The organism is Micromonospora sp. NPDC047762 (genome assembly GCF_043204655.1).
In the GTDB taxonomy this organism is placed as follows: domain Bacteria; phylum Actinomycetota; class Actinomycetes; order Mycobacteriales; family Micromonosporaceae; genus Micromonospora.
The window spans coordinates 398,957-454,454 of record NZ_JBIDCQ010000003.1; the positions used below are offsets into that span (position 1 = coordinate 398,957).

Annotated in this window: 54 protein-coding genes (2 of these 54 cut by a window edge); 28 read left to right on the plus strand and 26 right to left on the minus strand. The window is 71.5% G+C overall.

The genetic code is table 11. From position 1 onward, the window contains the following. Both ACGF3C_RS12600 and ACGF3C_RS12605 read right to left on the minus strand, forming a co-directional pair. A protein-coding gene (locus tag ACGF3C_RS12600) for an endonuclease domain-containing protein (RefSeq protein ID WP_393221495.1) crosses the window boundary here: on the minus strand, positions 1–659 show its 5' portion. The gene continues 250 nt to the left of window position 1, outside the view; the window shows 659 of its 909 coding nt (coding positions 1–659); it begins with the start codon at positions 657–659; its stop codon lies beyond the left edge, outside the window. A gap of 261 nt (positions 660–920) precedes the next feature. Beyond that, a complete protein-coding gene (locus ACGF3C_RS12605; RefSeq protein ID WP_355007174.1) occupies positions 921–1,565 on the minus strand; it encodes a hypothetical protein in 645 nt (214 codons plus the stop codon). A gap of 412 nt (positions 1,566–1,977) precedes the next feature. On the opposite strand from ACGF3C_RS12605, the gene ACGF3C_RS12610 reads away from it, so the two are divergent. After that, positions 1,978–2,709 carry a class I SAM-dependent methyltransferase gene (locus ACGF3C_RS12610; RefSeq protein WP_393221922.1) on the plus strand — a complete coding sequence of 244 codons (732 nt, stop codon included), beginning with the start codon at positions 1,978–1,980 and terminating at the stop codon, positions 2,707–2,709. Between the two features lie 241 nt (positions 2,710–2,950). After that, complete coding sequence (locus ACGF3C_RS12615; RefSeq protein WP_393221498.1) at positions 2,951–4,036, plus strand: acyltransferase family protein; 1,086 nt, start codon at positions 2,951–2,953, stop codon at positions 4,034–4,036. Here the strand turns inward: ACGF3C_RS12615 and ACGF3C_RS12620 are convergent. Both ACGF3C_RS12620 and trmB read right to left on the minus strand, forming a co-directional pair. Beyond that, on the minus strand, positions 4,014–6,527 hold the full coding sequence (locus ACGF3C_RS12620; protein WP_357264051.1) for a DUF3516 domain-containing protein: 2,514 nt from the start codon (positions 6,525–6,527) through the stop codon (positions 4,014–4,016). The genes ACGF3C_RS12615 and ACGF3C_RS12620 overlap by 23 nt on opposite strands. A gap of 112 nt (positions 6,528–6,639) precedes the next feature. After that, a complete protein-coding gene (trmB, locus tag ACGF3C_RS12625) occupies positions 6,640–7,347 on the minus strand; it encodes a tRNA (guanosine(46)-N7)-methyltransferase TrmB (RefSeq protein ID WP_393221502.1) in 708 nt (235 codons plus the stop codon). 130 nt (positions 7,348–7,477) lie between these two features. Between trmB and ACGF3C_RS12630 the strand changes: the two genes are divergently transcribed. Both ACGF3C_RS12630 and ACGF3C_RS12635 read left to right on the plus strand, forming a co-directional pair. Beyond that, positions 7,478–8,065, plus strand: coding sequence for a hypothetical protein (locus ACGF3C_RS12630; protein WP_357231858.1), 588 nt, complete (start codon positions 7,478–7,480; stop codon positions 8,063–8,065). A 235-nt stretch (positions 8,066–8,300) separates the two neighbouring features. Beyond that, positions 8,301–8,966, plus strand: coding sequence for a class F sortase (locus tag ACGF3C_RS12635; RefSeq protein WP_393221504.1), 666 nt, complete (start codon positions 8,301–8,303; stop codon positions 8,964–8,966). A gap of 88 nt (positions 8,967–9,054) precedes the next feature. On the opposite strand, the gene ACGF3C_RS12640 is transcribed toward ACGF3C_RS12635, so the two are convergent. After that, a complete protein-coding gene (locus ACGF3C_RS12640) occupies positions 9,055–9,930 on the minus strand; it encodes an alpha/beta hydrolase (RefSeq protein WP_357233835.1) in 876 nt (291 codons plus the stop codon). A 222-nt stretch (positions 9,931–10,152) separates the two neighbouring features. Between ACGF3C_RS12640 and ACGF3C_RS12645 the strand changes: the two genes are divergently transcribed. Continuing rightward, on the plus strand, positions 10,153–11,121 hold the full coding sequence (locus ACGF3C_RS12645) for a zinc-binding dehydrogenase (RefSeq protein WP_393221507.1): 969 nt from the start codon (positions 10,153–10,155) through the stop codon (positions 11,119–11,121). Between the two features lie 14 nt (positions 11,122–11,135). On the opposite strand, the gene ACGF3C_RS12650 is transcribed toward ACGF3C_RS12645, so the two are convergent. From ACGF3C_RS12650 to ACGF3C_RS12660, 3 genes are read right to left on the minus strand one after another with little or no spacing between them, the layout of a single operon-like run. Then, positions 11,136–11,453 carry an antibiotic biosynthesis monooxygenase gene (locus ACGF3C_RS12650; RefSeq protein ID WP_210781367.1) on the minus strand — a complete coding sequence of 106 codons (318 nt, stop codon included), beginning with the start codon at positions 11,451–11,453 and terminating at the stop codon, positions 11,136–11,138. Between the two features lie 19 nt (positions 11,454–11,472). Next, entirely contained in the window at positions 11,473–12,270 is a 798-nt protein-coding gene (locus ACGF3C_RS12655; RefSeq protein ID WP_393221511.1) for an exodeoxyribonuclease III, read from the minus strand. 37 nt (positions 12,271–12,307) lie between these two features. Continuing rightward, positions 12,308–13,228, minus strand: a complete 921-nt coding sequence (locus ACGF3C_RS12660; protein WP_355007182.1) for a PAC2 family protein — start codon at positions 13,226–13,228, stop codon at positions 12,308–12,310. A 420-nt stretch (positions 13,229–13,648) separates the two neighbouring features. On the opposite strand from ACGF3C_RS12660, the gene ACGF3C_RS12665 reads away from it, so the two are divergent. The 3 genes from ACGF3C_RS12665 (at position 13,649) to ACGF3C_RS12675 (ending at position 15,567) form a co-directional block, all read left to right on the plus strand. Beyond that, a complete protein-coding gene (locus ACGF3C_RS12665) occupies positions 13,649–14,509 on the plus strand; it encodes a peptidase M23 (RefSeq protein WP_393221514.1) in 861 nt (286 codons plus the stop codon). Positions 14,510–14,615: 106 nt separating this feature from the next. Next, positions 14,616–14,762, plus strand: coding sequence for a hypothetical protein (locus tag ACGF3C_RS12670; protein WP_167457721.1), 147 nt, complete (start codon positions 14,616–14,618; stop codon positions 14,760–14,762). 49 nt (positions 14,763–14,811) lie between these two features. Continuing rightward, entirely contained in the window at positions 14,812–15,567 is a 756-nt protein-coding gene (locus ACGF3C_RS12675) for an EcsC family protein (RefSeq protein ID WP_393221517.1), read from the plus strand. Positions 15,568–15,583: 16 nt separating this feature from the next. Here the strand turns inward: ACGF3C_RS12675 and ACGF3C_RS12680 are convergent, their stop codons facing one another. Continuing rightward, on the minus strand, positions 15,584–16,435 hold the full coding sequence (locus tag ACGF3C_RS12680) for a GDSL-type esterase/lipase family protein (RefSeq protein WP_393221520.1): 852 nt from the start codon (positions 16,433–16,435) through the stop codon (positions 15,584–15,586). A gap of 120 nt (positions 16,436–16,555) precedes the next feature. Beyond that, entirely contained in the window at positions 16,556–17,155 is a 600-nt protein-coding gene (locus ACGF3C_RS12685) for an antibiotic biosynthesis monooxygenase (protein ID WP_357230715.1), read from the minus strand. Positions 17,156–17,278: 123 nt separating this feature from the next. Between ACGF3C_RS12685 and ACGF3C_RS12690 the strand changes: the two genes are divergently transcribed. From ACGF3C_RS12690 to ACGF3C_RS12710, 5 genes are read left to right on the plus strand one after another with little or no spacing between them, the layout of a single operon-like run. After that, complete coding sequence (locus tag ACGF3C_RS12690) at positions 17,279–17,542, plus strand: DUF6343 family protein (RefSeq protein ID WP_393221524.1); 264 nt, start codon at positions 17,279–17,281, stop codon at positions 17,540–17,542. Positions 17,543–17,556: 14 nt separating this feature from the next. After that, on the plus strand, positions 17,557–18,972 hold the full coding sequence (locus tag ACGF3C_RS12695; RefSeq protein WP_357230711.1) for an NADP-dependent succinic semialdehyde dehydrogenase: 1,416 nt from the start codon (positions 17,557–17,559) through the stop codon (positions 18,970–18,972). Between the two features lie 42 nt (positions 18,973–19,014). Continuing rightward, positions 19,015–19,980, plus strand: a complete 966-nt coding sequence (locus ACGF3C_RS12700) for a TIGR03885 family FMN-dependent LLM class oxidoreductase (RefSeq protein WP_357230708.1) — start codon at positions 19,015–19,017, stop codon at positions 19,978–19,980. 38 nt (positions 19,981–20,018) lie between these two features. Continuing rightward, positions 20,019–21,590, plus strand: a complete 1,572-nt coding sequence (locus ACGF3C_RS12705) for a Na+/H+ antiporter (RefSeq protein WP_393221529.1) — start codon at positions 20,019–20,021, stop codon at positions 21,588–21,590. Then, positions 21,587–21,844, plus strand: a complete 258-nt coding sequence (locus tag ACGF3C_RS12710) for a UBP-type zinc finger domain-containing protein (RefSeq protein ID WP_091401591.1) — start codon at positions 21,587–21,589, stop codon at positions 21,842–21,844. Before ACGF3C_RS12705 ends, ACGF3C_RS12710 begins: the two co-directional genes overlap by 4 nt. 58 nt (positions 21,845–21,902) lie before the next feature. Here the strand turns inward: ACGF3C_RS12710 and ACGF3C_RS12715 are convergent, their stop codons facing one another. After that, complete coding sequence (locus ACGF3C_RS12715; RefSeq protein WP_393221531.1) at positions 21,903–22,877, minus strand: hypothetical protein; 975 nt, start codon at positions 22,875–22,877, stop codon at positions 21,903–21,905. A 143-nt stretch (positions 22,878–23,020) separates the two neighbouring features. On the opposite strand from ACGF3C_RS12715, the gene ACGF3C_RS12720 reads away from it, so the two are divergent. Next, complete coding sequence (locus ACGF3C_RS12720) at positions 23,021–23,677, plus strand: HAD family hydrolase (protein ID WP_357231763.1); 657 nt, start codon at positions 23,021–23,023, stop codon at positions 23,675–23,677. Positions 23,678–23,744: 67 nt separating this feature from the next. On the opposite strand, the gene ACGF3C_RS12725 is transcribed toward ACGF3C_RS12720, so the two are convergent. After that, on the minus strand, positions 23,745–26,354 hold the full coding sequence (locus ACGF3C_RS12725) for a glycoside hydrolase family 9 protein (protein WP_393221535.1): 2,610 nt from the start codon (positions 26,352–26,354) through the stop codon (positions 23,745–23,747). A gap of 271 nt (positions 26,355–26,625) precedes the next feature. On the opposite strand from ACGF3C_RS12725, the gene ACGF3C_RS12730 reads away from it, so the two are divergent. Continuing rightward, positions 26,626–27,351, plus strand: coding sequence for a protein phosphatase 2C domain-containing protein (locus ACGF3C_RS12730; protein ID WP_357207008.1), 726 nt, complete (start codon positions 26,626–26,628; stop codon positions 27,349–27,351). A gap of 8 nt (positions 27,352–27,359) precedes the next feature. Here the strand turns inward: ACGF3C_RS12730 and hrpB are convergent, their stop codons facing one another. The 3 genes from hrpB to ACGF3C_RS12745 are packed head-to-tail and all read right to left on the minus strand — an operon-like array spanning position 27,360 to position 30,995. Continuing rightward, the gene (gene hrpB / locus ACGF3C_RS12735; RefSeq protein WP_393221538.1) at positions 27,360–29,900 is read right to left on the minus strand and encodes an ATP-dependent helicase HrpB; all 2,541 of its coding nucleotides are present in this window, start codon (positions 29,898–29,900) and stop codon (positions 27,360–27,362) included. A 28-nt stretch (positions 29,901–29,928) separates the two neighbouring features. Then, complete coding sequence (locus ACGF3C_RS12740) at positions 29,929–30,129, minus strand: DUF397 domain-containing protein (protein WP_355007195.1); 201 nt, start codon at positions 30,127–30,129, stop codon at positions 29,929–29,931. 41 nt (positions 30,130–30,170) lie between these two features. After that, on the minus strand, positions 30,171–30,995 hold the full coding sequence (locus tag ACGF3C_RS12745; protein ID WP_393221926.1) for a helix-turn-helix domain-containing protein: 825 nt from the start codon (positions 30,993–30,995) through the stop codon (positions 30,171–30,173). 182 nt (positions 30,996–31,177) lie between these two features. On the opposite strand from ACGF3C_RS12745, the gene ACGF3C_RS12750 reads away from it, so the two are divergent. Genes ACGF3C_RS12750 through ACGF3C_RS12760 form a run of 3 tightly spaced genes read left to right on the plus strand, consistent with a single transcriptional unit; the run spans position 31,178 to position 33,951 of the window. After that, entirely contained in the window at positions 31,178–31,804 is a 627-nt protein-coding gene (locus ACGF3C_RS12750; RefSeq protein ID WP_357233050.1) for a GPP34 family phosphoprotein, read from the plus strand. Positions 31,805–31,852: 48 nt separating this feature from the next. Beyond that, complete coding sequence (locus tag ACGF3C_RS12755; RefSeq protein ID WP_393221543.1) at positions 31,853–33,364, plus strand: APC family permease; 1,512 nt, start codon at positions 31,853–31,855, stop codon at positions 33,362–33,364. Beyond that, positions 33,361–33,951 (plus strand): GNAT family N-acetyltransferase, encoded by a 591-nt coding sequence (locus ACGF3C_RS12760; RefSeq protein WP_357233046.1) that lies wholly within the window; start codon positions 33,361–33,363, stop codon positions 33,949–33,951. The genes ACGF3C_RS12755 and ACGF3C_RS12760 overlap by 4 nt, the downstream gene beginning before the upstream one ends. A gap of 131 nt (positions 33,952–34,082) precedes the next feature. Here the strand turns inward: ACGF3C_RS12760 and ACGF3C_RS12765 are convergent, their stop codons facing one another. Further along, complete coding sequence (locus tag ACGF3C_RS12765) at positions 34,083–34,907, minus strand: SigB/SigF/SigG family RNA polymerase sigma factor (RefSeq protein WP_355007199.1); 825 nt, start codon at positions 34,905–34,907, stop codon at positions 34,083–34,085. A 376-nt stretch (positions 34,908–35,283) separates the two neighbouring features. Between ACGF3C_RS12765 and ACGF3C_RS12770 the strand changes: the two genes are divergently transcribed. Next, positions 35,284–36,033 (plus strand): hypothetical protein, encoded by a 750-nt coding sequence (locus tag ACGF3C_RS12770; RefSeq protein ID WP_357229123.1) that lies wholly within the window; start codon positions 35,284–35,286, stop codon positions 36,031–36,033. On the opposite strand, the gene ACGF3C_RS12775 is transcribed toward ACGF3C_RS12770, so the two are convergent. The 3 genes from ACGF3C_RS12775 to ACGF3C_RS12785 form a co-directional block, all read right to left on the minus strand. Further along, complete coding sequence (locus ACGF3C_RS12775) at positions 35,982–37,571, minus strand: phospholipase D-like domain-containing protein (RefSeq protein ID WP_357229120.1); 1,590 nt, start codon at positions 37,569–37,571, stop codon at positions 35,982–35,984. The genes ACGF3C_RS12770 and ACGF3C_RS12775 overlap by 52 nt on opposite strands. Before the next feature lie 327 nt (positions 37,572–37,898). Further along, positions 37,899–38,885, minus strand: a complete 987-nt coding sequence (locus ACGF3C_RS12780; protein WP_357229118.1) for a pirin family protein — start codon at positions 38,883–38,885, stop codon at positions 37,899–37,901. A gap of 10 nt (positions 38,886–38,895) precedes the next feature. Beyond that, positions 38,896–39,378 carry a MarR family transcriptional regulator gene (locus ACGF3C_RS12785; RefSeq protein WP_357204714.1) on the minus strand — a complete coding sequence of 161 codons (483 nt, stop codon included), beginning with the start codon at positions 39,376–39,378 and terminating at the stop codon, positions 38,896–38,898. Positions 39,379–39,535: 157 nt separating this feature from the next. Between ACGF3C_RS12785 and ACGF3C_RS12790 the strand changes: the two genes are divergently transcribed. Further along, positions 39,536–40,069, plus strand: coding sequence for a GNAT family protein (locus ACGF3C_RS12790; RefSeq protein WP_357229115.1), 534 nt, complete (start codon positions 39,536–39,538; stop codon positions 40,067–40,069). A gap of 61 nt (positions 40,070–40,130) precedes the next feature. Here ACGF3C_RS12790 and ACGF3C_RS12795 read toward each other — a convergent pair whose 3' ends face one another. Next, positions 40,131–40,619, minus strand: a complete 489-nt coding sequence (locus ACGF3C_RS12795) for an FBP domain-containing protein (protein WP_357229112.1) — start codon at positions 40,617–40,619, stop codon at positions 40,131–40,133. A 60-nt stretch (positions 40,620–40,679) separates the two neighbouring features. On the opposite strand from ACGF3C_RS12795, the gene ACGF3C_RS12800 reads away from it, so the two are divergent. Together ACGF3C_RS12800 and ACGF3C_RS12805 are read left to right on the plus strand one after the other, a co-directional pair. After that, positions 40,680–41,249, plus strand: coding sequence for a WHG domain-containing protein (locus ACGF3C_RS12800; protein ID WP_357229109.1), 570 nt, complete (start codon positions 40,680–40,682; stop codon positions 41,247–41,249). A gap of 33 nt (positions 41,250–41,282) precedes the next feature. Then, positions 41,283–41,870, plus strand: coding sequence for a DUF1684 domain-containing protein (locus tag ACGF3C_RS12805; RefSeq protein ID WP_357229106.1), 588 nt, complete (start codon positions 41,283–41,285; stop codon positions 41,868–41,870). Positions 41,871–41,921: 51 nt separating this feature from the next. Here ACGF3C_RS12805 and ACGF3C_RS12810 read toward each other — a convergent pair whose 3' ends face one another. Beyond that, positions 41,922–42,509: a general stress protein gene (locus ACGF3C_RS12810; RefSeq protein ID WP_357229104.1), complete on the minus strand. Its 588-nt coding sequence runs from the start codon at positions 42,507–42,509 to the stop codon at positions 41,922–41,924. Positions 42,510–42,620: 111 nt separating this feature from the next. Here ACGF3C_RS12810 and ACGF3C_RS12815 point away from each other — a divergent pair, with 111 nt between their 5' ends. The 3 genes from ACGF3C_RS12815 (at position 42,621) to ACGF3C_RS12825 (ending at position 48,111) form a co-directional block, all read left to right on the plus strand. After that, complete coding sequence (locus ACGF3C_RS12815) at positions 42,621–44,450, plus strand: glycoside hydrolase family 15 protein (protein WP_393221552.1); 1,830 nt, start codon at positions 42,621–42,623, stop codon at positions 44,448–44,450. Positions 44,451–44,602: 152 nt separating this feature from the next. Further along, positions 44,603–47,479 (plus strand): ricin-type beta-trefoil lectin domain protein, encoded by a 2,877-nt coding sequence (locus ACGF3C_RS12820; protein ID WP_393221555.1) that lies wholly within the window; start codon positions 44,603–44,605, stop codon positions 47,477–47,479. 131 nt (positions 47,480–47,610) lie between these two features. Next, the gene (locus ACGF3C_RS12825) at positions 47,611–48,111 is read left to right on the plus strand and encodes a metallophosphoesterase (protein WP_357224693.1); all 501 of its coding nucleotides are present in this window, start codon (positions 47,611–47,613) and stop codon (positions 48,109–48,111) included. Between the two features lie 178 nt (positions 48,112–48,289). On the opposite strand, the gene ACGF3C_RS12830 is transcribed toward ACGF3C_RS12825, so the two are convergent. Continuing rightward, positions 48,290–48,520 carry a DUF3072 domain-containing protein gene (locus ACGF3C_RS12830; RefSeq protein ID WP_357224707.1) on the minus strand — a complete coding sequence of 77 codons (231 nt, stop codon included), beginning with the start codon at positions 48,518–48,520 and terminating at the stop codon, positions 48,290–48,292. Between the two features lie 104 nt (positions 48,521–48,624). Here ACGF3C_RS12830 and ACGF3C_RS12835 point away from each other — a divergent pair, with 104 nt between their 5' ends. Further along, on the plus strand, positions 48,625–49,563 hold the full coding sequence (locus ACGF3C_RS12835; RefSeq protein ID WP_357224703.1) for an FAD-dependent oxidoreductase: 939 nt from the start codon (positions 48,625–48,627) through the stop codon (positions 49,561–49,563). Between the two features lie 41 nt (positions 49,564–49,604). On the opposite strand, the gene ACGF3C_RS12840 is transcribed toward ACGF3C_RS12835, so the two are convergent. From ACGF3C_RS12840 to ACGF3C_RS12850, 3 genes are all read right to left on the minus strand, one after another. Next, positions 49,605–50,900, minus strand: coding sequence for a cation:proton antiporter (locus ACGF3C_RS12840; protein ID WP_357224689.1), 1,296 nt, complete (start codon positions 50,898–50,900; stop codon positions 49,605–49,607). A 107-nt stretch (positions 50,901–51,007) separates the two neighbouring features. Further along, positions 51,008–51,685: an HAD family hydrolase gene (locus ACGF3C_RS12845; RefSeq protein ID WP_357224685.1), complete on the minus strand. Its 678-nt coding sequence runs from the start codon at positions 51,683–51,685 to the stop codon at positions 51,008–51,010. Between the two features lie 26 nt (positions 51,686–51,711). Next, entirely contained in the window at positions 51,712–53,850 is a 2,139-nt protein-coding gene (locus ACGF3C_RS12850) for a SpoIIE family protein phosphatase (protein ID WP_357224682.1), read from the minus strand. Positions 53,851–54,048: 198 nt separating this feature from the next. Here ACGF3C_RS12850 and ACGF3C_RS12855 point away from each other — a divergent pair, with 198 nt between their 5' ends. Further along, positions 54,049–54,858, plus strand: a complete 810-nt coding sequence (locus ACGF3C_RS12855) for a hypothetical protein (protein WP_357224677.1) — start codon at positions 54,049–54,051, stop codon at positions 54,856–54,858. A 67-nt stretch (positions 54,859–54,925) separates the two neighbouring features. Here ACGF3C_RS12855 and ACGF3C_RS12860 read toward each other — a convergent pair whose 3' ends face one another. Next, positions 54,926–55,279 carry a DUF6401 family natural product biosynthesis protein gene (locus tag ACGF3C_RS12860; protein ID WP_357224674.1) on the minus strand — a complete coding sequence of 118 codons (354 nt, stop codon included), beginning with the start codon at positions 55,277–55,279 and terminating at the stop codon, positions 54,926–54,928. A gap of 162 nt (positions 55,280–55,441) precedes the next feature. Here ACGF3C_RS12860 and ACGF3C_RS12865 point away from each other — a divergent pair, with 162 nt between their 5' ends. Beyond that, a protein-coding gene (locus tag ACGF3C_RS12865) for a hypothetical protein (RefSeq protein WP_357224670.1) crosses the window boundary here: on the plus strand, positions 55,442–55,498 show its start. The gene runs 393 nt beyond the window's last position; only the first 57 of its 450 coding nucleotides appear in the window; its start codon is at positions 55,442–55,444; its stop codon lies off the right edge, out of view.

Consider the following 55,498-nt stretch of genomic DNA (forward strand, 5'->3'; position numbering starts at 1 on the left):
TCGGCCACGACCCACTGCGTCTCCGGCCTCGGCAGGCCGGCGAGCACCAGCCCGACCCGGGTGCGGGACTCCTGAGGAGACTCCGCGCCCGCGTCGGCCAGGTCGACCGCGCGTAGCAGCGATCGCCAGCCGCGTCGACCGGCCCGGCTCAGCGCGTACTCGCGCAGGGCTGGCGTGGTCGTCAGCCGGTTGGCCAGCATGGCGTCGATGACGACCACCGCCTCGATCACATCGAGCCAACGGGCCAGGTCCCGGCAGGTACGCGCTGGGCTGGTCACCGTGACCCCGGCCCGGACCACGGTGTCGCCGGAGTCGATCTCTCCGTGGTGGACCCGGATGTCGGCGGTCGGGCCGATCCGGGTGGCGGTGGGAACGAGGACGTCGACCGGATCGCTCGCGCTCGGCTTCGCGCATCCGTAAAGGCCGGCCGCAGCGCGCCCTGCGATGGCCGCACCGGGCGGGACCAGCCAACGTCCGATGGCGGTGCATCTGATCGTGTGGGTGACTGCGATGTGGGCATCGGCGTAGACGTCGCGGAAGAGCGGTCGCCACGCCGAGCTGCGTAGCTCATTGCGGGTCAGGAGGCCTCGCGAGACGGCGGTCGAGCCACGGAAGACCCGGCCCCGCAACTGCGGCGGCCGACGAGGAGCTTTCGGCATGGGCCTCAGACTGGCCGAACCTCTTCGCGTCACGCTGCCCCTGTGGATAACCACAGTCAACACACCGGCGTCGATGCGCGTCGTTATCCCCATGATCGCGCTCGAACACGGATGTAGTGGCCTCCCGAGAAGCGGAGGCCACTACATCCTGGATCGAGCGCGATCTTGCCGGGCGGGCGCACGGAGCGCGTCGGCCTCAGGCGGACGTGGGTCGCGGGAGCGGGTGGGGTGCGGGGGTGGGACGTGGAGGTCGGGGGTGGGTCAGGCGGCGGTGGACCAGATGGCGCGGAAGGCGGCGGCTTCGCCGGAGAGCCATCGTTCGATCTGGTCGGGCTTGGCGTCGGTGGGCATGCGGTGGGCCAGGCCGCGGCGGACGTCTACCAGGACCGGCTCGGCGTGCGGGAGCACCGCGTCCATGTGTCGGGCCATCAGGTGCAGGGTGGCGAGCACCGATTCCTCACTCGGTGGGGCCTCGTCGAAGTGCAGGCGGACCGCTTCGGCGCGGCCGTCGGCGTGGCGTACCCCGAAGTGGGGGTTGATCTTGACGGGCAGGTCACCCAGCATGGCCAGGGCGTCGCGGGTCTGGGCGAGATCGACGGCGGCCGGCTCGCCGAGGGAGCGAAGCCAGGTCGTGGCGCCGGGGACGAGCGCCTGGTAGAGCGGGCGCCATCGTGGCTTGACGATGTCGGCCACCCCGGCCAGGTGGGTGCCACCGGTGTGGAAGGCGATGTCGGCCTTGAGTGCCTTGACGAACTGGCCGTGCGGGTTGAAGCCGGACCGGCTGGCGCGCTGCTTGCGCAGCCCGCCCACGAAGGTCGCCTTGGTGGGGCCGGTGCGGTCGACGTAGCGGGTGAAACCGAGCAGTGTCGCGTAGGGGGTGAGGGGCGTGGAGGCGGGCGCGGTCACGGGCGTCCTCCCAGGTCAGGATCTTGATTAGTACATACATTCTAATCGACAGGTCTGACATTGCCCAGCAAAGTTGAGGGGATCGCCGCCTCCTGCCAACCAGACGATTTGCCCGTATCCGGTCCAGCCGAAGGTGGCCTGTCCACGGGGCGTTGGCAACGGCGTGGCAGCGATCGCTCCCGCCGCCCAGCCGATGGCAGCCGATCGGAGCGCCACGAGGCATCCGGACGGCGGGCGGACCCTCTTGTCAGCGTCGTTGGTCCGCCGCAAGCTCCGCGCGGCGCAGCGCGTCACGGCCCTACGATTTCCACACCTCGGTGACGCCGTCGTAATCCGCCCAGGCGAACTGCCGAATGTGAATCACCGCATCCATCCTTGCCGCAGCCGGCACGGAAGCGGTTGGGTCAGTGACATGGCTCGCATCGCCTACAACAGCCACGACGCGGCAGCGTTCGAGGCCACCCGTCACTTGTCCGACCAGTCACTCGCCGGCTGGCGTGAAGCGGTGACCCGCCACCTCAACCCTCAGCCCGGCACCCGCCTGCTCGACCTCGGCGCGGGCACCGGCGCGTGGGCGCAGACCTTCACCGACTGGTACGACGGCATCGACGTTGTCGCCGTCGAGCCGGCCGAAGCCATGCGAGCCCGGTGCCTGCACCCTCAGGCCCTGGCCGGAGACGCCGCCAACGTCCCGCTGGCGGCTGGAAGCGTCGACGCGGCCTGGCTGTCCACAGTCATCCACCACGTGCCGGACCTGACCGCTGCCGCACGTGAGCTGCGCCGCGTGCTGCGTCCCGGCGGGCCGGTGCTGATCCGCTCCGCCTTCGCTGGCCGCCACCACGCAATCACGCTGTTCCGCTTCTTTCCCGAGGCCATCCGCGTGTTGAACACCTACCCCAGCGTGCACGACGTCGAAGCGGCTTTCGCCGCCGCTGGCTTCACGACGATCTCACTCGAACAGGTCCCGCAGACCACGGCGCCGTCGCTTCGTGACGTCGCGGCCACCATGCGCCGGGAAGCACACACGCCCCTACAACTGATCACCAACAACGAGTACGCCGCCGGTCTGGCTCGACTCCACCTCGCCGCCCAAACCGAATCCGGCCCAGTCATCGACGCACTCGACCTGCTCGTTCTTCGATAGAACACCGTCCTCAGCGGCCAATCCAAGATCCGCGCGAATGGTGGTTCCCTCGGGGATCCTGACGTCCGGCGGGTTGTCTGTCGGGGGGCGCTGGCTGATCGGAGGGACAGCCCGCCCGCTGCCGGACGCTCCCGTTACTCGAGTTCGCGATGCCGCGAACTTTGTCCGAGTTGTGACGTTATTGTGCGTTGTGGTCATCGGTGAGGCGTCCAGGGTCGTCATCCCTGGTAGGGGTACGGCGGTGCGCGCCGTCCAGTCCGCCGACCCCGCAGATGGCCGGGACCGCTACCTTGACCTGCTGCGGACGATCGCCCTGGTCCGCGTCGTGATCTTCCACGTCACCGGTTGGATCTGGTTGAGCCTGCTGGTGCCGGCGATGGGTCTGATGTTCGGCATCGCCGGTTCGTTGATGGCGGCGTCACTCGACCGGCACGGTCCGCCGGCCGTACTCCGGCGGCTGCGCCGGCTGCTGCTGCCGTACTGGGCGTTCGGCGCGATCGCACTGGTGGTGCTCTCCGTCGGGTGGCGTCCGCTGCCGAATGGCGTGGCCGGCTGGGCTGAACTGCTCTGGTGGGTGCTACCCCTGCGGGTGCCACCGGTGGGCGGACATTCCTGGGCCTGGGTGTTCCACATCGGGCTCTGGTACGTCGTCACCTATCTGTGGTTGGTGCTGCTCTCGCCGGTGCTGCTGTGGCTGTTTCGCCGCTGGCCGTGGCCCAGCATCGCCGTCGCCACCGCGCTGCCGGTCGGGATGCATCTCAGCAATGTGCACGCCGGCTACTTCGTCGCCGCCTACCTGTCCTGCTGGCTGCTGGGCTTCGCCCACCATGATCGGCTGCTGCACCGCGTCCCGTGGCGCTGGTACGGCTGCCTCGTGGCCGGCCTCGCCGGGGTGGGCGGCACCTGGGTGGTGGCCGCCATGGTGACCGGCCGGGCCGTCGACCTCAACCACATCGCGGGTGGCACCACACTGTGGTCGATGGCGCTCGTCGCCGTGCTGCTGAGAGTGCGGCCCCGTCCGGTCGGCTGGCCGCTGGGTGCCGTGCTCCGGGTGGTCAACGCCCGGGCGGTCACCATCTACCTGTGGCACATCCCGGCCAGTCTCGGGATGTTCCTGCTGCTCGCGCCGGTGCTCCCGTACAACTCGGTGGCCTCGATCGCGCTGCGACTGACCGGGGTGTGCCTACTGGCCGCCGGGGCGGTGCTGCTGTTCGGCTGGATCGAGGACGTGGCCGCCCGGCGTACCCCGGCCCTGTTTGGCCCTCGGTCGGGCGCCGCCGGTCGGCACCGCGCCGATCGACACCTCAGAGCTGGCCGACGTCGGTGATCCGGACGACCGCCGCGCCGACCTCGTCCGAGGCCACCAGGTCGATCTCGGCGCTGATGCCCCAGTCGTGGTCGCCGTCCGGGTCGTCGAAGATCTGCCGCACGGTCCACCGCTCCCGGCCCTGCTCGATCATGAGCAGCGCCGGACCGCGGGCGTCCGGACCGACCCCGATCGAGTCGTACGACTCGAAGTACGGCGCCAGGGCGTCGGCCCACGCGTCGTAGTCCCAGCCGTCCTCGGCGTCCAACTCGGCGAGCAGGTCCCAGCGGCGTAGCGCGGCCAACTCGACGCGCCGGAACAGCGCGTTGCGCACCAGCACCCGGAACGCCCGCGCGTTGCGGGTCACCGCCGGTGGCCGATCGGTCAGGGCGGCGTGCGCCTGAGCGACCTCGGCAACGTCGGACGGGTTGCGCAGCCGTTCCCACTCGTCGATGAGGCTGGAGTCGACCTGGCGGACCAGCTCGCCCAACCACTCGATGAGGTCGATCAACTCCTCGGTCTTGGCGTCCTCGGGCACTGTCTGGCGCAGCGTCTTGTACGCGTCGGCCAGATAGCGCAGGACGAGACCTTCCGAGCGGGTCAGCCCGTAGAACTGCACGTACTCGGTGAAGGTCATTGCCCGCTCGTACATGTCGCGGACGACGGCCTTGGGGGAGAGCTGGTGGTCGGCCACCCAGGGGTGCCCCTGCCGGTACATCTCGTACGCGGCCTCCAGCAGCTCGGCCAGGGGCTTCGGGTGGGTCACCTCGTCGAGCAGTTCGAGGCGCGCCTCGTACTCGATGCCCTCGGCCTTCATCGCGGCGACCGCCTCGCCGCGTGCCTTGAACTGCTGCGCGGAGAGGATCTGCCGCGGGTCGTCGAGGATCGACTCGATGACGCTCAGCACGTCGAGCGCGTACGACGGGGACTCGGCGTCGAGCAGCTCGATGGTGGCCAGCGCGAGGGGGGAGAGCGGCTGGTTGAGAGCGAAGTCGAGCTGAAGGTCGACGGTGAGCCGGATCCGCCGCCCGGTCTCGTCCGGCTCGGGCAGCTCCTCGACGACACCGCCGGCCCGCAGCGCCCGGTAGATGGCGATGGCGCGGCGGATGTGCCGGCGCTGCGCGGCGGGCTCCTCGTGGTTGTCGGTGAGCAGGTGCCGCATCGCGGTGAACGCGTCCCCGGGCCGGCCGATGACGTTGAGCAGCATCGAGTGGCTGACCTGGAAGCTGGAGGTCAGCGGCTCCGGCTCGGCGTCGACGAGCCGGTCGAAGGTGGGCTGGCCCCAGCCGATCGAGCCCTCCGGCGGCTTCTTGCGGACCACCTTGCGTCGCTTCTTCGGGTCGTCGCCGGCCTTGGCGAGGGCCTTCTCGTTGTCGATGACGTGCTCGGGGGCCTGCACGACGACCCGGCCGATGGTGTCGTAGCCGGCCCGGCCGGCCCGCCCGGCGATCTGGTGGAACTCCCGGTTCTTCAACAGCCGGGTACGGACCCCGTCGTACTTGGACAGGCCGGTGAACAGCACGGTGCGGATCGGCACGTTGATGCCGACGCCGAGGGTGTCGGTGCCGCAGATGACCTTCAGCAGGCCGGCCTGGGCGAGGGTCTCCACCAGGCGGCGGTACTTGGGCAGCATGCCGGCGTGGTGCACGCCGATGCCGTGGCGGACCAGCCGGGACAGCGTCTTGCCGAAGCCGGCGGTGAACCGGAAACCACCGATCGCCTCCGCGATCATGTCCTTCTCGGCGCGGGTGCAGACGTTGACGCTGGTCAGCGCCTGGGCGCGTTCCAGCGCGGCCGCCTGGGTGAAGTGCACGACGTACACCGGGGCCTGCTTGGTCTCCAGCAGCTCCTCAAGCGTCTCGTGCAGCGGCGTCATCGCGTACGAGAAGATGAGCGGGACCGGCCGCTCCGCCGTGCGCACGACGGCGGTGGGTCGCCCGGTGCGCCGGGTCAGGTCGTCGACGAAGCGGGTGGTGTCTCCGAGCGTGGCGGACATCAGGATGAACTGGGCCTGCGGCAGCTCGATGATCGGCACCTGCCACGCCCAGCCCCGGTCGGGCTCGGCGTAGAAGTGGAACTCATCCATGATCACCTGGCCGACGTCGGCCTTGGTGCCCTCGCGCAGCGCCAGGTTCGCCAGGATCTCCGCGGTGCAGCAGATGATCGGGGCGTCCGCGTTGACACTGGCGTCGCCGGTGAGCATGCCGACGTTCTCGGCGCCGAAGACCTCGCAGAGCGCGAAGAACTTCTCCGACACCAACGCCTTGATCGGCGCGGTGTAGAAGGTCGTCCGGCTGTCGGCGAGGGCCGCGAAGTGCGCGGCGATCGCCACCAGGCTCTTACCCGAGCCGGTGGGCGTGTTCATGATCAGGTTGGCGCCGGAGACGATCTCGATGACCGCCTCTTCCTGATGGGGGTAGAGGTCGAGGCCGCGCTCCTTCGCCCAACCGGCGAACGCGTCGAAGAGGGTGTCGGGGTCGGCGCTTGTCGGCAGCGCGGCGGTGAGCGTCATAGCCTGTCCATGGTGCCTGGATCATGCCCCGGTACGCCAACCCGGTCCGCACCGGACCCCCGTCCGGGCATCCCGAACGTCCTGCCGCGTGCCGGTTCGGGCGTTTCGTCGGTCACCGTCGGCGGTACAACAGGTCGGCGACCGGCCGACCGGCAGTGATCGCCCGACGTTCGAACTTCGTCACCGGTCGGTGCGCCGGCCGTGGCGCGAAGCCGCCGTACGCGTCGACCAGCTCCGGGTCCGCGTCGAGGGTCACCCGCATCGCCTCGGCGTACTCGGCCCAGTCCGTCGCGCAGTGCAGCATCCCGCCGGGGCGCAGCCGGGACCGCAGCAGCGCCACGTGCGTCGGCTGGATGATCCGCCGCTTGTGGTGGCGGGACTTCGGCCACGGGTCCGGGAAGAAGACGTGCACGGCATCCAACACACCCTCGGGCAAGCCGTTGACCAGGGACAACGCGTCGCCCTCCGCCACCCGTACGTTGCGCAGGCCACCGCGCTCCACCAGGTGCAGCAGGTTGGCGATTCCCGGCGTGTGCACCTCGACCGCCAGATAATCTCGATCCGGGTCGGCGGCAGCCATCGCAGCGGTGGTGTCGCCCATGCCCGAGCCGATCTCCAGCACCACGGGCGCCCGGCGACCGAACAGGTCGGCCAGGTCGACGGGCAGCACAGGCCCGTCCGGCACATCCAGGCCGTACGCGGGCCAGAGCCGGCTCAGCGCGTCGGTCTGCCGGTCGCTCATCCGACCCCGGCGGGGGTGGAACGTGCGGATCGTCCGGCTCGCGGGCAGGACGGCGGGGTCATGGTCGGTGGCGGTCACAGCAAAACGAGCGTACGCGACGCCGCCAGCGGATCGGATGTGATGTGCGACCGGAAATGAGAGGATCCAACTGGTACGGCAGGTCGGCTGCTCCGCTGCCCGACACGGCCGTACGGCGTCGAGAGGGGGCATCGTGACAGTGACCCGCGGCGTTGTGACGCTGTCGCTGGTGACCGTGCTGGCCGGCCCCCTGCTCGCCGCCGCGCCCGCCCTCGCCGCGCCTGAGCGGGCGGCTGCCGTCGCGCCAGCGCCGCAGCCCGGAGGGCCGCCCGGCGGAGCTCCCCAACCAACTCCGGCGGTGGACATCTTCGTCGAGGTGAGCCCCAGCACGGTGCAGCCCGGATACCTGGTCGGCATCCGGGCCAGTTGTCGGGACAACTCGGTGGGCGCCACGGTGGTCTCCGATGCCTTCGGGGCGGTCGGGGTGCAGCCGCAGCGTGGGGTGCTCACCGCCGCGCCGATGGTCCGCGAGCGCACCCGCCCCGGCAACTACCGGGTCAAGCTGGAGTGCCGCGACGGCGAGACCGCCTCGACAATGCTCCAGGTGGTCAAGAAGGTCCCCGTCCAGCCGAGTCGGGGTCCGGCGACCGGGTTCGGTGGGAGCAGCGGCGGGATCACCGGCAAGCTGCTGCTGCCCGGCGGCGCGGCACTGATCATCACCGGGCTGGTCCTCGCCGTGATGGCGCTGCGTCGTCCCCGAGCCGCCGTGCGTCGCTGAGGCTGCCATGACGATCTTCCGCCCCACGCCGCCACCGGCCGGTTCACGCCCGCCGTCGCCTGGTCGTCCTGCCTCGCCGCCGGCCGCTGCCCGCCAGCCGTTCGCCGGCCGCCCCGCCTCGCCACCCGATGACGTCCGGCTGCCGTTGGACGACGGTTGGCCGGGCTCCGACCGCCCGCCAGGTCCCGAGCGCTCGTCGCGGCCTCAGCGCCCGCCAGACCCCGACCGCCCGTCGGTGGCCGCGCGTCCGCCGACCGCCGTCGCCCCCCGGCGTAGTCGGCCGTCGGGGCGCAGCCCCTGGTCCATACCGTTGGCTGTGGTGTTGGTGTTGGCCGGCGTCTTCGCCACCGGGGCGGGGCTGGGCCGTTCGGTCGGCCCGTTCGACCTGGCCCCGACCGGCGGTGACCAACCGGCCCGCCGTGAGTCGGTCGGGCTGTCGGCCAGTCGCCCGGTGCGCCTCTCGGTGCCGGCGATCAAGGTGACCGCGCCGGTGGCGCCCGTCGGGCAGGCACGGGACGGCTCGATCGCCGTACCGCCGTTGGAACGGCACAACGAGACCGGCTGGTACGACCGGGGGCCCACGCCCGGTGAGCCGGGCCCTGCGGTGATCGTCGGGCACGTGGACACGAAGAGCGGCCCGTCGGTCTTCTACGACCTGGGCAAGCTCAAGCCAGGCGACCTGGTCGAGGTCGCCCGCGCGGACCGGTCGACGGTGATCTTCAAGGTCGACACCGTGGAGCACTTCCCGAAGGACCAGTTGCCCGCCGAGCGCATCTACGGCCACGACGGCCCCGCCGGGCTGCGGTTGATCACCTGCGGCGGCCAGTTCATCGGTGGACGCACCGGCTACGCCGACAACGTGATCGCCTTTGCCACCCTCCAGTCCTCCCGCAAGCCCTGAGACGCCCCGGCCAGGCCGGCCAGGGCCGCACGCCCGTGGGCCCCGCTGGTGGATCAAGCGGCGGCGGCGCCCACAGATCAGGCTGGCGTCAGTTCAGGAAGGCCAGCAGCTGGCGGGTGGTCTCGTCGGGGGCTTCCTCCGGGATGAAGTGCCCGACTCCGACCGGCTCGCCGCGTACGTCGTCGGCCCACTCCCGCCAGATCGCGAGCGGGTCGTCGTAGAGCTTCGCGACCTGGCCCTGGCGGCTCCAGAGGAACAGCACCGGGCAGGTGATCTTCCGGTTTCCCCGGTCCGCCTCGTCGTGCTGGTAGTCGAGCGTCGCGGCGGCGCGGAACTCCTCGCAGATCGCGTGCACCGTCGCGGAGTCGCTGAACTGCTTGACGTACGCCGCCCGCACCTCGGGCGGGAAGGCGTCCTTCACGTCGGGCCAGGTGTCGAGCATGAAGTCGACGAGCACCGTGGGCGCCGCGTCGATGAACCGCTCGGGCACCGGCGCCGGTGCGGCCAGGAAGGACCAGACCCAGTAGGAGAGGCTGAACGTCCGGTCGGCGCGGTCGTAGACGTCCCCGATGGGCACCACGTCCATGACGGCCAGTCGGGTGACGACGTCCGGTTCGTCAAGCGCGAGCCGGTACGCGCAGCGGGCCCCCCGATCGTGACCGACGAGCCGGAACCGCTCGTGACCCAGGCTCCGCATCACCTCGACCTGGTCGCGGGCAATCGAGCGCATGCTGTACGGCTCGTGATCCGCTGTGCTCGGCGGTTTGCCACTGTCGCCCCAGCCCCGCAGGTCGGTGACGACGACTGTGTACTTCTCGGCGAGCCGTGGCGCGACCTGGTGCCACATGAGGTGCGTCTCGGGAATGCCGTGCAGCAGCAGAACGGGCGGCCCGCTTCCGCCTCGGCGCCCGTGGATCCTCGCGCCGGGTGTGTCGATGTCGAACTCTTCGAAACCGTCGAACATGACCAGGGCTCCCCGCTACTTGGGATGCGCCCTGAACGAACGGCGTGGAATGGCTGGCAGGGCGACTGGTGGTCGACTACCGCTCGGTCTGCCTCGACGCTATCAACGGTGACAGCCGGTCCGGCGCGACTTGACTTCAACCAGCATTCAGGTCCTAGCGTCGCTGACACGAGGTATGGAAGCGGATCCGAAGCACGGGACCGCGGCTGATCGGAGACAAGCGTGCGGGCGATCCAGGTTTCTGAGTACGGGGGTCCAGAGGTCCTGAACCTGGTGGACCTGCCCGATCCGCAGGCCGAGGAGGGGGAGGTCATCGTTCGGGCCGCGGCCGTGGACACGATCTACCTTGAGACTCAGATCCGCGGTGGCTGGGGTGAGATGTTCGGTGTCACCCCGCCATACGTGCCGGGCGGCGCAGCGGCGGGAACGGTGGTCTCCACCGGTCCAGGCGTCTCTGCGTCCTGGCTTGGCCGCCAGGTCGTTGCGGGTGCCGGGACGCGGGGTTCATACGCTGAACTGGTTCGGGCGAGCGTCGACCGGCTGGTGCCGGTCCCCGACGGACTGAGCCTGCGGGAAGCGGCTGCTCTCGCACACGACGGCGTGACCGCCATGGGCATCATCGACGGTGTCGGCGTCAAGCCGGGCGACCGGGTTCTGATCCTGGGGGCCGCGGGCGGCATGGGAACGCTGCTCGTCCAGCTCGCACACCGTCTCGGTGCGCAGGTCGTGGGAGCGGCCCGTGGCGCGGACAAGCTCACACTGGTACGACGGCTCGGCGCCGACGCTGTCGTCGACTACGCGGGTGACGGATGGACCGACGCGGTACGCGAAGCCCTTGGCGGTCTGTCTGTCGATGTGCTGCTGGACGGTGTCGGGGGAAAACTCGGCAGCGACGCCTTTCATCTGGTGGCCGACGGCGGGCGGGTCTCGGCCCATGGGGCGGCGAGTGGCGAGTTCGCCACGATGGATCTGTCGAGTTCGCAGGCGCGCGGCATCGATCTGTACGGCATTGCTGACGTTCAGTTCAAGGCGCCGGAGATGGTGCGGCTCGCGGGCAGGGCCCTGACCGAGGCGGTGGAGGGGCGGATACGCCCGGTGATCGCACGCGAGTACCCACTGTCTGCCGCGGCTGAGGCTCACCGCGCGATGGAGGCGCGCTCGATCCCGGGCAAGGCCCTCCTCATTCCGTGAGACGTGGCCGTCGCTCAGGGCTGGGGGACGTGCAGCGCCACCTCGAACTCCAGCAGGCTGGCACCGGTGGAGACCGGGGGACGGGGCTTGTCGCCGGGGGCGGCGGCGTGGGCGGCGCGCGACGGGCCGGCGGCCCACGCCTGGAACGCTTCTTCGCTCTCCCACTTCGTGTAGACGAAGTAGCGGGTCTCGCCGGCCACCGGGCGGAGGAGTTCGAAGCCGAGGAAACCGGGGGAGTTCTCCACAGTGCCGGCCCGGGCGGCGAACCGCTTCTCCAACTCCGCGCCGCCACCGGGCGGGACGTCGATTGCGTTGATCTTCACGACTGCCATCTGCCCACCCTAGCCAAGCTCAGAACGTCTCGATCGCGGGCACCAGATCAGCGTCGACCACGATCGGGGCGTGGTCGGAGGGGCCCTTGCCCTTGCGGGCCTCCCGGTCCACGTACGCGGAGCGGACCGCTCGGGCGAACGGCGCGGACGCGTACACCAGGTCGATTCTCATGCCCTTGTTCTGGTGGAACATGCCGGCCCGGTAGTCCCAGTAGGTGTAGGGGTGCGGGCCCTTCATCGGGGTGGGCACGACGTCGCTGAGGCCCAGGTCGCGCAGCGCCGCGAGGGCTGCCCGCTCGGCCGGGGTGACGTGCGTGGAGTGGGTGAAGACCGCCGGGTCCCAGACGTCGGCGTCGGTCGGGGCGACGTTGAAGTCGCCGCAGACCGCCAGCGGCAGGCCGCCGGCCAGCTCCGCGTCCAGCGCGTCGCGTAGCGCCGCGAACCAGGCCAACTTGTACGCGTAGTGCGGGTCTTCCGGCGTCCGGCCGTTGGGCACGTACACCGACCAGACCCGCACCCCGTCGCAGGTGGCCGAGATGGCCCGGGCCTCGGGCTCGGGGAAGCCGGGCTCGTCGGCGAACCCGACCCGGACGTCGTCCAGCCCGACCCGGGACAGGATGGCCACCCCGTTCCACCGGCCGTCGCTGTGGCTGGCCACGGTGTAGCCCAGCGCGCCGACCTCGGCGACCGGGAAGGCGCCGTCGGGGCACTTCGTCTCCTGAAGGCAGACGACGTCCGGCCCGCTGTCGGCCAGCCACTCCAGCAGCCGGGGTAGGCGGGCCTTCACCGAGTTGACGTTCCAGGTCGCCAGGCGCATGCCCCCAGCCTGCCGCATTCGCCGCCGCGACGCCGGGTCAGCCGGCCGGGGTGTCGCCGGGACGGGTCTGTTCGGCCAGGAACCGCTCCAGTTCGGCGCCGAGTTCGTCAGCGGTGGGCAGTGGGCCAGCATCAGGGGCGAGCAGGCTCTTCTCGCCCCGACCTCGGGCGAACGCGTCGTACTGCTCCTCCAGAGCCTGGACCAGGGCCGCGGCGTCCTCGGTCTGCGCCACCTGCCTGTCGATCTCCACCCGGACCACCTCGGCGGCCGAGCGCAGCCCGTCGCCGGGCAGCAGCAGCCCGGTGCTGCGCGACACGGAGGTGAGCAGCACCTCGGCGGCTGCCGGGTATTCGGTCTGCGCCACGTAGTGCGGCACGTGGGCGGCGAAGCCCAGCGCGTCGCGGCCCTGTTCGCCGAGGCGGAACTCCAGCAGGTGACCGACGCTGCCGGGCACCTGGACGCGTTGCAACCACGGCTCGTAGCCGGCGATCAGCTCGGGGCGGGTGGCGTGCGCTGTCACCCCGGTCGGCCGGGTGTGCGGGACCGCCATCGGGATCGAGTTGAGCCCCACTGTGAGCCGGACGTCCAGCCGGGCGGCGAGCCCGGCCACGGCGGCCACGAAACGCTCCCACTGGAGGTCTGGTTCCGGGCCGGTGAGCAGCAGGAACGGGGTCTCGTCGTCGTCCTGCAGCAGGTGCAGCTCCAGCTTGGGCGCGTCGACGCTCTCCCAGTGGTCCTCGACGAAGGTCATCACCGGTCGTCGCGACCGGTAGTCGAAGAGCTGATCGACGTCGAACGTGGCGATCGGCCGACCCTCCAGCGAGGTGAGCAGCTGCTCACGCGCCAGTCGGCTGGCGTTTCCGGCGTCCACGAACCCGGTGAGGGCCTGGATGAGGACCGGCTGCCCGAGGTCGGGCAGATCGTCGGTGAGCTGGTAGAGCTCGTGTGGGTCGAGCACCGGTGCGGACCTCCCTGAAATGTGCTTGCGGAGTGCCGTCGCGATGGAGGGCACCCGTTCGGGCAACGTACCCGCCATCCTGGCGCATTCCTTCGTCGGGCGATCCGTTGGCCGGGTGGTGGGCGTGACCGGACCAATCGTCTGTTTACGCCACCGGGCCGAGCCTCGTGGCCGATCGGCCGAGGGGCGGTTCGGCCCAAAGGCCGAGTTTGTCGATCATGTCGGGCTCAGGGGTGGAATGTTCGCTCCCGTCCTGGCCCGTGCCGGTCCGCGTGCGGCGCCAGCTTCATCCGGTACGCGAGGTCCGTTCCCCGGGCGGGTCACCCCGCCCGCGTCGTCCACCAGTACGGCTCCGATCTGTGTCGAGCGCCACGTGATCACCGTGCGTGATCGGGGTTTCCACCTGCCTAGCCTCGGTTGATGCGTGACGACGGCACCCTCGACGACCCGTACGCCCCGAGCAGCCCCACTGCCGATACGGAGGATGGCACCTCAGCCGAACGGACAACCGCCGCGACCCGGCTCCGGGCGTACGCCCGGGACCTGACCGGTCGACGCCGGGCACAGCTGGCGCTGGCCACCGGTGTGGTGTGCTGCCTCGGTCTGACCGCCGTCGTCCAGGTTCGTAACGAGGACGCCGACGCGGCGACCCGGAGTGGATCGCTCTCCAGCTCCGAGCTGGCGCAGCGCGCCGAGCAGCAGCGCGCCTCCCGTTCCCTCGACCGCACGGTCGCCCCGAGCGCCTCCGCCGCCGCCCAGTCCGCCGCGGCGAGCCCCGCCGATCCGGACACCAGCGCGCCGGCCCGCAAGGTCGCCCCGGCTCGCCCGACCGACCCGGCGCCCGTCGCCGGGCTGGACGAGGACCAGATGGAGAACGCCGAGGCGATCGTCAGTACCGGCCGCAAGATGGGGGTGCCGCGCCGGGGTCTGGTGATCGCGGTGGCCACCGCCATGCAGGAGAGCAACCTCTACAACGTGGCCAGTGGCGTGCTGCCCGAGTCGCAGGACTATCCGCACCAGGGCGTCGGCTGGGACCACGACTCGGTCGGGTTGTTCCAGCAGCGTTCCAGCAGCGGCTGGGGCCCGGTGGGGCGGCTGATGGACCCCGAGTTCGCCACCCGGCAGTTCCTCAGCGCGCTGGAGCAGGTGCCCGGCTGGCAGCGGATGCGGCTCACCGACGCCGCCCAGGCGGTGCAGGTCTCCGCGTACCCCGAGCACTATCAGCAGCACGAGTGGCGGGCCACCCGGGTCGTTGACGCCATCGTGCCGGCGGGGCGGTAACCTACCGCCCACTATGGACGGTCAGGGTTGAGGCTGTCGGATCCCGGGTACATGTGTTGCAGGTTCGGGGTACACATGACTACGGGACCATCGACAGGAGGACGCCATGTCACTGATGCAGCGGATCACCACGTTCCTGAGATCGCCGAAGGGGCAGCAGTTGGTGGAGCGAGGTCGTCGGGAGATGGCCAAGCCGGGCAACCAGCAGAAGCTGAAGGGGTTGGCGGCCCGGCTGTCCAACCGCCGCCGCTGACCGTTCCATCGGCCGCCCTGTCCACCGTTTCCACCCCTGGGGAGACCTGGTGACCGACACCCCGCCCGTCGGCGGTCAGCCCGCCGTCCCTACTCCGCAGCCGTCCGTCGACCTGCCGGCCGGGCCGGTGGACGCCCCCGAGGGTCCGCCGGCCCGGCTCTGGGACCGGATGCGTGACGACCCGCAGTACGCGCCGGAGCACCTTGCCCTGGAGGCGGTGCGGCGCCTGGGGCCGGAAGCCGCGCAGTGGGCAGCCCGGGCCCGTGCCGAGCAGCCCGGCGTTTCCGCCGACGCCCTGGCCGACCAGGCGGCCCGCAAGTTCGTCAACCTGGCCCGACTGTCCGGCGCGGTCTCCGGCGCGGCCGGGCTCCCCGGCGCGGTGATCGACGTGGGCGTGCTGGCCTGGACCCAGGCGCGGATGGCCCTGCACATCGCCGCCGCGTACGGCGTCGACCCCCTGCACAGCGACCGGGCCACCGACCTGTTGGTGCTCCAGCGGGTGCACAAGGTCGCCGAGAGCGCCAGGCTGGCGCTCGGCGTGGCCGCCGGGCGGGAACGCGCCGACGCGCTCTTCGGCCTGGGCGGCCAGCGTCCGCTGGGTCGGGTCATGTTGCAACTCGGCGTCCGGCTGGCCCAGATGGCCGGCGTCCGGGCCGCGAAACGGATGGTCGCCAAGATCGTGCCCGGTGCGGCAATCGTGCTCGGCACCTGGGCCAATTCGTCGGCCACAAAGGATCTCGCCCAGCGGTCCCGGGCGCTCTACGGCTCCCGCGGCAACGGCGTCCCGGAGCCGCGCCAACCCTGACGGCCCGTCCGGGCCGTCAGCTGGCCAGGCCGGAGGAGCGCCAGGTCACCTCGGCGATGCGGCCCTGGCCGGTGGCGTTGGGGTGGAACCAGTCCAGCGGGTTGAGCAGGTCCAGGGTGAACCGGACCTTGTGCAACGCGCCGCCGTCGTGCCGGCACCGTGATCCGTACGCCCGGCAGGCCGCCTTCAACTCGGCGTTGTAGGCGTCGATCCGCTCCCGGACGGCGGCCCGGCGCGCCCGGTCGGCGGGTGCGGTCGAGGTCGCCTCGGCGAGCAGGGCCGGGCAGATGCCCCGCCGCCACGCGCGGATGGCCCGTTCGTCGTCGTGCCCGACCTCCCAGAGCCGGTACAGGTCGGGGATGCTCACCACCAGCACCCGGGCCTTGGGCCGGCCGGTCCGCAGGACCTGCAGCCCTTTGTCGACGTCGGCCCGGAACTGCGCCACCGGTGTCATCGCGTCCACCCCACCCCGACAGACGTCGTTGGCGCCGATCAGCACTGTGACGTAGTCGGCGCGGTCGCGTACCGCTGCCTGGGCCTGACCGACGAGGGCGTCCGCGCGGGCGCCGGGACGGGCATGGTTGTACGTCCGGTCGCGGATCGCCGAATTCTGTTCGAGCAGCCGCCGGTAGTGGCTCTGCACCCGCAGCCCGTCCCCGGTCGACCAGGAGTTGCGCTCGCAGGAGGTGAGCACCAGGCAGGAGGCGAAGCCGGTGCTGATCGAGTCGCCGAGAGCGGCGATGCCGCCGGGCCCGGTCGACGGCCTGCCGCTCGTGGTGGGGCGGGGCTCCGCGGAATTGCCGCCCTCGCAGGCCAGTGCGACCAGCGCCGCGAGACAGGCCAGTGCGGCGACCCAGCGTCGAGGCATGACGTCTCCCGTTCCCGCAGCACAGAGCGACAGCGCGGTAACTCTATGCGCAGGATGCGGTTGACCGGGAAGTTGCTGTCGGGTATGCGGCAGAGTGCCGACGCGGAAGCCGTAGGGGTGCTATGCGTCCCGCCACGGTGCCCGTTGACCGTGCAGCCACCAGTGCAACGCCCGGGTGATCCGAGGCAGCACCAGATAGGTCATCAGCGGGGTCAGGCAGAGCGTCATCAGCAGCACCCGGGCCGCCAGCGGCACCGCGTCGAGGAAGCGGCTCGTCAGCAGGGTGGCGGTCAGGCTCAGGGGAAAGAACGCCAGCCAGATGGTCACCGCCTGCTTCCAGCGGGGCGGCGACGGGGGCGGGGGCGGGGCCAACTCCACCGGGTCCACCGAGTGCTCCAGCGGCCTGTCGAACCAGCCCTCGATCCCGGTACGCCGCTCCACCCGGGTGTGCTCGACGATGCCCTGCGCCGAGCTGAGCCACCAGTGCCGCTGCGGCGACTCCTCCCACCGGCGCAGCGTCTCGGCGTCGGCGAAGCGGTAGAGCATGTGCCACTCCGGCGAACCGGGCCCGCTCTGCACCCAGCCGGCGCCGAGAAACCCGGGGAACGCCTCGGCCAGCGCCGTGCCGGCCCGCATCCAGGCCACCATCTCGCTGGCCCGGCCGGGATCGACGCGGCGGGCGATGGAGACGGTCACCGGCACGGCGAGGGTCATTGACATACGCCCATCCTGCGGTCGACGAGGGCCGCGGCGCGAACGGATGTGCCGGAGCACACCGGCGGGTGCGGGTGTGCAGGCGCGCGGTACAGGTTAATCCGGCCGATCGGGGGTAGCTCCGTAAGCATGACGAGATCGCAGCCCCGGCGCGCCCGCGGCACGGTCGGCCATGCGAACAGCGCGTTGAACCTTCGGCTCACGCTCGCCAGCTTCGGGTTGGTGATCATGGTGCTCTTCGCGGTGCTGGCGTTCTGGGCCGGCATCGCCTGGCTCGGCGTACTCTGCGCGATCTTCGCCGCGGTCGCCGTGGTCGACCTGGTCGTGATCCAGCGCCGCCGCGCCGCCCGCCGCCGCGAGGAGCCGGGCGTACGACACTCGTTGTTCGAGTGACACAGGAGGACGGAATGCCCCACATCGCCACCACCAACCCCGCCACCGGACAGGTGCTCAAGACCTACGAGGCGATGTCCACCGAGCAACTCGACGACGCCATCGAGCGCACCGACCTCGCGTTCCACCAGCTGCGGGCGACGACAGTCGACCAGCGCGCCCAGTGGATGAACGCCGCAGCCGACCTGCTGGACGCCGAGCGCGACGAGATCGCCCGGATCATGACCACGGAGATGGGCAAGACGTACGTCGCGGCGCAGGCCGAGGTGACCAAGTGCGCCACCGCCGCCCGCTTCTACGCCGACAAGGCCCCCGCGTTCCTCGCCGACGAGCCCGCCGACGCCGACGCCGTGAAGGCCACCCGGGCATTCATCCGCTACCAGCCGATCGGCGTGGTGCTCGCGGTGATGCCGTGGAACTTCCCGCTCTGGCAGGTGATGCGCTTCGCCGCCCCGGCGCTGATGGCCGGCAACACCGGCCTGCTCAAGCACGCCTCGAACGTGCCGCAGACCGCGCTGCTGCTGGAGGACGTGTTCCGGCGAGCAGGCTTTCCCGAGGGAGCCTTCACCACAGTGCTGGTCGACTCGGAGGCCGTCGACCACATCCTCAGCGACCCGCGGGTACGCGCCGCGACGCTCACCGGCAGCGAGCCCGCCGGCCGGTCCATCGCGCAGATCGCCGGACGGGAGCTGAAGAAGACCGTCCTCGAACTCGGCGGCAGCGACCCCTTCGTGGTGATGCCCTCGGCCGACGTGGACCGGGCCGCCGAGGTCGCCACCACCGCCCGCTGCCAGAACAACGGCCAGTCCTGCATCGCCGCGAAGCGGTTCATCGTGCACACCGACGTGTTCGACGCCTTCGCCGAGAAGTTCGCCGCCAACATGGCCGCGCTGCGCGTCGGCGACCCGATGGACCCGAACACCGACGTCGGGCCGCTGGCCAGCGAGCGTGGCCGCGACGAGGTGCACGCCCAGGTCAGCGACGCGGTCGACAACGGGGCGACGGTGCTCTGCGGCGGCGAGCGGCCGAACGGCGACGGCTGGTTCTACCCGCCGACAGTGGTCACCGACCTCACCCCGCAGATGCGGATGTGGTCCGAGGAGGTCTTCGGCCCGGTCGCCGGCCTGTTCCGGGTCTCCTCGTACGAGGAGGCGATCGAGGTCGCCAACGGCACCAGCTTCGGACTCGGCTCGAACGCCTGGACCCGGGACCCGGCCGAGCAGGAGCGCTTCGCCACCGACCTGGACGCCGGCAACGTCTTCATCAACGGGATGACCACCTCGTACCCCGAGTTGCCGTTCGGCGGTGTGAAGAACTCCGGGTACGGGCGGGAGCTGTCGGCGCTGGGCATGCGGGAGTTCTGCAACACCAAGACGGTCTGGGTGGGCGAGGGCGCCGCCTCGGCCGGCGCGGGGGCACACGCGGAATAGGGCACGCATCAGGCGACGCGGACGTGGGTAGGAGGTGTGCCCATGACGTCGTTCGGCTTTCACGCCTCGCATGAGCAGATCGGTCCACGCGCCCTGTTGGAGGCGGTGATGCACGCCGAGCGGGCGGGCTTCGACGCCGCCATGTGCTCCGACCACTTCTCCCCGTGGAGCGCCCGGCAGGGCGAGTCCGGCTTCGCCTGGTCCTGGCTGGGCTCGGCGTTGCAGGCCACCGGCATGCCGTTCGGCGTGGTCAACGCGCCCGGCCAGCGGTACCACCCGGCGATCATCGCGCAGGCCATCGGCACCCTCGGCGCTATGTACCCGGGCCGGTTCTGGGCGGCCCTGGGCACCGGCGAGGCCAGCAACGAGCACATCACCGGTGACCCGTGGCCCCGCAAGGACGTGCGCGCCGCCCGGCTGCGGGAGTGCGTCGACGTGATCCGGGCCCTGCTGGCCGGCGAGGAGGTCAGCCACGACGGCCTGGTCCGGGTGGACCGCGCCAAGCTGTGGACCCGCCCCGAGCAGCCGCCCGCGCTGGTCGGCGCCGCCGTCAGCGTGGCCACCGCGCGCTGGTGCGCCGAATGGGCGGACGGGCTGATCACCGTGAACGCCCCGGTGGAGCACCTGCGCGAGATGATCGACGCGTACCGGGACGCGGGTGGGCGGGGGCCGCTCCACCTCCAGGTGCACGTCTCCTGGGCGCCCGAGCAGGCCCAGGCCGAGGCGCTCGCGTACGACCAGTGGCGCAGCAACGTCTTCGCCCCGCCGGTCTGCTGGGACCTGGAGACCGTCGAACACTTCGACGTGGTCTCCGCCGACGTGCCGGCGCAGCGGGTCGCCGAGGTGGTGAACGTGTCGGCCGACCTGGGTCGGCACGTCGGCTGGCTGGAGGAGTACGCGCAGCTCGGCTTCGACCAGATCGCCCTGCACCACGTCGGGCAGGAGCAGCGCGGCTTCATCGACGCGTTCGGCGCGGAGGTGCTGCCGAAGTTGCGCCCGGGCGGCTGATCGAGGCCGGAACCGGGGTACCCCTAGGCTCGTACCCCATGGAAAGCCTGTTTCCGGTCGTCGTCTTCCTGGCGATCGCCACCCTGGGCGCCGCGTTGGCCCGCCGGCTCGGCCTGCTCGCGCCGATCGTGCTGGTCGTCCTCGGCCTGGCGCTCTCGTTCGTGCCGGGCTTCCCGCAGGTGCACCTCGAGCCGGAGTTAGTGCTGGTCGGCATCCTGCCGCCGCTGCTCTACGTGGCCGCGCTGGAGACCTCGGTGCCGGCGTTCAAGAACAACATCCGGCCGATCCTGCTGCTCGCGGTCGGCCTGGTGTTGTTCACCGCGTTCGTGGTCGGGTTGGTGCTGCACCTGCTGTTGCCGCAGCTGCCGCTCGCGATCTGCCTCGCCCTCGGCGCGGTGGTCGCCCCACCGGACGCCGTGGCCGCCACGGCCGTCGCCCGTCGGGTCGGGCTGCCCCGCCGGGTCGTCACCATTCTGGAGGGCGAGAGCCTGGTCAACGACGCGACAGCCCTCGTGCTGCTGCGGGTCGCGACGATGGCCACCGTCGGCTCGGCCGTCGGCGCCGACAAGATCGCCATCGAGGTGCTGCGGTCCACCGGCGGCGGCATCCTGATCGGGGCGCTCGGGGCACTGGTGTTCGGCTTCCTGCATCGGCGGATCACCGACCCGCTGCTGGACAACGCGCTGTCGTTGATCATCCCGTTCGCTGTGGTGTTCACCGCCGAACACCTGCACGCCTCCGGTGTGGTCGCCGTGGTCGTCACCGGCCTGGTGCTCGGGCACAAGCTGCCCCAGCTGCTGTCGGCGGCGTCCCGGTTGCAGATCGGCGCGTTCTGGCGGCTGGTCCGTTTCCTGCTGGAGGGCCTGGTCTTCCTCCTGGTCGGGCTGCAACTGCGGGAGGTGTTGCACGACCTCGACGAGCCGATCGGCTCGCTCATCCTGATCACCTTCGCGGTGCTCGCCACCGTCTTCCTGACCCGGTTCGTCTGGCTCTTCCCAGCCACGTACCTGGCCCGGTTGGTCCCCCGGGTGCGCCGCCGTGACGCCCGGCCGTCACCGAAGTTCCCGATCATCATCGGCTGGGCCGGCATGCGGGGCGTGGTGACCCTGGCCGCCGCGCTGGCCCTGCCGCTGACCCTGGCCGACGACAAGCCGTACCCCAGGGCGTTGTTGATCTGGCTGGCCTTCGCCGTGATCGTTTTCACCCTGGTCGGCCAGGGTGCCACCCTGCCGCTGGTCGCCCGCCGGTTGAAGCTGCCACCGGACGACGCGGTGCAGGACGCGCTCTCCGCGGCCGCCGTGCAGCAGCAGGCCAGCAAGGCCGCTCAGGACCGCCTCGACGAGTTGGCCGACGGCGCACCGGATGCGGTGGTGGACCGGCTACGCCGAGCGGTGGCGGACCGCACCAACATGGCGTGGGAACGACTCGGCGGCAACGAGCGGGAGACCCCGTCGCAGGCGTACGGTCGGCTGCGGCAGGAGATGATCGACGCCGAGCGGGACGTGTTCCGGGCGGCCCGGGACTCCGGTCGGATTCCTGAGGAAGTGTTGGTGCAGGCCTACCGTGACCTGGACCTGGAAGAGTCGTTGCTGCGAGAGGTTGAGAAGTGAGCTGTCAGCACCTGACCGAGGCCGGTGCCGCCGAGCCGCGTACCCCCGACGAGTGCGCGGACTGCGTCGCCATCGGCGACACCTACTGGGTGCACCTGCGCACCTGCCTGAGCTGCGGGCAGGTCGGCTGCTGTGACTCGTCGCCGAACCAGCACGCGAGCAAGCACTTCGCGTCCACCGGCCACCCGGTGATCCGCTCGGCGCAGCCGGGCGAGGCCTGGCGCTGGTGCTTCGTCGACGAGGAGATCGGCTGATCGTTCGCCGTCGGCCGGGTCGGGCACGGTGGGCGGGGCGGTCGTCGTCAGGCCGGGTTCAGCGGCTGATGACGTCGACGAGACGTTCGGTGGCGAGGCAGGAGACGAGGCAGCGTTCCTTCGCGTCACCGCTCAGCCGGGCGGTCCAGTCGGTGAGGCCACCGTCGCCGATCTCCAGGCTGCCGTTCAGGACGGTGATCCGCAGGGCGCAGCCCGTGTAGTAGCCGCGACCGCGAGACCGCTCCGGTTCGTCCACGAGCGGCACCACACCGGCGTCGACTGCCGGTCGGACCGTGTCGGCCAGCCGCTCCCGGACGATCTCGTTGTCGAACGTGGTGACGTGCAGGTGAGGCGCGGCGGCCGGTGCCAGTTCGGCGAGGACGGTCTGCCAGTAGGTGAGGTGCCGGACCAGCAGCCGGGCCTGCGTGTCGCCCGAGCCGGTGTCCCGGGCGCTGGACACCAGGGCGAAGAGCCGGAAGTGCGCCGACGCTGCGCTGCCGAAATCCTGCGCCCGCAACACCCGGTGGGCGGCGGCCAGGTGCACCTCGCTCTGTCGACGGCGACGTACGGCCGCCTCGATGGCGAGGGCGTTCGTGGGATCGCTCAGCACCTCGCTGGCGCGCATCGTGGTGACGATCCTGTTCTGGCTGACCGGTGCGACAGCCGAGCAGGCGCCGACCGGTACGACCGGCGACAGTTCCACCCCGGCGACGTCGGCGGGCAGCAGTTGCCACATCCGGGCCTCCACCCGCGCGAGCGCGCGCGGGTCGGCGCGGGCCGGGCGGACGAAGCGGTCCTCGCGCCACCGTCGTACCACTTCGGACGGGCGCGCTGTCGCCGCGCGGTCGCGGGCCACGCTCAACAGCAGACTGCGCAGGTCCGCGCCGGAAAGCCCGGACAGTGCGCTGCGGGACCCGGCCGGCATGGCCGCCCACACCCGACACTCCGCGCCGGTCAGATCATCACCGGCCAGATCACCACCAGTCGATCCACCGCCCGCCAGATCATCGTCAACCAGACCGCTGCCATCCATGGCGTCACCATGGCCCACTCGGCGCGTCCGATCCACCGGTTTTGCCGCGTGCCGGTGATTCCCAAGTGATCATCCAAGCCCGCCGGCTGCGCGTACCCCCGCCTATGCTTCACCGACGATCTGAGCGTCGACGGGGGACGGACATGATTGACACTGTCATCTTCGATGTGGGTGGGACGATTCTCGACGAGTCCCACGAGTTCGCTGCCTGGGCCGACTGGCTCGATGTGCCCCGGCACACCTTCTCGGCGGTCTTCGGTGCGGTGATCGCCCGGGGTCTGGACTATCAGGAGACGTTCCGGGTCTTCCGGCCCGACTTCGATCTCGCCATCGAGCTGGAGCGTCGGGCGGCGGCCGGCCAGCCGGAGTCGTTCGCCGAGGAGGATCTCTACCCGGACGCGCGGGGATGCCTGAAGTCCTTGAAGGACCAGGGCCTGTTCGTAGGCCTGGCCGGTAACCAGCCGGCTCACGCGGAGGCGACACTGCGCGATCTCGAGCTTCCGGTGGACGTGATCGGCACGTCGCACGGGTGGGGTGTGGCGAAGCCGTCACCGGTGTTCTTCGAGCGGGTCGTCGCTGCGGGCGGTGGTGTCGCGTCGTCGATCCTGTACGTCGGCGACCGGCCCGACAACGACGTGCGCCCGGCCCTGGAGGCGGGCATGAAGACGTGCCTGATCCGACGCGGTCCGTGGGGGCACATCCTCGACGCCTCCACGGTGGCCGAGCGGTGCCTGTTCCGGATCGACTCGCTCGACGAACTCCCGAGCCTGGTGGCCGAGCACAACGCGGCCGGCGGTTGACCCGCCGGCCGCGCGAGACGTGCGGTCCTGGTGGCCGCCCTTCCCCGGGCGGCCACCAGGACGTCGGTCAGGTCAGCGAGCAGGCCGCCCCGTTGACGGTCACCAGGCCGGGGCCCGGGTTGGCGCCCCCGGTGGTCGTCGCGTTGAAGCCGAACATCACTGAGCCACCCGGTGCGATCTTGGCGTTGTGCGACTCGTTGCGCGCGGTCACCGTCGCGCCGGACTGAGTGACCTTCGCCAGCCACGCCTCGCGTACCCGCTGGTCACCGGTGAACGCGAACCGCACGCTCCAGCCGTTGACGGCGGTGGTGCCCGTGTTCTGGATGGTCAGCTGCCCGGTGAACCCGGTGCCGCCCTGCCAGGCGCCGTAGTTGGTGTAGCGCGCCGTGCAGGTGGTGGCCGGCACCGCGCCGGCGTCACCCTGGTCGGCCAGGAACGAGGCGATCCAGGTCAGCGCCGAGTTCCAGTTGATCGCCACCTCGTTCGTCGAGTACGAGTTGATGTCGTCGACGTAGCAGAACATCGGCTCGCAGCCGGCCAGCAACTGTGCCACGAACGGGTCCTGCAGGGCCGCGTTCGGGCCACCGGCGAGCGAGCCGGCGGGCGGTCGGGGAAGGCTCGGGTCGAGCTGGTGGCCGAAGATCCGGCTGTGCTGGTTCTCCGCGGCGTGCTCTCCCCACCCGGTGACATAGGAGATGTTCAGGGCGTTGCGACCGAGGATGTAGTCCATCGCCTGCACGGCGCCGTCCCGGTAGGCGACGTTGCGGGTCAGGTCGAAGGCCGTGGCCAGCACCACCGCGTTGTTGATGACGTTGCTGTTGCCGCCCCAGAAGTAGCTGTTGGCGTCTCCGGGCATCGGCAGCCCGTACGCCTGCCGGCGCAGCTCGGCGAGGTACGTGTCGGCGGCGGCGGTGACCGAGGCGCGGACCCGGGCCAGATCGGCGGCGGGCAGTCCGTTCGGCACGGTGGCCAGGTCGAGGCGGCCCAGCGCGGCCACGCTCTGCCAGCCGAAGCCCCGGGCGTCGAACACGTTCCCGGTGTGGTGCGGTGAGGCGGTCAGGTCGGCCAGGTAGTTCTGCGCCCCGGTGGTCAGGTACAGCTCGGCCGCCGCCCAGTAGAACTCGTCGGTGACGTTGCTGTCGTCGTACGCGCCGCCGCCGGTGCCGTCGGTCGGGCTGGCGTACACCGCCGGGTGGGCCTTGGCCGCGGCGTAGGCCGTCTTCGCGGCAGTGCCGCAGCGGGTCGCGAACGCCGCGTCGTAGGGGGCGAAGAGTCGGGCGCACTGGGCCGCGGTGGCGGCCATGTTGAGGGTGGCCGCTGTCGACGGCGGGTGCAGCTCGCGAGGCTGCGGGTCGTCCTGCGGGGACAGCGGCAGCCCGGTCCAGTTCTGATCGTGGATCTTGTGGTGGACCATGCCGGCGAGCGGCTTGCCGGCGGGCACCTGCATGCGCAGCAGGAACTCCAGCTCCCAGCGGGCCTCGTCGAGGATGTCCGGCACGGCGTTGCCGCGCTCGGGCACCCGCAGCGTGCTGTCGGCGAGTTCGGCGCCGCCGTTGGCGGTGGCCGCCGTCTTGGTCCGCTCGAAGGTGTTCAACAACTGGTAGGTGGCGATGCCGCCGTTGACCACGTACTTGCCGTGGTCGCCGGCGTCGTACCAGCCGCCGCGCACGTCCAGGGAGTAGTCGCAGACACCCGGCTGGCAGGGCACGTTGGTGTCGCCCTGGTTGGGTGCGACGCCGAGGTGGCCGGCGGGCCGGGCGTACTCGTCGCCGATCAGGTCACCGTCGATGGCGATGCCGCTGCGTTGGGCGTAGAAGAACTGCAACGAGTCGGAGCGCAGCTGGTCGTAGAGGGCGCCGGAGATGTCGAACGGGTGGCTGGTCTCACCGTCGACGGTGAGCGTGAGCCCGGTGCCGGGGGTGCGGTAGCTGGAGAAGTCGACAGTCTGCACGTTCTGCCCGGAGGCGGCGTCGACGCCGCGAGCGGTGGTGGTGCCACTGGCCACGACGGTTCCGGTGGCGTTGCGCAGCTGCCAGGGCAGCGCTGCGGTGGCCTCGGTGACGACAGTGGCGTTCTTCGGGCCACCGGGCAGGTAGCCGACCTGGTTGACGCGCACTCGTGGCCCGGTGTCCGGCACGTACGGCTCGGGCGGCTCGCCGCCGCGCAGCGAGACGTCGTCCAGGCAGATGGTCTGCGCCTGGGCGGCGCCACCGACCTGGAAGATCAGTTGAGCGTTGGGGTTGTCGTCCGGGACGGTGAAGGTCTGCTCGACCCGCTGGGGGGTGCCGGTGGCGGTGGCGTCCACTGCCGCGTACGTGGTGTACGGGGCGCTGCCGAGTTGCAGCACGGCCTTGACCGCGGTGCCGGGAGTGGCGGAGACCGCGAAGCCGAGGGTGTATTCGGCGCCGGCGATCAGCGGCACGCCGTCCTGGCCGATGCCAGCGTCCCACGGGTTGGCCAGCCCGCCCGCGACAGTGGTGCAGAGCTGGCCGTCCGTGACCGCCAGCGCGCCGGTGCCGAAGGAGAACCAGGGGCTCACGCCCTCGCTGAAGTCGCCGTTGTCGATCTGCTCGGGGGCGTCCGGTGGTGGGTCGGCGTGGGCCGCGCCGGCGCCCGCGCCGGTGAGGGCCAGGGTGGTCGCCGCAGCCAGCAGGAGGCGGCGTCGGGATGGCGTCACGGGAGTCCTTCCGGGACGGGAAGTGGGACAGTGGTGGTGGCACGGAGCTGGGAAGACGCTGGGAGCGCTCCCAGGTGTCTGCTCGATGTTTCCAGTGCCAGCACGCCCTGTCAATTGATCTGGTTGGATGGGTTTCAGCATCCGACGTGGGCGGCCAGCCCGAGCGGCACCCCCGACGCGCCGCCTCCCGGACGTGAGATTGGCCGCGCCACGCGCCGTCGTCCTGATCTCCTAGAGACAACTGCGCCCTTCGCCTGGCAGGCTGCCACCCATGACCCTGAAGCTGCGTTCCGTGGGAACGAGCGACCGTGGGCTGATCCGCAGCGGAAACCAGGACGCTCTACACGCCGGCACCTGGCTCGTCGCCGTCGCCGACGGCATGGGCGGAATGGCCGCCGGCGACCTGGCCAGCGCCCTCACCATCGACGCGGTCGCCCCGCTGGACCTGGAGACACCCGAGGACGCCCTGGTGGCCGCACTCGAGGGCGGCATCGCGCTGGCCACCTCCCGGATCCGACAGGCGGTCGCCGAGGATCCCGAGCGCCAGGGGATGGGGACCACGCTGACCGCCCTGCTCTTCGCCCGCACCGGCAGCTGTCTGGCGCTCGCGCACGTCGGCGACTCCCGGGCCTACCTGTTCCGCGAGGGCGTGCTCAAGCAGGTCACCCGGGACGACACCTTCGTCCAGATGCTTGTGGACCAGGGCGTGATCACCGCCGACCAGGCCAGCAGCCACCCGCGCCGGGCCGTGGTCACCCAGGCGTTGCAGGGTGACGAGGTCTCCCCGTCGTACGCGACGATGGTGCCCCGGGCCGGCGACCGGTGGCTGCTGTGCAGCGACGGCCTCTCCAACGTGGTTCGCCCCGACACCCTCACCGAGGTGCTCAGCGGCTATCCGGACCGGGACGCCTGCGCCGCCAAGCTGATCGACCTGGCCCTGCACGCCGGCGCGCCGGACAACGTCACAGTCGTGGTGGCCGACGTCGTCGAGGAGTAGACCGCCGCTCAGCGCCGACGCGGCGTGGCGTGCCGGGTGGGTTTGGCCGTTCCCGGATCCTCCGGCCACGGGTGCCGGGGATAGCGCCCGCGCAGCTCGGAGCGGACCTGCGGATAGCCGGTACGCCAGAACGACGCCAGGTCGGCGGTGACCGCCACCGGCCGGCCGGCGGGGGAGAGCAGGTGCAGCAGCACCGGCACCCGACCGTCGGCGATGCGGGGGGCCGCCGGCCAGCCGAACGTCTCCTGGAGCTTCACGGCAAGCACCGGCGCGGCGGGGTCGCCGTAGTCCAGCCGGATTCGAGAACCACTCGGCACCTCGATCCGCTCCGGAGCCAGCTCGTCGAGGCGTGCGGCCTGCGCCCAGGGCAGCAGCCGACGCAGCGCCGACGTCACGTCCACCCGCGCCAGGTCGTTCCGGCGTCGCGCGGCGGCCAGCTCCGGGCCCAGCCAGGTTGGCGCGGCGTCGAGCAACGAGTCGTCGCCAACCTCCGGCCACGGCTCGCCCAGGTGGTGCCGGAGGAACGCGAGCCGCTCGCGCAGCGCCCGAGCCGCCGGCGTCCAGGGCAACAGCCCCAGCCCGTCCTGGCGCAGGCCGGTCAGCAGCGCGGCGGCCACCTCCGCCCGGTCCGGCCGCTCCAGACGCCGCTGGACCAGCTCGATCGCGCCCAGCCGGGTCACCTCCCGGGCCACCACGTCCCCGTCCGACCAGCCGACCTCGCGGCCGGTGCGCAGCAGCGGACCGGCCGCCTCCCGGGCCGTCGCCTCGTCCACCGGGGAGGCCCGGCGGATGCGGGCCGACGGCGCGCCGGGCGTGCGGTCCGCGACTGCCACCGCCAGCCAGTCGGACCCGGCCAGCCCCGAGCCGGCGGCCAGCTCCGCGGCGGTCCCGCCGGTCATCAGGTACGCCGAGCCGCCCGGCCGCCGCACCCGGGCCAACCGTTCCGGGTACGCCAGACCGACGAGCAGCCCGGCGGCGAGATCGTCGCTCAGTCCACCCGGGCCGGTGCGGCCGATGGCGTCGGCGCGGCCCTTCGGCGGGGCGTCGGCAGGCAGCGCGGCCCGCAGCCGGCGTACCTCGGTGCGCCAACGGGCGGTCGCGCCCGCGTCCACGCCGGTGCGCAGCCGACGCCAACCGGCGACCAGATCGTCACCGGGGCCGGCCGCGCCCTCCTCGGCGAGCAGGGCGACCACCTCGGCGGCCCGGTCGGCGCCGACCCGGCCGGCGCCGTCGAGCAGCGCCCGGGCCAGTCGTGGGTGCGCCCCGGCCGCGGCGATCGACCGCCCTCGCGTCGTGATCCGACCATCGACGTCGACAGCGCCCAGGGTTTCCAGGGTGTCCCGGGCCACCGTCATCGCGGCGGCCGGCGGCGGGTCGGGCAACGCGAGCCCGACACCGTCCGGTCGGCCCCAGGCGGCCAGCTCCAACGCGAAGCCGGTCAGGTCGGCGGTGGCGATCTCCGGCTCGGCGCGGGCGGGCAGCCGCTCGTGGGTCGCCGCCGACCAGCAGCGGTAGACGTACCCGGGGGCCTCCCGGCCGGCCCGGCCGGCGCGCTGCGTGGCGGCGGCGCGGGAGACCGGCACGGTCACCAGAGCGCCCAGCCCACGGGCCAGGTCGATCCGGGGCACCCGGGACAGCCCGGCGTCCACCACGATCCGCACACCCGGGACGGTCAGACTGGTCTCGGCCAGCGCCGTGGCCAGCACCACCCGCCGTCGGTCCCCGCGACGCAGCGCGGCGTCCTGCTCGGCGCCGCGTTGACGACCGTGCAGCGGCAGCAGCGCGACAGCGTCCCGCAGGTCGGCCAGCCGGCCGGTGACCGCGGCGATCTCGCCGGCCCCGGGCAGGAAGACGAGCACGTCGCCGTCGTGCTCGCGCAGCGCCCGCCGGACGGTGGAGGCCACGTGGTCGAGCAGGGTCCGGTCCACCGGCCCGGCCCCGGGCGGGGCGATCTGGCGCGCCGGGGGCACCCAGATCCGTTCTACCGGGTGCAACGCCGAGTCGGCCCGCACCACAGGTGCCGGGGTGGGCCCGCCCAGCAGCGCGGCGAACCGGTCGGTGTCCGGGGTCGCCGACATCGCCAGCAGCCACAGGTCCGGCCGGAGGGTGGCGCGCGCCTCCACTGTGAAGGCCAGCGCGAGGTCGGCGTCGAGTTGGCGTTCGTGGCACTCGTCGAGCAGCACGGCACCCGTGCCGGGCAGCTCCGGGTCGTGGTGCAGCCGGCGGACCAGCAGGCCGGTGGTGACCACCTCGATCCGGGTGGCCGGGCTGACCCGGCGCTCGCCGCGTACCGCGTAGCCGACCCGCTCACCGACCCGCTCGCCGAGCAGCTCGGCCATGCGCCGGGCAGCGGCACGGGCCGCCACCCGGCGGGGTTGGGCGATCACCACCCGACCGGTCACCCGGTCGGCCACGGCCAGCGGCGCGAGGGTGGTCTTGCCGGTGCCCGGTGGAGCCACGAGCACACCGGCGCCGGCCGCGTCGAGTGCCGCGACCAGCGCCGGCAGCACCGGGCGGACCGGCAGGTCAAGGGTTACGTCGGAGAGCACGGCCCAGTCTCGCACCGGGACGGGTGCGTCAGGAGCGACGGACCTCGCCGACGCCGAGCACGAAGGCCCGCCAGGCCGTCGCGCCGAAGGCGAGCACCGGGCCGGAGCGGTCCTTGCTGTCCCGGACGGCGACCTGACCCGCGACTGTCGCGACCTCCACGCAGTTGCCGTTGCCGCTGCTGCGCGTGCTGGTGCGCCAGTCCGCTCGGGTCAGGTCGTACGCCGTCATCCGCGGTACCTCTCGTCTGCGTCGGCGTGCCGCAGAAGCGGTCACGCAAAGTTACGAGAAGCATGCTCAAGACGGGTCAACGACGCCGTCGGATCGAGCGCCATCCGGCACAGCTCCTCGTGCAGAAGGCTATACCCGAGCACATGATCGGCTTCTTCCAGAGCCAGCCCCATCGTGAGGTTATCCAGGTAAACCACTGACGCGTCGGCGGCATCGGCGAAGTTGAGGATCACGTACGGGGTGCTCATCGCGGGATGCCCGCCAGCAGCGAAGGGCAGTACCTGGATTGTCACGTTGGGTAGCTGCGCGATCCGGCTCATGTGGACCAGTTGCTCGGCCATCACCGCGGTGCCGCCGACCGGGCGCAGGAGCACCGCCTCGTTGAGGATCACCGACAGAACGACAGGGTCCTCGCGGCGCAGCACCTCCTGCCGGCGCAGCCGGGCGGCGACCTTGCGCTCCAGACCGTCCTCGCCTGCGGTGCACCGGAAGATCTCCCGGGCGTACGCCTCGGTCTGCAACAGTCCGGGCACCGACTCGGCCTCGTACGTGCGCAGCGCCGCCGCCTCGGCCTCCAGCCCGACGTAGAACTCGAACCACTCGGGGAGCACGTCGCTGTAGTTCTGCCACCAGCCGCGCTGCTGTGCCCCCCGGGCGATCTCGATCAGTGCCTCGGCATCCGAACCGGTCACCTGGTACAGCGCGAGAGCGGCCCGGACGTCGCGGGGTTTGATGCCGATCTGCGCGGTCTCGATCCGGGAGAGGTTGCTCTTCGACATGTCGAGCTGACGGGCGGCCACATCGAGGGTCATGCCCGCGCGTTCCCGGAGCTGGCGGAGCTCCCGGGCGATGCGGCGACGCCGCACGGTCGGGCTGGCGGCGGGTCGGACGGTGGGGGTGGCGGTCACCGTCCGAGTCTGCCACGACAAGATCCGCAGGTCGCAGATGCACGGAGTGCAACTTTCAAATCTGGGAGTTGCGTTGCAGTAGCTGTCGGTGCATCCTTTCCCGGTTGCGAACACTGTGGACACGCCTGTCGGGAGGATCGTTGCTCATCGCCGACGAGTTTTTCCTGATCGCCCACAACGACAGTCGTGGTAAGGCGAAACTGCACCCGGCGGCGACCGGGCTGGGGCTGGCCGGCGGGCTCCTCGGCGAACTGATCCTCTACGGACACATCACTGTGGCGGCCGGCCAGGTCACCGTCATCGACAGGCGTCCGCCAGCCGACGCCCTGGCGCACACGGTGCTGGACCAGCTGATCGGCGAGTCCCAACACCGGGAGTTGCGCACCTGGCTGAGTTTCCTGGCGCAGAGCGCCACGGCGTCGGTGGGAGAACGGCTCGCCCGCGCCGGGGTGCTGCGCCGCCAGGAGAGCCGCCGACTGCTGCGTACCACGGTCAGCTACCTGCCGATCGACCTCAACGCGGTGGCCTGGCCGGCCACCCGCCTCCGGGCCCTGCTGGACCGGCCGGAACCACCGGGCGTGCCGGACGCCCTGCTGCTCGGCCTGGTCGTGGCCGCCGGGCTGACCCGCGAGGTGCTGTGGAGCGCCGGCCCTCGGGCGCACCACCGGCTGAACGTCCTCATCCCCGCGCTGCCGGCCCCGCTCAAGGAACTCGTCGGGCACACCGAGGCCGCCGTCGGCGCCGCAGTGCTGCGCGGCATCCCCTGATCCCCCTCCGGTAACCCCAACCCTCCCCTCGACGATCGGAGTAGTCGTATGCCCCCGACATCGACAGTCGAACGACCCAGCAACGTCTCCGAAGCCCTGGCCCGAGGTCGCCTCGGCATCCCGTCGGTCATCTTCTTCGTCCTCTCCGCCGCCGCGCCGTTGACAGTGGTGGCAGGCGTCGTCACCACCGGCTACGGCGTCATCGGGGTGACCGGAATCCCGCTGGCCTTCCTGCTGATCGCCGCGGTCCTCGCCCTCTTCTCGGTGGGCTACGTGGCGATGTCCCGCCGGGTGGAGAACGCGGGCGCCTTCTACGCCTACATCTCCCGAGGGCTCGGCCGGCCGGCCGGCGTCGGCGCGGCCTGGGTCGCGCTGATCGCGTACAACGCGCTCCAGGTCGGGCTGTACGGCACCATCGGTGCGGCGGCCCAGCCGGTGCTCGACCGGCTCTTCGGCGGACACCCCCACTGGGCCGTGGTGGCCCTGGTGGCGTGGGCGTTGGTCGGCGTGCTCGGCCTGCTCCGGGTCGACCTCAACGGCATGGTCCTGGCCGCGTTGCTGGTCGCCGAGGTCGTGGTGGTCCTCGTCTTCGACCTGGGGCAGCTGGGCAACCCGGCCGACGGTCAGGTCAGCTTCGCCTCGTTCTCGCCGGACAACCTCTTCGTGTCGGGCCTCGGCGCGGTGCTGGTGCTGGCCGTCCTCGGCTTCGTCGGCTTCGAGTCGGCGGTGGTCTTCAGCGAGGAGAGCAAGGACCCGAAGCGGACGGTGCCGCTGGCCACCTACCTCTCGGTGGCAATCATCGCAGGGCTGTACGCGCTGTCGTCCTGGACCATGACGGTCGCCGTCGGGCAGGACAGGATCGTGGCCGAGGCCGGCGCGCAGGGCGTCGAGCTGATCTTCAACCTGGCCGGCGCGCAGCTCGGCGACACGATGGTCACCATCGGGCAGGTGCTCTTCCTGACCTCGGTGCTGGCCGCGATGATCTCGTTCCACAACACCACGGCCCGGTACACGTTCGCGCTCGGTCGGGAGCGGGTGCTGCCGGCGGTGTTCGGGAAGACCTCGGCCCGGACCGGGGCGCCGCGGGCCGCCTCGGTGGCGCAGAGCGTCCTCGGGCTGCTCGTCATCGCGCTGTACGCGGTCAACGGCTGGGAGCCGGTGGTGCAGCTGTTCTTCTGGGTCGGCACCACAGGTGGCTTCGGCGTCCTGTTGCTGATCGCCACCACCTCGGTGGCGGTGATCGCCTACTTCGCCCGCTCCGCCAGCGGCGAGAACCTCTGGCGACGGGCCATCGCGCCCGGCCTGGCCACCATCGCGCTCTTCGTGATCATCTGGTTGGCCGTGTCGAACTTCGCCAACCTGCTCGGTGTCGCGCCGGACTCCCCGCTGCGGTGGGCGCTGCCCGCCGCGTACCCGGTGGCTGCCCTGCTGGGCATCGGGTGGGCCCTGCTGCTGCGCAGCAGCCGCCCGGACACGTACGCCCGGATCGGCCTGGGCGCGGCGAGCGCCGCCGCCGTCACCAGGCCGGAGGCGCCGGCCGCTGTGGAGGTGACCCGATGAGCCTGGTCATCGAGCGGCTCGGGCCGGAGGAGACGTCTCTCGTGGCGGCCCGGATCGCCGAGGCGTTCACCGTCTTGGAAGTGACGTACTGGCTGGTCCCCGACGCGAGCAAGCGGGAGGCCGTGCTGGCCGGGGACTTCGAGATCCTGGTCGAGCACGCGATGCGGCACGGCATGGTCCACGCCACCGAGGACCGGGCCTCGGTGGCGGTCTGGTTTCCGTCGGTCGGTGAGCCGGCGCCGCCGCCGGCGGAGTACGACGCCCGACTGGCCGCGGCCTGCGGCGAGTGGACCGACCGGTTCCAGCACCTCGACGAGCTGTTCGCGGCGCACCACCCGCATCCGGACCACCACCACCTCGCCTTCCTGGCGACCCGGCCCGACCGGCAGGGGCAGGGGTTGGGGAGCGCGCTGATGCGTCACCACCACGCCTGGCTGGACGCCAACGGGATGCCGGCGTACCTGGAGGCGAGCAGCCCGCGCAGCCGGGACCTGTACGCGAAGCACGGCTATCTGGCCGGCGAGCCGTTCCGGGTGCCCGACGGCACGCCGTTCTGGCCGATGTGGCGGGAGCCGGTCGGGCACTGAGCCGGTCGGGCACCGAGTTGGTCAGGTCGACGTGACCAGCACGCCCTGTGGTTGCGCTGTCACGCTCACGTGACAGCGCGGACAAGGCGGAGGGCCGGGTCCTGGGACCCGGCCCTCCACTCGTCAACCGGTCAGTACGTGCCGTCGAGCTGGCCGCGCAGCTTGGTCAGGGCCCGGGTCAGCAGCCGCGAGACGTGCATCTGCGAGACACCGATCTGGTCGGCGATCTGCGACTGGGTCAGGTTGCCGTAGAAGCGCAGCGTGAGGATCTTCTGCTCGCGCTCGTCGAGGGTGGCCAGCGCCGGGCCGAGGGCGACCCGCAGCTCCGCCAGCTCGAACTCGGTGTCCTCGCCGCCGAGCATGTCGCCCAGCTCGGTGGCGCGCTCGCCGTCACCGGTCGGGGTGGACAGCGACACCGCGTTGTACGCGCGGGCACCTTCCAGGCCTTCCAGCACCTCTTCCTCGGTGAGCTTGAGGTGCGCCGCGATGTCGGCGACCGTCGGCGAGCGGCCGAGGGTCTGCAGGAGCGAGCTGTTGGCGTCGGAGATGGCCAGCCGCAGCTCCTGGAGCCGGCGGGGCACCCGGATGTCCCAGGTGCGGTCCCGGAAGTGCCGCTTGAGCTCGCCGATGATGGTGGGGATCGCGTAACCGGCGAAGTCGACACCGCGCTCGGGGTCGAACTTGTCGATGGCCTTGATCAGGCCGATCGCGGCGGTCTGCGCCAGGTCGTCGTTCGGCTCGCCGCGCCCGCTGTAGCGGTGGGCCAGGTGGTTGGCGAGCGGCAGCCAGGCCTCGATCGCCCGGTCCCGCAGCGCGGCGCGCGACGGGTGGTTGGCGGGCAGCGCCGCCATCGCGTTGAGCAGGTCGGCAGCGCTGTCGGTGAGAGCGCGCGGGTCGAGCTTGGTGGTGGTCTTGACGGCGGCACTCGGCTGCTCGGTGATCGTTGGCGCGGTCATGGGTGGTCCTCCCTGCACCTCGTCCGCGGACAAAAAGGTGTGACGCTTTGGTTTAGCTTCCAATAGGCCGTTCGGGAGTCACCTTAACCTGATCGTCTCCCGGAAATCTAGCCGAAAGGTTGATGTACTTAAGGTGTGTCTATAGACAAAACGTGCAAATGGCGCGGAAGTTAGGGTGCTTGTGAGGATCCTTACCCGTTGCTCCGGCTGTCGACCGCTGACCGGTCGGTCGATCGGTCCGGCCGATCGGCCCACGGGTCGCGTCGATTGGTCAACAGGAAATCCGACAAGTCGCCAGGAGTGTCGACTATCTGTCGTTGTTCCGTTGACGGGACCGGCCGTAGCGTCGCGTGTACACACCCGGTTCGGAGGCACCGTGCTCGATCCAGCCGCTCCCCAGCTTGTCGTGAACAGTCGCACCCTCTACTTCAGCTGGCTGCCGGCCGATCCCGACGCGGTCGCCGCCCTGGTCCCTCCGGGGCTCTGCCCCCGCCCCGACCGGCAGGTCTTCCTCAACCAGTACGTCGTCGACGATGAGACGCAGACCTCCGGCTTCGGCGCATACTCGCTGACCTACCTCGGCGTCTCGCTGCTGGGCGTCGACGCGCCCGGCGGTCTCAACGCCGGCGGCTGGTGGACCCACTACGTGGCCTCCAGCCGGCGGGTCCGTGAATACGCCGTCGCCCGCGGCGCCCCGGTGCTCGCCGGGCGCACCCACATCGACGTGAACGGCGAGGACCTGCTCTCCGAGACGGAGATCGACGGCACGCCGTTGCTCCGGGCCCGGTGTCGGGTGGGGGAGACCGGGCACGCGATCAGCAGCGGGCACCACCGCTACTTCACCCGGCGCGACGGCCAGCTGGTCAGCTCGACCTACCCGTTCGTCGCCGAGCCGGTCGCCCCGTTCGAGATCGAGTCGGTGGAGTTCCTCCAGCCCGGTCACCCGATGTACGCGCTGCGCCCGGACAACCCACTGACCATCGGCTTCGGCTACTACTCACCACGCTCGTCGTTCGCCTACCCGGGCGGGCTGCACGTGCACGCGGTGGCCGCGCCGGAGCCGGCCCGACCGTTTCACCAGGTGCCGGCCAGCCTCGCCCGCAGCGGCCTGCCGTCGGGGTCGTAGACCAGCCGGTACACCGGCAGCGCCCAGGCCCGCGTGTACCACGGCAGCCGCTCGGGGCGGTGCGGGCGCAGTCGCCCCGGTGGGCGTTCGCCGACCTGGCCGTCGTCGTACCACCGTTGTAGCGCGTCGGCGGCGGCCGTGACGGCCGCGACGGCGTCGGCCGGGTCGAGCAGGTCGGCGTCGTCCGCGCCGCCCGGGTCACGGTCCAGGTGCTCGCGCCACAACCGCAGTCGCAGGTCCCGGGCGAAGCTGCGCGCGCCGTCACCCCGCCCGGCCGGGTCGGTGGGCTCCCGCTGGTCCGGTGTCTCGTCGAGCACCGCGCAGGACAACTCGCTGTCGTGCGTCCAGGACCGCCGGTTGAAGTTGTCGCTGCCCACGCTGGCCCAGACGTCGTCGACCACACAGACCTTGGCGTGCACGTAGACCGGGTCACCGGCGTGGTTCTCCACGTCGAACACGTGCACCCGGTCCGGTGCGGCCCGCTCACACAGTGACAGCGCCTGCTCGCGCCCCACCATGTTCGGCGGCAACACCAGCTTGCCGTCCACGTCCGGGTGGCGGGGGACGACGGCGACCAGGTGCAGGTCCGGGTTGTCCCGCAGCGCGTGCGCGAACAGGTCCGCGACCTCGGTCGACCAGAGGTACTGATCCTCCAGGTAGATCAGCCGGCGGGCCCGGCGTACCGCCTTGGTGTAACCCCGGGCCACGGTCCGTTCCCCGTCCGGTGCGAACGAGTAGCGCGGACGGACGGCGGGGTAGGTGCGCAGCACCTGGATCTGGTGCGGACCACAGGGCGGCGGATCGGCCGGTTGCTCGGGTAGCGGGTCGGGGCGCAGATCCGAGCCGCGCAGCCGGTCCCGCAGGTAGGCCATCGGGTTCTCCGAGTCCAGCGGCATCGGGTCGGTCCAGCGTTCCCGGAACAGGGTGTCCAACGCGCCAACCACCGGACCGCGCACCGCGAGCTGTACGTCGTGCCAGGGCGGATTGGGTCCGTACCGGGGGGACATCTGCACCGGTTGCGGATCGCCGTGGTGCGCGGCGTCGTCGCGGCGGCTGTGGCACAGGTCGATCCCGCCGGCGAAGGCGACGTCCCGTTCGGGTGCGCCCAGGTGCCGCAGCACCACGAGCTTCTGGTGGTGCGAGCCGCCGCGCCGGACCCGTTGGTCCAGCAGTACCTCGCCACCGGCGGCCGAGATCGTCTCGCTGAGGTCGCGATTTTCCCCCTCGCTGTACGCCAGCACGTCGAGGTGCGAGCGCCAGATCAACCCCTTGACCACGACACCGCGCTGTGCGGCCTGCGCGAAGAGCTGGGCCACTGTCGGACCGTCCGGTCGCAGCCGCTGGTCCGGGTCACCCCGCCAGTCGGTGAAGAACAGGTGGTCGCCGGCGCCCAGGGCCTCGACCTCGTCGACCAGTCGGTCGAAGTACGCCGCACCGTGAATCAACGGCTCGGCGAGGTTTCCCGTGGTCCACGCGGGTATGCCAGACACCGGGTTGGCGCGTTCCTCAGCAGTGAGGAACCAGTCCTGCAACGGCACCGTCCAGCCCTCCTGGAGGTCGGCAACGTCCTCACCGTAGGACCCCCGACGCGGGTCCGCACGTCAGGCCCCGGACCCGGTGACCTGGCCAACGCCATCGACAGCGACGCGACAACAGCCGAGGAGGCCACACCATGCCCCGCGATACGACGAATCCCGTGACCGAGAACCGCGAGCCGGCGGTGGAGAGCGAGCGGGGCGCGCTGGTAGCGGTGTTGGTGATGGTGATTCTGGGCGTTGCCGGGATCTTTGCGGTCTCCTGAGGTGGCGCCGACGCCCCCGGGCTGAACCGGAGGCGTCGGCGCCGACCTCAGCGGTCGACGGTGGTCAGGGTCGGGTGCCCTGGCCGCCGGTGTGCGGAATCCGCTCGGTGGGGATCACGCCGAGGCGGCCGGCCTGGAAGTCCTCGAACGCCTTGAGCAGTTCGTCCCGGGTGTTCATCACGAACGGGCCGTACTGTGCCACCGGCTCCCGGATCGGCTGACCACCCATGATGTAGAGGTCCAGTGCCGGCGTGTTGCTGTCCTGTGAGGCGTCGGCGCTGAACCGCAGCGCGTCACCCGGGCCGTGCACAGCGAGCTGGCCGGTACGCACCGGCCGCCGGTCGGTGCCGACCGTGCCGCGACCGCCCAGCACGTACACCAGGGCGTTGAAGTCGGGCCGCCAGGGCAGGTCGACCTGCGCGCCCGGCTGCACTGTGACGTGCGTGATGGTGATCGGGGTGAAGGTCGAACCCGGACCGCGGTGCCCGGCGACCTCGCCGGCGATGACCCGGATCAGCGCGCCGCCGTCGGGCGTGGTGAGCAGCGCTGACTCCCGACCCCGGATGTCCTGGTAGCGGGGCGGGTTCATCTTGGCCGAGCGGGGCAGGTTGACCCACAGCTGGGTGCCGTGGAAGAGCCCGCCGCTCACCACCAGGTGCTCCGGCGGCGCCTCGATGTGCAGCAGGCCGCTGCCCGCCGTCATCCACTGGGTGTCGCCGTCGGTGATGGTGCCGCCACCGCCGTTGGAGTCCTGGTGGTCGAAGACGCCGTCGATGATGTACGTGACGGTCTCGAAGCCGCGGTGCGGGTGCCACGGGGTGCCCTTGGGCTCGCCCGGCGCGTAGTCGACCTCGCCCATCTGGTCGAGGTGGATGAACGGGTCCAGGTCGGTGGTCGACACCCCGGCGAAGGCGCGACGGACCGGGAAGCCCTCGCCCTCGAAGCCGCTGGGCGCCGTGGTCACCGTGCGGACCGGGCGGATCGTGGTGGCCTCGTCGAGCTGGGGCAGGCGGGGAAGGACGAGAACGTTGTCGACGGTGATCGCGGGCATGTCGAGGCTCCTAGCGTGAGGCGGGGGTGGTCGAGCTGGCCCGCGATGCCCGCAGGCGCTCGCCGAGCCGGTCGAAGACCCGGGTGAGGCAGGCGACCTCGGCATCGTCGAGGTCGTCCATGAGATGGGTACGCACCGACGCCAGATGGTGGGGTGCGGCTTCTCGCAGGGCGAGCAGCCCGGCGGCGGTGAGGACCGCCTCGCTGCCGCGCCGGTCGTCCGGGCAGGGCTCCTTGCTGACCAGGCCACGACGCTGCATGGAGGAGACCTGGTAGGTGAGGCGGCTGGGCGAGAAGATCAACCGGCTGGCCAGCTCGCCCATCCGTAGCCGCTGCCCGGGTGCCTCGGAGAGCAGGACCAGCACGTGGTAGTCGGAGAAGCTGAGATCGCTGGCGACCCGCAGATCCTCTTCCAACTGCGTGTAGAGACGCTGGCTGGCCTCGATGTAGGCGCGCCAGGCGGCCTCTCGGGTGCTGTCCAGGCTCTCGGTCATGCCCACGACAGTAGCACTCCTTCAAATTTAAATAACATCGTTTGAGCGTTGTATGGGTCACTTCCAAGGGCGCTGACCGTCAGTTCGTGCAGCTTTGAAATAAAGCCGCGTGAAACGAGCGGTGCCCAGGCCGTAGGTTGTGCCAGACTCCGGCCTCGTGGAACACGTGGAACTCTCCGCCGCCGACCTGTTGCTGCGCCCCTGGCGGGACGAGGACGCCCCGGCGGTGCGTGACGCCCTCCGTGATCCGGCGATCGCCCAGTGGAACCCGCAGGGCGGCGGCCCGATCGACGACGAGGTCGCGCTGCTCTGGGTGCGTCGCCGGGCTGACTGGTCCACCGGCGGCCACGCCTCGATGGCGGTCACCGCGGCGGCCGGCGGCGAGCTGCTCGGCTCGGTGTCGCTGCACAATATCCGCGACGGCGACGCGTCCATCGGTTACTGGACGATGCCGGCGGCGCGGGGGCGTCGGGTGGCGGCGCGCGCCGTCGTCCGGCTCACCGAGTGGGCGTTCGCGGATCTCGGGCTGCACCGGGTGGAGTTGTGTCACGCGGTGGCCAACCCGGCGTCCTGCCGGGTCGCCGAGCGCGCCGGCTACCCGGCCGAGGGCACCCTGCGCGAGTCGTACCGCTACGGCGACGGCCGCCGCTACGACGAGCACCTGCACGCCCGCCTGGCCACCGACCGCTAACCGTAGGCGGGCCGGGGTCCGAACACGCTTCGGCCCCGGCCGCGCCGTTCGCCTCGACCCGTCACTCGGTGACCTTGCGGAGGAACGTCGCGAGGGCGCTCCTGACGCGGTCGATCCTCTCCGGCAGGGGCAACGGCTCGGGCGCGGGAGGCCCGGCGTGCTTCTTGCCCCGCAGGTACAGCGAGCAGGCCAGGTCGGAGCACAGGTAGGTGCCCACGGAGTCGCCCTGCCGCCCGCTCGGGCCGGCCTTGGGGGCGGTCATCAACGAGACGCCTCCGCCCAGGTGCGTGGTCAGGCAGAACGAGCACATGCTGTGCCGCACGCGCCCCGTCTGGTGCGTCGCGGCCCGCAGCACCACCCCGGCCAGCTTGCCGTCGATCTCGGCGACCAGGTAGGCCCGCTGCGGCGCGGACGGGTCCCGCCAGCCGAGAAAGTCGAGGTCGTCCCACGGACGCATTTCAAGATCGTTGGGTACGGTCAGCCGCTTCGTCTCGCCTCGACTGCAATTGACGAAGGACGCGCGGATGACGGATTCGGTCAGGACCAACATAGGTAGTAGCCTAGCTCTCCTAGGCAAGTGATTATTGGGGATAGGTTGGGAGTGTGCTGCATGGCACGTGCCGGGGTGACCGCCGAACGTCTGACGCTGGCCGCTGCCGAGCTGGCCGACGAGGTGGGCCTGGAGAACGTCACAGTCGCCGCCCTCGCACGCCACTTCGGGGTGAAGGACGCCAGCCTGTACTTCCACCTCAAGAACGCGCACGAACTACGGGTCAGAATGGCCCTGCTGGCGCTGGCGGAGCTGGCCGACCGGGTCGCCGCCGCGCTCGCCGGCCGGGCCGGCAAGGACGCGCTCGTCGCGTTCGCCAACGCGTACCGCGACTACGCGCGAGAGCACCCGGGCCGATACGCGGCCATGCAGATCGACCTCGACCCGGAGACGGCCGCCGCGAGCGCGGGCGTCCGGCACGCCGAGATGACCCGGGCGATTCTGCGCGGCTACCAGCTCTCCGAGCCGGACCAGACCGACGCGGTACGGATGATGCACAGCACGTTCCACGGGTTCGTCAGCCTGGAGAAGACCGGCGGCTTCCGGCACACCCCGCGCCCCGCCGACGACTCCTGGTCGCGCACCCTGGACGCCCTCGACGCCGTCCTCACCAACTGGCCGTCGCGCTGAGCTGCCGCCGAGCCACGGCATAGGCTCGGTGGCGTGGATGATCTGGAGTTGGCCGACTGGCGGGAGCGGGTGGCCCGGCTGTACCTGTCCGACGTCGACCTGGCCGGCTTCCGCGCCGGCCGCGACGAACTCTTCGCCAACCACCCGCAGAGCCCGATCCCGGTGGCGGAGCGACCCGACTTCGCCGGGGTGCGCTACTTCCCGCCCAATCCCGAGGCCGTTGTCGAAGCGCCCCTGCGCTCCGCCAGTGGTGAGCTGCGCATCGACACCGGGGGCCCGGACGGGGTGGTCGCGTACCGGCGGGTCGCGGTGGCCGAGACGCCGTGGGGGCCGCTGACCCTGTGGTGGATCGAGGCGTACGGGGGCGGGTTGTTCGTTCCGCTGCGCGACGGCACCTGCGGGCGGGACAGCTACGGGGGAGGGCGGTACCTCACCGACACGGTGAAGGGCACCTTCGGCCGGGGCGTCGAGGTGCTGCCCGGTGACCGGGTCCGGCTGGACGCCAACTACCTCTACAACCCGAGCTGCGCGTACGACGACCGCTGGGCCTGCCCGCTGGCACCGCCGGAGAACCGGGTCGACGTGCCGCTGCGGGCCGGCGAGCTGGCGTACCACGACTGAACGACGAAACGGCCGTCCCGGTGTGTGCCGGGACGGCCGATCGACCGTCGCTCAACGGGCGTTCGTGGCCGAGCTGGGCATCTGCATCCGACCGAGGAGCTGTCGCGCCTGATCGGCGAGCTGCGCGTCGACGGTCACGGCGTACTGCCCGGCGCGCAGTGAGCTGGCCGAGGTGAAGTCGCGCTGCCCGCCTGTCATGGCGTGCGCCACCGCGCCGAAGACGGCACCCCAGATCGCGCCGATGACCAGCCCGACCAGGATCACCGCCAGCCAGTTGCCGACAGTGAAGATGCCGAACAACAGGCCGATGAAAAGCCCGAACCAGGCGCCGGTACCGGCGCCGAGCAGCCCGGCTCGACCGGTGGTCATTCGCCCGAGCACCGTCTCCACCAGGGTGAGGTTGGTGCCGACGATGGCGCTGTGCTCCACCGGGAAGCGGTTGTCGGCCAGGTAGTCGACGACCCGCTGTGCGGTCGGATAGTCCGGGTACGAGCCGATCGTCACGGTCGGCGGCCCGCCCTCCGGCCCGTGGCCGTTCCCGCCCGGCGTCGACAGCCGGCCGGCCGGTCCGGATGGAAGCAGGTCGCCACCCTGTGTGCCGGGCCGCCAGTTGCCGGTCGGCCCCGAAGCTGACGTCATGAGCATCCTCCCTCGTCAGCTCCCCGGGTTCCCGCCCAGGCCGACCGGTAACGCGGTGTCCGTCGCCGGGCGGGAAGGGAATGGGCGGCGACTGCCCGGGTAGCCAGTCAGGTGGAGAGCGGACAGATCAGCGACTACGGTTTCCTCGCCGACGGCCGCAGCGCGGCGCTGGTGGACTCCTCGGGCTCGGTCAACTGGTGGTGCCCGGGCCGCTTCGACGCCCCGTCGGTGTTCGGGCGGCTGCTCGACGACAACGCCGGGCACTGGTCCATCCAGCCCGAGGGCGACTACCGGGTCGAGCGCTCCTACCTTGAGGACACCCTGGTGCTGCGGACGGTCTTCCACACCGTGCACGGGGAGGTCGCGCTGACCGACGCGCTCGCCTTCGAGCCCGGCTCACGCGGTCACGACATCGGTCTGCACTCGCCGCAGGTGCTGGTCCGTTCGGTGCAGGGCCTGTCCGGTTCGGTGCCGATGCGGGTGCACTACCGGCCGCGTTTCGAGTACGGCCGCACCATCGCGTACCTGATCGAGCGGAAGGACATGCTGGAGGCCATCGCCGGTGCCGCCCGACTCACCCTGCGCTGCAGCGAGCGGTTGACCGCCATGGACGGCGAGGCCACCGGGACGTTCACCGTCCGCGTCGGCACGAAACACAACTTCACCCTCGGGTACGCCCCGACCTACGACGCCCCGCTGCCGGAGGTGCCGGACGCCGACCAAACCATCGCCGACACCGTCGCCGGTTGGCGTTCCTGGTCGACCGAACACCCCTACGACGGGCTCTACCCCGAGCAGGTGCGACGCAGCCGGCTGGTGGTGCAGGGCATGACGTACCGGCCCAGCGGAGCGGTGGTGGCCTCGGTGACCACCTCGCTACCGGAGAAACTCGGCGGGGACCGCAACTACGACTACCGCTACGTCTGGGTGCGCGACTTCAGCCTGACCCTGCGGGCGCTGTGGCGCACGGCGTGCCTGGACGAGGTGCAGCGGCAGTTCGCCTGGTTGGGCCGGGCGATGGGCCGTATCGACGACAGGCCGGTGCCCATCATGTACGGGGTGCTGGGGGAGCGGGACCTCACCGAGCACCGCCTGGAACAGCTCGGCGGCTACCGCGACAGCCCACCCGTGGTGATCGGCAACGACGCGTGGCAGCAGCGGCAGACCGACATCTTCGGCGAGGCGATGGATGCCGCCTGGTTGATGCGCGACAAGCTGGAGCCGCTGGACCCGGAGGTGCAGCACGTGCTCCGGGTGCTCGCCGACCAGGCCGAGCGGGACTGGGCGCTGCCCGACGCGGGCATGTGGGAGGAGCGCGGCGTCCAGCACCACCACGTGTCCTCGAAGGTGCAGTGCTGGGTCGCCCTGGATCGGGCGGTCCGCTTTGGTGACAGGCTCGGAGAGCCGCAGGACGTGGCCCGCTGGGCGGCCGCCCGCGACGCGGTGCGCGCGGAGGTGTTCGAGCGGGGCTGGAACGAGCGGCTCCAGTCGTACACCGGAAGTTTCGAATCCGAGGGCCTGGACGCCTCGGTGCTGGTGATGCCGCTGGTCGGGTTCCTGCGGGCCGACGACCCGCGAATGCGCTCGACGATCCGCGCGGTAGAGCAGCGGCTCTCCCACGACGGCCTGCTGCGGCGCTGGGACGGTGACCCGGCGGGTTTTCTCATCTGCTCGTTCTGGCTGGTGTGCTGCCTGGCGTTGGCCGGTGAGCGGGACCGGGCGCACGAGTTGTTCCGGGGGCTGGCGGAGCGGGTCAACGACCTCGGCCTGTTCGCCGAGCAGATCGACCCGCTGACCGGGGAGCAGCTGGGCAACTTCCCGCAGGCGTTCTCCCACATCGGCCTGATCAACGCCGCCGGTGTGCTGACCGACGTCGAGCGGGACCCGACGCTGCGTCAGTGCGGGATGCCCCCGGCGTACTTCTCTCCGGTGGACCGCTGAACCGGACTTTCGCGGAGATCGTGACAACTTTCTATCTGGCAACGCGAAGTTCTATCGCTTTCCAGTGAAAGACGTTAATGTCCGGGACACCCTGCGGTGCTCCTCCAGTCGGCGGGAGCGGCACCGAGATCCCCCGGACAGCTGGAGGTCTCGTGTCCCGCACACCGCGCCGACGTCTCGTCAGCGCCACCACACTGCTCACCGTCCTGGTCACCCTCTGTCTCGTCCCGCAGGCAAGCGTTCTGCCGGCCGCCGCGTCCCCGGCCCAGGCCGCCGCCCTCGCTCCGCCCGCCACCGCCGGTTTCGAGAAGGTCGCCCTGGACGGCGGCCTGTCCATGGGCGAACCGATCGAACTGGCCGTGGCACCCGACGGCAAGGTCTTCTACATCAACCGGGGCACCAGCAGCGCCGGTGGTCAGGTCCGCCTCTACAACCCGGCGACCAGGTCCACCACAGTGGCCCTCACCCTGGCGCTGGACGCCCGCTTCGAGGACGGCCTGATCGGCATCACCCTGCACCCGAGCTTCGCGAGCAACCGCTGGGTCTACCTCTTCTACTCGCCGAAGGTCACCCCACTGGTCAACCGGATCAGTCGGTTCACCTTCAACCCGTCCACGCTGCTGCTCGACCCGGGCAGCGAGGACATGCTGATCGAGTGGCCCACCGAACGCGATCTCTGCTGCCACTCGGCCGGCTCGATGAGCTGGGACACCGCCGGCAACCTGTACTTCGCCGTCGGCGACAACACCAACTCCGGCGGCGACTCCGCCGGGATGGCCCCGATCGACGAGCGGACGAACCGCAACGCCCAGTACGACGCCCAGCGCACCTCCGGCAACACGAACGACCTGCGCGGCAAGATCAACCGGATCCACCCGGAGAACGACGGCAGCTACACCGTTCCCGCCGGCAACCTCTTCGCCGCCGGCACCGCCCTGACGCGCCCGGAGATCTACGTGATGGGTGTGCGCAACCCGTACCGGATCTGGGTGGACCGCAAGGCGAACAACACCCTCTACTGGGGTGAGGTCGGCCCCGACGCCGGCACCGACCTCGCCAACCGCGGCCCGGCGGCCTACGACGAGTTCAACCGGGCCAACGGGCCCGGCAACTACGGCTGGCCGTACTGTGGCGGCCCCAACGTCGCCTACAACGACTGGGACTTCGCCACCGCCACACCGCGCGGTTGGTTCCCCTGCGGCGGCTCGACCGGACCGGTGAACAACTCACCCCGCAACCCGGGCGTCCAGCAGCTTCCGCCGACCAGACCGGCACTCGTCTGGGAGCAGCACGGCGGCAGTGAGGACTGGCCGGCGCTGGACAACCCGGGTGGGTGCGGATCGCCCAACCACGTCGAGGTCTACCACTACGACCCGAACCTCGTCTCGGACGTGAAGTGGCCGGCCTACTACGACAACAAGTGGCTGATCTCTGAGTACTGCCGCAACTGGATCAAGGAGGTCCAGTTCGACAACGGCAACCCCTCCACCGGGGCACCGACAGTCATCGAGCCGGTGCTCGCCGGTATGCAACTCGTCCACCCCATCGACTGGCAGTTCGGCCCGGACGGCTCGCTCTACCTGCTGGAGTACGGCAGCGGCTACTTCTCCGGCGCGGTCGACGCCGGTCTGTACAAAATCAATTACGTCCAGGGTGGCCGGTCGCCGGTGGCCAAGGCCACCGTCAACCGCGACAACGGCCTGGCACCCCTCGCGGTGACCTTCTCCAGCGCCGGCAGCTCGGACCCGGACGGCGACCCGCTGACGTACGCGTGGGACTTCACGAACAACGGCAGCACCGACTCGACCGCGGCGAACCCGTCCTTCACGTACTCCGCGAACGGCAGCTACAGCGCGCGGCTCACCGTCAACGACGGCACCGGCCGCAGCGCCACCACAGTGGTGTCGGTGGTGGTCGGCAACAACCGGCCCACCGTCACGTTGACCGGACTGCCCGCCGGTGGACTCTTCGACTGGGAGCAGGACCTGACGGTGGGCGCCACGGCCAGTGACCCGCAGGACGGCACGCCAGCCTGCTCGGCGGTGGTCGTCCGGGCGGCGCTGGGCCACCAGGAGCACGCCCACGAGGAGGGGGAGGGGACCGGCTGCGGCGCGACCTTCAACACCGGCCCAGTGCACGCCGGCCCCGACTCGGTGCTGTTCTTCGTCCTGCGGGGCAGCTACACCGATCGCGGCGCGACCGGTTCGGTCGCGCTCACCGGTGAGCAGGAGATCAGCCTCTACCCGAAACAGTGGCAGGCCGAGCACTTCGTCCAGCTCAACGGCCCCAAGGTGATCGACCAGGCGGCGGCCGAGGGTGGCAAGCGGCTGGGTGACGTCCAGAGCGGCGAGAGCGTCCGGCACCACGCGGTGAGCCTCAAGGGGATCACCGGCGTCCGGGCCCGGGTCTCCTCCGGCGGCCCCGGCGGCACCCTCTCCTTCCGGTACGACTCACCGACCGGCACCGAGGTCGCCCGGATCGCGGTGCCGAACACCGGCGGCTGGGACAACTACACCGAGCTGAGCGCCACGGTGACCAAGCCGGACGACGGCACCCACGACCTGTACCTGGTCGTCACCGGCGGCAGCGGGGCGTTGCTGGACGTGGACAGCTACACCTTCACCGGCCCGGGCGTCGGCACCGGTGGGGCGCGCACCGGTGAGGTCAAGGCCCTCGGCAAGTGCGCGGACATCGCCTCCAGCCAGACCGCGAACGGCACCAAGGTGCAGACCTGGACCTGCAACGGCACCGCCGCCCAGCGCTGGACCGTGCCCGGCGACGGCACGGTCCGGGGGCTCGCCAAGTGCCTGGACGTGAAGGCGAGCGGCACCACCGACGGCACCCTCGTACAGCTCTACGACTGCAACGGCACCGGGGCCCAGCAGTGGGCCGCCCAGTCGGACGGCAGCCTGCGCAACCCCCAGTCCGGGCGTTGCCTCGACATCCCCAACTCGGATCTCACCGACGGACGGCAACTGCGGATCTGGACCTGCAACGGCACCGGGGCGCAACGCTGGACCCTGCCCTGACCGCCCCCTGACCGGCTCGGTACCCGTACCCGAGCGTCGATTTCGCACGGGGCCGGGCGGCGGAGGCGGAGCCCGGCCGTCCACCCACGTCCCCCGGGTGGGCGGCCGGGACTCGGGGGACAATGCCGGGTATGCGGCTGGTGCTCACGGCGGACACCCACCTACCGAAGCGGGCCCGGGACCTACCCGGGCCCCTCTGGGCGGCCATCGACGCGGCCGACGTGGTGGTGCACGCCGGCGACTGGGTGGACGAGGCCCTGCTCGACGCCATGACGGCGCGATCGCGCCAACTGATCGGGGTGTACGGCAACAACGACGGCCCGGCGCTGCGCGCCCGGCTGCCGGAGGTGGCCCGGGTCGAACTCGACGGCCTGCGGGTCGCCGTGGTGCACGAGACGGGTCCCCGGACCGGCCGGGAGAAGCGGTGCGCGGCCCGCTTTCCCGACGTCGACCTGCTGGTGTTCGGGCATTCGCACATCCCCTGGGACACCGAGGCGCCCGGTGGGCTACGCCTGCTCAACCCCGGGTCACCCACCGACCGCCGCTCCCAACCCCACGCCACCTACCTCACCGCCAAGGTGCACGAAGGCAGCCTGACCGAGGTGAAGCTGCACCCCCTGCCCCGCCCCTGATTGCCCTCACCAGGCCCGCGCCCCGTCGTCAACCGGCACTGCGGACCGGGCTGCCCCTGCTCCGCGATCTTGCACTTTGTGTCCCGACACAAGGGGCATACCAGCCCAGGCCGACAACAGAAACCGCAAGATCGGCGCGGGCCTTCAACGCAACGGCGTCGAGGTGTGGGGTGCGGGGTTACTGGCCTCGGCCAGTTCTGGCCTGGAGTTCGTCGATGCGCTTGGACGCCTCGGCCTTCGTCAGGTCGTCCGGGAGGTCGGCGTGGGCCTCCCGGGCCAGCGTGCTCAGGTAGGACTCCTGAGCGGCGGTCGGCGGCTCGTCCCCGGTGACCCACTCGTCCGGGTCCTTGATCGCGGCGTTCTGGTCGGCGTTCTGGTCGACCTGCTCGGTGCGGCGGTCCGTCATCATCATCACCCTTTCTTTCGAACAGGTGTGCCAGTACCCCGATCGTCGGTGGTTCATGCCCGAACGCCGCCACCTACGATCATCGGATGACGGAGGACCGGTCGAGCGTGGTGGTGGTCGGGGCGGGCATAGCCGGGGTGGCCTGTGCGGTCGAGTTGACCCGGGCCGGGGTGCCGGTGCAGGTCCGGGAGCGGGGGCACGTCTGCGGTGGCCGGATGGCCAGCAAACGCTTCCAGGGCCGGCCCGCGGACATCGGCGCCGCCTACTTCACCGCCACCGACCCGGACTTCGCCGCACTGGTCGAGCAGTGGCGCGCCGCCGGGCTGGTCCACGAATGGACCGACACCTTCCTGGCGTACGACCGGAGTGGAAACCACGAGGTGTCCGGGCCGATGCGTTACGCGGCTCCCCGTGGGCTGCGCTCGTTGGTCGAGCACCTGGCCGGCGCGGTACCGGTGACCGTCGACCGGCTGGTGCTCACAGTGGAACCCGGCCCGGTCGTCGACGGGCAGTCGTGCGCGGCGGTCGCCCTGGCCATGCCGGGTCCGCAGGCCGCCCTGCTGCTCGACCCGGCCCTGACCGAGGCCACCCGGGTCGTACAGGAGCAACGCTGGTCGCCGTCGCTGGCCGCGGTGCTGCGCTTCCCGACGCGGCGCTGGCCGGACTTCCGGGGCGCGTTCGTCAACCAGCACCCGGTGCTCAACCTCGTCTGCGACGACGGCGACCGGCGCGGTGACGGCGCGCCGGTGCTGGTCGCGCACACCGTGCCGGAGTTCGCGGCCGGGCACCTGGCTCAACCCACCGGGGCCGGCCCGGCGATCGAACAGGCCGTCCGGGACCTGCTCGGGCTGCCCGAGCCGGCCGTCGACGTGCACGTGCACCGTTGGACGTACGCGAAGCCGACCAGCGACGCCGGCGGCGCCACCCACCACCTCGACGCCGACGGGATCGGCCTTGCCGGCGACGCGTTCGGCAAGCCCCGGGTGCAGAGCGCCTGGCGCTCCGGCCGGGACCTGGGCCGTGCGCTGGCCGCCCGCCTGGCCTGAGTCACCCCCTCAGCCGGGTCCGCTCGGCCCGGGTCGTCCGCTCAGGGGTGCCCGGCTGCCGCGACGGGGCGAGCGTCGGCGTCCCGCTCGGCCGGGTCGGAGGTTCGCTCTCCCTCCCGGTCCAGCAGTTGCATGACCGGGGTCGCCGTGATGCCGTGCACCACGACGGAGACGAGCACCACCAGCCCGACGGTCGCCCAGAGCAGTTCGGCCTGCGGGAAGTCGGCCTTGGTGGTGGCGTACGCGAGGTAGTAGAACGAGCCGACGCCGCGGATGCCGAACAACGAGATGACCCAGTGTTCGGCCGGGCGTCCGGGAGCGCCACGCAACGACAGCCAGCCGATCAGCGGCCGCACCAGGAACACCAGCGCCAGCCCGACGGCGGCTGCCGGCCAGGTCAGCGGGCCCAGCAGACCACCCACTATCGCGCCGCCGAGCAGCAGCAACAGCACCAGGGTGAGCAGCCGTTCGACCTGCTCGGCGAAGTCGTGCAGCACCGAGTGGAACTCGTGGGTCCGTTCGGCGGCCCGAATGGCCCGGGCGGCCACGAACACCGCCAGGAAGCCGTACCCGCCGACCACCTCCACCAGCCCGTACGCCAGGAACGTGGCGGCCAGCGCCAGGAAGCCCTCGGCGTGCCGGGCCAGCCGCAGCTCGCTGGGTGCGCGGAAGAACAGCTTGCCGAGCAACCAGCCGATGAGCAGGCCACCGCCGACGCCGACGCCGATCTTCCAGAGCACGTCGACTGTGAACCACTCGGCCAACCAGTCGCTCGGGGCGAGGCTGGTCGAGGCGATGGCGATGGCCGCGTAGACGAACGGGAACGCCAGCCCGTCGTTCAGGCCGGCTTCGGAGGTCAACGCGAAGCGGACCTCGTCCTCGGAATCCTCCACGTCGGTCGGCTCGCCGACCTGCACGTCGGCGGCGAGCACCGGGTCGGTGGGCGCCAGCGCGGCACCCAACAGCAGCGCGGCGGCCGGCACCAGCCCTGCCCACCACCAGCCGAGCAGGGCCACCGCCGCGATGCACAGGGGCATCGCGATCGCCAGCAGCCGCCAGGTGGACGACCACCGCCGCCAACTCAACGGTCGGTCGATCTTCAGCCCGGCGCCCATCAGCGCAACGATCACCCCGATCTCGGTGAGGTGGGTGGCCAGCTCCGGGTGGGCCAGGGGGTCCGGCGACGGCAGCCCGACCGGCAGCAGGAACACCAGCATGCCGAGGGCGAGGAAGGCGATCGGCATGGACAGCGGGCGGCGCTCCAGCACCCTCGGCAGGATGCCCGCGAGCAGGGCGCCCAGGCCCACCAGTGCGAACGCCACATCTACCGGCTCCACGGCACCACCTTTCCGCCCGCACCCGCGAGGCGCGGGCAGGTGGTGACAGTCCTTGCCCCGCAAGGGCTCCGGCTATGCGCGTCGGTGCCGGTGGACCCGAGTGATCCTCACCGGGGCCGGGTGAGCGGCGAGTCCGCCAACTCGTGCAACAGTGCGGCCGGGTCGTCGTACACCGCCACGGCGCCCGCGCCGGCGAGCTCGCCGCGGCTGGTGCCACCGCAGGTCAGGCCCACACACGGGATGTTCAACTTGCCGGCCGCGACGACGTCCCACACCGAGTCGCCGACGAAGACCACCCGCTCGGCGGTCAAGCCGGACTGCTCCAACGCGGCGACCAGGATGTCCGGTGCCGGCTTGCTCTGCTCAGCGTCCGCGGAGGAGGTGATCGTGTCGATCACGTCGTCGGCGCCCAGCGCCCGACGAAGCGCGCCCACCTCGGGTTCCGAGGCGGAGGTGGCCAGCACGACACGCAAACCCCACTCGGCGCAGGCGCGCAACAGGTCGGCCGCCCGGGGTAGCGGCGTGAGTCGTTCCCAGTACTCGGCGTAGAGGGTGTCGTGCGCGTCGCGCAGCTTCGAGTCGGCGTCGCGGTCCCGCTCCGGGCCGAGGAGATGGTCCAGGAGTTTGTCCGACCCCATCCCGATCGAGCGGTGCACCACCGCCATCGGCACCGGCTGATCGGTCTGGCGTAACGCCTCCCACCAGCTCACCGTGTGCAGGTAGGTGGTGTCGACCAGGGTGCCGTCGACATCGAAGAGGACCCCGGCGGGCCGGTTGGTGGCCATTTGGCGTCCTCCTGCCATCGGGCGGCTCAGGGATGCGCGGCCGGCGGCGTGAGAATCTCGAACCAGACCGTGGAGCCCCGGACCGACGGGTCGGTGCCCCAGGCGTCGCTGAGCTCCTCGATCAGGCCGAGGCCGCGCCCGCGACTGCTCAACGTGTCGGTACGGGCCCGGGTCACGGTCCCCCGGGTGCCGGAATCCGCTACCGAGACGAGCAGCCGCTCGGCGCTGAGGTCGATCTCCACCCGGGCGGCAGTGCCGGCGTGCAGCAACGCGTTGGTGGTCAGCTCGCTGGTGCAGAGCACCGCCGCTCCGATCACCGACTCGGGCACCTGCCACTCGGTGAGCTGGCCGGTCAGCCAGTGCCGGACCCGGCTGGGCGCGGTCGGCTCGGCGGGCACCTCCATGCTCGCCGAACGACTCGGTCTGAGCGCGTGCTCGACCGCCAGCACGGCCACGTCGTCCTCCGTGCCGCCCGGGACCGCCGCGGTGGCCACCGCGCAGAGCGCGCGGGGGTCTCCGCTGCCGGCCTTGGCAATGGCGTCGCTCAGGGTGGCCAGCCCGGCGCTCAGGCTCTGCCGGCGACGCTCCACCACCCCGTCGCTGAACAGCAGCAGGGTGTCACCGGGGCGGAACGGGACGGTCGTGGTGCCCGGCCGGCCGCCCAACCCCAGCGGCGGCCCGGCCGGGACGTCGACGTACTCGGCGTGGAACCGACCATCCGGGTCACCGCGGCGGATCAACGGCGCGGGGTGACCGGCGCTGGCCAGAGTCAGCTCCCGACGCTCCGCGTCGATCACCCCGAACGCGACGGTGACGAAAAGCTCGTGGGTGCTGGCCTCCGCGCCGAGGCTGGTCACCAGCCGATCCAGGCCGGCCAGAACAGCGTCGGGCGTCGGGTCGGCCAGCGCCAGAGCGCGCAGCGCGGCCCGGACCTGCCCCATCCGCGCGGCGGCCTGCACGTCGTGCCCGGCGACGTCGCCCAGCACCACGCCGAGCGAGCCGTTGGGCAGCAGGAACGCGTCGTAGAAGTCACCGCCGGCCGCGTTGCCGTCCACGCCCGGGTCGTAGCGGGCCGCGATCCGCAACCGCGGAAGATCCGGAAGGTGCTCCGGCAACATGCTGCGCTGCAACAGTTGGGCAGTGCCGTGCTGGGTCTCGAAACGGCGGGCCCGCTCGGCGGCCTGGCCGATCAGCTCGGCGGAGGCGGCCAGCAGCGCCCGTTCGGCGGGGGACCAGGTGTGCGGAACCTGGTAGCCGACCGCCAGCCCGCCGCGGACGACCGAGGTGCCCAGCGGCAGGGCCGCCATCGCGCGGATCTTCTGGTCGTGGCGGTCCACGGCGGTGTCCCGCAGCGGCTGCCCGTCGCGCGTGAACGACGGGGCGCCGGAGCGGGCCGCCTGCACCACCGGGGCCGACCAGTCCGCCGGCGCGCGCCGCCAGAGCGGGGGGAGCCGCTCGTCGGCCTCGTCCAACAACTCGCCACGGACCCGACGCACCATGCGCCAGCCGCCGCCGCCCTCGTCGACGGCGAACGAGGCCTGGTCGGGGTCGAACGTGGTGATCGCGTACCGCAGCGCCACCCGGGCCACGTCGTCGAGGGTGAGGGTGCCGGCGAGCGCCGCGGCCACCTCGCTGAGGCTCTGCAACTGCTCGGTGACGTGGGTGGTCTCGGCCGCGACAGTCAACACGCCGACGATCTGCCCGGCGCTGTCGCGCACCGGTGAGTAGCCCCGGGTGAAGACCGCCTGCTCCACCGTCGCGGAGTGCCCACGGACCAGCGGAAGGGTGGACTCCTTCTCCAGGAAGGGTTCGCCCTGCCGGTAGCAGCGCTCGATCACCGCACCGACGCCGGGCAGCGCCCAGATCTCCGCGAACACCTCGGCGGCCGGACGACCGAGGGCGCTGGGGTGTTTGGTGCCCAGCAGTTCGGCGTAGCCGGCGTTGTAGAGCAGGACGAGGTCGTCGCCGTACGCCAGGGCCATCGGCATCGGCGAGGCGAGGACCAGCTCCACCACCGCCTGGAGGGCGACGTCCCAGTCGTCGGCCGGGCCCAGCGGGGTGTTGGCCCAGTCGTGGGCGAGCACGCCGACGGCCGGGCCGGACCCGGTGGGTGCCCCCGGGCCCGGAGTTGCTGGCGTGGGGACCCGCCCGACCGTTCCTGGCATGGTCGCAGCCTAGTCGGCCGACCGGAAAAGGCATCCGACCACGGCGGCGGGCCGTCGCCGAGTCCGTCGCGGTGGCCGTTTGGGCAGTTCAGAGCCCCTGTCCGGAGGTCTGTCGGGAAAAACGCCGCGCGCTGCGCGGAGTGCGGGACCGGTTGCCGGGTATGCGCCCGGCGCAGTCCATGCGACAGGAGGGACATCATGCTGAAAACCCTCGCGGTCCGGCAGGCCGACATCGGCGATGCCATCGCCGACACCTGGAGGTCGGTGCTGCTCTTCATCCCGAAGGCAGTGGCCTTCATCGTCATCCTCGTGGTCGGCTGGCTCATCGCCAGAGCCGTGCTCAAGATCGTGGATACGGTGCTGGAACGGGTGCGCTTCGACCAGGCGGTCGAACGCGGTGGCATCAAACGGGCCCTGGAGAGAACGAAGTACGACGCCAGCGACATCCTGGCCAGACTGGCGTACTACGCCGTACTGCTGTTCACGCTGCAGTTCGCCTTCGGAGTCTGGGGGCCCAACGCGATCAGTGACCTGATCAGCGGCGTGGTGGCCTGGCTGCCGCGCGCGTTCATCGCGATCGTCATCGTGGTGGTGGCGGCCGCGATCGCCAACGCTGTCCGGGATCTGGTCACCGGGGCGTTGGGAGGGCTCTCGTACGGCAAGGTGCTGGCCGACCTGACGGCGATCTTCATCATCGCGCTGGGTGTGATCGCGGCCCTGAACCAGGTGGGTATCGCCACCACGGTGACCACCCCGGTGCTGATCGCGGTGCTCGCCACGGTGGCCGGCATCCTGATCGTCGGCGTTGGTGGTGGTCTCGTGAAGCCGATGCAGAACCGCTGGGACGGCTGGTTGCGTCGGGCGGCCGAGGAGGCCCGGGCGGTGCAGCAGCAACGTCAGGCCGCGTCGGCCGGGCGTAGCGACGTGGAGCGGCAGATGGCCGACCGCGGGGGTGACCGCACCCAGGCGATGCCTCGGGTGGACGAAGCCCAGCAGTACCGCTCGTAGCGGGCGGAACGGCACGACGGGTGGGAGGGTGCTCCGCGTACGCCGCGGGGTGCCCTCCCCTCGCGCGTCAGTGCTGGTCGAGTGCGCGAGCCAGCGCGCAGACCGCGACCAGCCGGGTGAGCAGCCACTCCGGCTCGCTCCAGTCCACCGGCCCGCTGGGCGGCGTCCACCCGTGCTCCAGCGCGGCGGCACGCACCCCCTCGGCGTAGCCGGCGAGCGCCGCGGAGGTCAACGGCGTGCGGTCGCCGTCGAGGCTGTCCCGGACGGCCGCCGCATGCTGGTCGACGAGGGCCAGCAGCCCCGGGCGCGCGGCGGCGGCGGCGAGCCCGACAGTGCCCACGGAGACGGTGAGGGCGGCCAGGGTGGACCGCGCCGAGTCGACGGCGGTACGGGAGGCGACCCGGTTGAACGGCACACGCATGGTGACCGAGGCTAACCGACCAGTGTTCGCGTCGACCTCGTCCGCTCGGCGGATGTCGGCTGCGCCACTGGGGCGCTCGCCGCTGACCTGGGGGATTGATCCGGCACAGACGGGGCAGCAGGAGAACACCCAGCAATGACCGCACCCGGCACGGAGGCACGGATGGGACAGCAGGCGGACGGACCCGACGAGCGGCACCGGCGGCCGGACGGTGTCAGC

Bases quoted from the DNA above. Each gene is read 5' to 3' on its own strand.
- ACGF3C_RS12610 (WP_393221922.1), top strand. From the start codon at position 1,978: ATGGCTCGCATCGCCTACAACAGCCACGACGCGGCAGCGTTCGAGGCC.
- ACGF3C_RS12620 (WP_357264051.1), bottom strand. From the start codon at position 6,527: ATGACGCTCACCGCCGCGCTGCCGACAAGCGCCGACCCCGACACCCTC.
- ACGF3C_RS12640 (WP_357233835.1), bottom strand. From the start codon at position 9,930: ATGTTCGACGGTTTCGAAGAGTTCGACATCGACACACCCGGCGCGAGG.
- ACGF3C_RS12650 (WP_210781367.1), bottom strand. From the start codon at position 11,453: ATGGCAGTCGTGAAGATCAACGCAATCGACGTCCCGCCCGGTGGCGGC.
- ACGF3C_RS12655 (WP_393221511.1), bottom strand. From the start codon at position 12,270: ATGCGCCTGGCGACCTGGAACGTCAACTCGGTGAAGGCCCGCCTACCC.
- ACGF3C_RS12665 (WP_393221514.1), top strand. From the start codon at position 13,649: ATGCGTGACGACGGCACCCTCGACGACCCGTACGCCCCGAGCAGCCCC.
- ACGF3C_RS12670 (WP_167457721.1), top strand. From the start codon at position 14,616: ATGTCACTGATGCAGCGGATCACCACGTTCCTGAGATCGCCGAAGGGG.
- ACGF3C_RS12680 (WP_393221520.1), bottom strand. From the start codon at position 16,435: ATGCCTCGACGCTGGGTCGCCGCACTGGCCTGTCTCGCGGCGCTGGTC.
- ACGF3C_RS12685 (WP_357230715.1), bottom strand. From the start codon at position 17,155: ATGTCAATGACCCTCGCCGTGCCGGTGACCGTCTCCATCGCCCGCCGC.
- ACGF3C_RS12690 (WP_393221524.1), top strand. From the start codon at position 17,279: ATGACGAGATCGCAGCCCCGGCGCGCCCGCGGCACGGTCGGCCATGCG.
- ACGF3C_RS12695 (WP_357230711.1), top strand. From the start codon at position 17,557: ATGCCCCACATCGCCACCACCAACCCCGCCACCGGACAGGTGCTCAAG.
- ACGF3C_RS12700 (WP_357230708.1), top strand. From the start codon at position 19,015: ATGACGTCGTTCGGCTTTCACGCCTCGCATGAGCAGATCGGTCCACGC.
- ACGF3C_RS12705 (WP_393221529.1), top strand. From the start codon at position 20,019: ATGGAAAGCCTGTTTCCGGTCGTCGTCTTCCTGGCGATCGCCACCCTG.
- ACGF3C_RS12715 (WP_393221531.1), bottom strand. From the start codon at position 22,877: ATGGATGGCAGCGGTCTGGTTGACGATGATCTGGCGGGCGGTGGATCG.
- ACGF3C_RS12720 (WP_357231763.1), top strand. From the start codon at position 23,021: ATGATTGACACTGTCATCTTCGATGTGGGTGGGACGATTCTCGACGAG.
- ACGF3C_RS12730 (WP_357207008.1), top strand. From the start codon at position 26,626: ATGACCCTGAAGCTGCGTTCCGTGGGAACGAGCGACCGTGGGCTGATC.
- ACGF3C_RS12740 (WP_355007195.1), bottom strand. From the start codon at position 30,129: ATGACGGCGTACGACCTGACCCGAGCGGACTGGCGCACCAGCACGCGC.
- ACGF3C_RS12755 (WP_393221543.1), top strand. From the start codon at position 31,853: ATGCCCCCGACATCGACAGTCGAACGACCCAGCAACGTCTCCGAAGCC.
- ACGF3C_RS12760 (WP_357233046.1), top strand. From the start codon at position 33,361: ATGAGCCTGGTCATCGAGCGGCTCGGGCCGGAGGAGACGTCTCTCGTG.
- ACGF3C_RS12765 (WP_355007199.1), bottom strand. From the start codon at position 34,907: ATGACCGCGCCAACGATCACCGAGCAGCCGAGTGCCGCCGTCAAGACC.
- ACGF3C_RS12780 (WP_357229118.1), bottom strand. From the start codon at position 38,885: ATGCCCGCGATCACCGTCGACAACGTTCTCGTCCTTCCCCGCCTGCCC.
- ACGF3C_RS12785 (WP_357204714.1), bottom strand. From the start codon at position 39,378: ATGACCGAGAGCCTGGACAGCACCCGAGAGGCCGCCTGGCGCGCCTAC.
- ACGF3C_RS12795 (WP_357229112.1), bottom strand. From the start codon at position 40,619: ATGTTGGTCCTGACCGAATCCGTCATCCGCGCGTCCTTCGTCAATTGC.
- ACGF3C_RS12800 (WP_357229109.1), top strand. From the start codon at position 40,680: ATGGCACGTGCCGGGGTGACCGCCGAACGTCTGACGCTGGCCGCTGCC.
- ACGF3C_RS12810 (WP_357229104.1), bottom strand. From the start codon at position 42,509: ATGACGTCAGCTTCGGGGCCGACCGGCAACTGGCGGCCCGGCACACAG.
- ACGF3C_RS12825 (WP_357224693.1), top strand. From the start codon at position 47,611: ATGCGGCTGGTGCTCACGGCGGACACCCACCTACCGAAGCGGGCCCGG.
- ACGF3C_RS12830 (WP_357224707.1), bottom strand. From the start codon at position 48,520: ATGATGACGGACCGCCGCACCGAGCAGGTCGACCAGAACGCCGACCAG.
- ACGF3C_RS12845 (WP_357224685.1), bottom strand. From the start codon at position 51,685: ATGGCCACCAACCGGCCCGCCGGGGTCCTCTTCGATGTCGACGGCACC.
- ACGF3C_RS12850 (WP_357224682.1), bottom strand. From the start codon at position 53,850: ATGCCAGGAACGGTCGGGCGGGTCCCCACGCCAGCAACTCCGGGCCCG.
- ACGF3C_RS12855 (WP_357224677.1), top strand. From the start codon at position 54,049: ATGCTGAAAACCCTCGCGGTCCGGCAGGCCGACATCGGCGATGCCATC.
- ACGF3C_RS12860 (WP_357224674.1), bottom strand. From the start codon at position 55,279: ATGCGTGTGCCGTTCAACCGGGTCGCCTCCCGTACCGCCGTCGACTCG.